The organism is Actinokineospora terrae, assembly GCF_900111175.1.
Classification (GTDB): domain Bacteria; phylum Actinomycetota; class Actinomycetes; order Mycobacteriales; family Pseudonocardiaceae; genus Actinokineospora; species Actinokineospora terrae.
This window is the reverse complement of sequence record NZ_FOGI01000020.1, coordinates 1-57,135: the sequence shown is the minus strand read 5'-3', so window position 1 is coordinate 57,135 and position 57,135 is coordinate 1. Positions and strand designations below refer to the sequence as shown.

Genomic DNA, 57,135 nt, shown 5'->3' with positions numbered 1-57,135 from the left:
AGTTCCACGACCTGATCGCCAAGCTCTTCGCCCCGCAGCGCCTGGTTCTGTTCTACCCGGCGTTCGCGTTCCAGCCGGTGGACACCGCTACCGTGGCGGCTCGCCTAGCCACCTTGGCAACCGGTTCGGCGCAAGGGCGGGTAACGGACCTAGGTGGCTCCACGGTGTGGCCGGCGAAAGCGCTCGCAGGGCAGTACCTGGTCGCGACCGGGCGTAGAGCCCTTCGAGTGCCGGTATGGCTGCCCGGTCGTACCTTCGCCGCGTACCGAGCCGGACACCACCTGGCACCGGCGCACGCGGAGGGACAGGTGGAGTTCGCCGATTTCCTGGCCGGTGAGCCCCGTCACCCTTGACTTCGACATTGGTCGAGGTTCGATGCTGGTCGCATGACCAAGACGATGACCGCGGTCGCGGTCACCCAGTTCGGCGCCCCCGAGGTGCTGCGCCTGATCACCCTCCCGCTGCCCGAGCCGGGGCCGGGTGAGGTGCGGCTGCGGCTGCACGCCGCGGGGGTGCAGCCCTTCGACGTCGCGGTCCGCCGGGGGGTGGGGCCGCCCGCCGGGCAGGCTGTGTTGCCGCAGGTCATCGGCAACGAGTACGCCGGGGTCGTCGACGCCGTGGGTGCCGGGGTCGACTCGGTCTCGGTCGGCGACGAGGTGCTGGGGTTCGCCGTCTACGGCAGCTACGCCCAGTACCGGATCGCTCCCGCGGCGAACCTCGTGGCGAAGCCCGAGAGCATGCCGTGGGCTGTCGCCGGGTCGTTCACCGCGGGCGCGCAAACGGCGTCGATGGCCGTCGAGGACCTGGGGGTCCGGGTGGGGGAGACGCTGCTGGTGCACGCGGGCGCGGGGGCGGTCGGCACGATGGCGATCCAGCTCGCCCGGCTGCGTGGGGCGACGGTGATCGCGACGGCCAGCCTCGCCAACCACGACTACCTGCGGGAACTCGGCGCCATCCCGGTCGAGTACGGCGACGGCCTGGTGGAGCGGGTCCGCGCCGTCGCCCCGCACGGGGTCGACGCGGCGTTGGACGGGGCCGGGGTCGATGCCCTCACCGCGTCGATCGAGCTGGGTGTCGATCCGGACCGCGTCGTCACTCTGGTGGTATGGGACCGGTACGCGGAGTTCGGGGTGCGACGGGTGACAGGGACCCGATCGGCCGCGCGGCTGGCCGGTTTGGTCGACCTCTACGACCGCGGGTTGCTGCGCGCTCACGTGCGGTCGCGCTACCCGCTCGCCGCGGCGTCGCACGCACACCGCGAGGTAGAGACTGGTCACGGTAGGGGAAGGGTGGTGCTTGTCATCCCCTAGCGGCTCTATGATGACGCCACGCGCGCGGGGCTCGGGGGAGTCGTTCGTTCCGGTGCTGTGTCGCTGACCTGGGGGACAAGTGATCGGGAACGAACCGCGGTACGACTATGCCTCGATGGGCAGCAGCAGGTCGGCCCGTCGCGGCTGGCCGGTGGTGATCCTGGGTGTTCTGGGCACGTTCCTCATGGTCGTGTTCTGGATGGCCGCGATCCGGGACTTCGGCGGACCCAGGCCGATCGCGGGAACCGCTTACGCCGTGGGAGAGCAGTCAGAGCTATCTGACGCCGATACGCCAGTCGACATCTCCAAGAACTCTCTGCTCGTGCCGGGCCGAGAGGTAGCAGCGGCGCAGTGCGCGATGCTGCCTCTCGGCACTACCGCGGCCCAGTTGGAGGCCTTCTACCGCGAGGGACTGGTCTGCCTGGACCGAGCTTGGACGCCGGTGCTGCGCGCGATAGGCAAGCCGGTGGTCTCGCCCAAGCTGTCGATCGCCGACGTCCCGAAAGCCCGGTGCGGAGTCACCCCTACCGAGGACGAGGCGCTGGCCTTCTACTGCAACCGCGACCGGACCATCTACATGCCCCGGGAGCGGCTGATGCGGTCGGCGGGCGACTCCGCGCCGTACCACCTCGCGGTCCTCGCCCACGAGTACGGCCACCACGTGCAGGCGTTGACCGGGATCCTGTCCGCCTCGGCGCTGCGGGAGGACGCCGCGGAGGAGAGCGAGGCGCTGGAGATCTCCCGGCGCACCGAGTTGCAGGCCAACTGCCTCGGCGGCCTGTTCCTCGACGCGGCCAAGCGCGGTGGCGCGCTGTCGGCGGACTTCGTCGACGAGGCGGCCGACAGCTTCGGTGACACCCTCAGTTCGGAGACCCACGGCTCGCGGCGCAACCAGTTGGCCTGGGCGAAGCGCGGGACGGGAGGCGGCACTACGGCTTCATGTGACACCTGGTCCGCGCAATCGGTCGACGTCGAGTAGTCCGCTAGCCCTGCCGCCACAGGGTGAGCACACGGTCGATGTCCTCGCGGATGCGTTCGCGCGCGGTAGCCCTAGGGACTCCCGCCATCAACATCGCGTCGTAGTCGGTTTCCTCGTGCCGGATGGCAGCGACCACGGCCAACGTCACCGCGTGCTCGTCGAGTGCCTGCCCCGCGGCCGACCGCCCGACCCGCCCGCTGCTGCGGGTGCCCGCGTGCTCGGCGATCCCCTGGGCGCGGTCGGTGGCGAGACCGGGGAACAGGTCCCGGATCCGCTCGGCGAACGCGGCCTGGAACACCAGGTCCTGGGCCGCCCGACGACCCCGGTCGCGGGCCTTGCGGCGCTCCCGCAGGTCCTCGTCGGCCAGGCACTGCTCCTCGGCCGTGTCCAGCGCGGCCCGCTCGACCAGCAGCCCGCGCCGGTCGAAGCGCTTGCGCGACTTGCTCCACCGCACCACCACCGCGGCCAGCCCGCTGGCCTTGCGGGCGCGCCTGGTCAGCGCGGCGTCCCCGGCGGGCAGGAACACCAGGTGGTCCATGTCGGCGCAGTCCAGGCACAGCGGCTTGTCGTCCTCGACGAAGTGGAAGTCGCCGGTCTCGCCGCACTGCGCGCAGTGCCAGCGCGTGTCCGGGTTGATCACGACGAGGTCCGGTGCCTTCGCCTGCCGCTGCACGACCTTCGCCAGACGGGCGGGGGGCAGCGCCGGGTCGGCCCACTGGGTGCGGAAGGCCTGCTCGACCCCGGCGTCACCGGAGCGGCTGAACCGCAGCACCCGCCGGTCCCTCGTCGCCGCCACGTAGTCCACTTCGGACTTGAGCAGGCCGAGGCCCGCGGCCCACTCGTGCAGGTAGGTCATCGCCTCGACCAGGCGCTCGGGCCCCACGGCGGCGAGGGTGTCCAGGTGCGGCTCCTGCCCCAGTTCCCACGACTGCACCGACCGGCTGCCCAACCACCCCAGCTCGGACAGGACCGCCAGCGGCGCGACCACCTTCTTGCGCTTGAGCAGGTCTTCCGCCACGGCCGTCACCCTGCGGTCCAGCCGTCCGCTCACCGAAGCCTCCGCTCACTGCTCATCCGTGTCGGCCAGCGCTCGGTACGCGGGCCGCAACCATTCCACCAGAGGGCGTCCGCCGACCGTCAGCGGTAACGGGCCAAGTTGGTCCAACACCGCGTCGGGCGCCGCGCGGACTGAGGCCACCGCCGGAGCCGTCACGGGCGATCCCCAGAAGTCGTCGAGCACGTCAACGAGCGCGTCTTCATGCGGCGCCTCTGGCTGCAAGAGGGAGCCGCGCAACCCATCCAGCAGTTGCTGTCTCCCACGTCCACGCCAGGCGAGGATCTCGAAGGGGTCCGCGTCGAAGGATTCCGCCAGTAGGTAGCAGATCGCGGCAAGGTGCTTGCACGGCACTTCCCAGTCTGGGCACGAGCAGTCCATCGACAGCTCTCTTGCGCTATCGGGGAACAACCGCAGCCCCGCGCGCGCGAACACGTCCTCGATGTCTTGCGGTAGCTCACCTGCGAGCAGCTTAGCGCGGAACAACGCTTGTCCCGCAAGCGCTTTCTCCACCTCGTACCACTCGGGTTCGGTGAACGCCTTGATCCCGATCCGCACGCGGTAGGGCTCTTCTCGCGATCCCTGGACCTGCGCCATGACGATGCTCGTGGACAACGACATGCTCAGCACCTGGCCAGCACGCGCGTAGCGCCTACCGCGCTCGAAACGCCCACCTAGCCCTAGAGCCTCCAGCGACTCGATGAACCGGCGAGACCACCACGTCCGACCGATGTCACCGCGCTGGGTGCTGGCTCTAATACCGTCCTCGACCGGGATCGCCTTGGTCGACTTGTCCCGCCACCACTCGTCGTCAGGCACCGACGGCCTCCGACGACAGGGTTACCAGCTCGCGCAGCTCGTTGGTCGACAGCTCGGTCAACCAGCTCTCGCCGGTCCCCACCACGAGCTTCGACAACGCGCGCTTGGCCTCGATCATCGTGTCGATCTTCTCCTCGAGCGTGCCGAGGCAGACGAACTTGCGCACCTGCACGTCCTTGCGCTGCCCGATCCGGAACGCCCGGTCGGTCGCCTGGTCCTCCACCGCCGGGTTCCACCAGCGGTCCAGGTGGATCACGTGGTTGGCCTCGGTCAGCGTCAGCCCGGTGCCGCCCGCCTTGAGCGACAGCAGGAAGATCGACGGGCCCGACCCGGACTGGAACCGGCGGACCATGGCGTCGCGCTGGGCGCGGGACGTGCCGCCGTGCAGGAACAGCACCTCCGTGTCGAACCTCGCCGCCAGGTAGGGCACCAGCATCGCGCCGAACTCGGTGAACTGGGTGAAGCACAGCGCCCGCTCACCCTCGGCGAGCACCTGCTCCAGCGTCTCCTCCAGCCGGGCGAGTTTGCCGGAGCGGCCCGCCACCCGCGACCCGTCGCCGAGGAAGTGCGCCGGGTGGTTGCACACCTGCTTGAGCTTGGTCATCGTGGCCAGCACGAGGCCCTTGCGCTGCACGCCATCGGCCTCGTCGACCTTGGCGAGCATGTCGTCGACCACCGCGCGGTAGAGCGACGCCTGCTCGGTGGTCAGCGTGCACAGCTGGCGCATCTCCAGCTTGTCCGGCAGGTCGTCGACGATCGCCGGGTCGGTCTTGACCCTGCGCAGCACGAACGGCGCGGTGATCCGGCGCAGTCGCGCGGCGGCCTCCTCGTCGCCGTGCCGCTCGACCGGGACCGCGAACCTGGCCCGGAAACGCGACAGGGGGCCGAGCAGCCCGGGGTTGGTGAAGTCCATGACCGACCAGAGTTCCGCGAGCCGGTTCTCCACTGGCGTGCCGGTTAGCGCTACACGGTGCCGCGCGGGCAGTGACCGCATCGCCTGGGACTGCCTAGAGGCGCTGTTCTTGATGTTCTGGGCCTCGTCGAGCACGATCCGGTCCCAAGGCAGCGTGGCCAGCAGTGGTGCGTCACGGGAGGCGATGGCGTAGGTGGTGAGAACGAGGTCCGCCTCACCGACAGCGTCAGCAAGGTCTATGCCAAACAGCCTGTCTGCGCCGTGGTGGATGTGCACACGTAGACCTGGCGCGAATCGTTCGGTCTCCCGCTGCCAGTTACCGACAAGCGACATCGGGCAGACCAAGAGCGTCGGAGGTCTCTTGCCCTTCGCCCGTGTCATTGCCTCTAGCGCCAAGAGCTGAACCGTCTTGCCCAGACCCATGTCATCGGCAAGGCACGCGCCCAGGCCGACCCGGTCGAGGAATGCCAGCCAGGCAACGCCTCGACGCTGGTAGGGCCGCAGCTCGGCGGTGAAACCTTCCGGGGTCTCCACCGGCTCCAGGTGAGCCTCAACAGCGCCGGAGAGCAAGTCCGCCAACCAGCCCGAGCCGCTGACACCGACAACCGGTACCGGCAGCCCCTCCTCCTCCGGCGGCATACCGGCGAGATCGAGCACTTCGCCGACAGTCATCTGGCCGGTCCGCGTGCGCTCCAAGAACGCCAGACCCTCAGCCAAACCGCGCTGGTCGACCTGCACCCAGCGGCCACGTATCCGGACTAGAGGTACCTTCGCTGCCGCTAGATCGGTCAGTTCCTGCTCGGTGAGTGTCTGGTCTCCTAGCGCCAGATCCCAGCGGTAGTCGACCAGTTCGTTCTTACCCAGAACCGAATTGCGGCTCACGGTGCCTGCTGTGCCCCGACTCGTAGTAGTCAGCCGTAGCCCAACGCCGGATGACACACTCCAGCCTGACGGCAGCAAGACGCCGAAACCTGCTTGGTCAAGCGCGGCGGCACTGGTGAGGAATCGGTAAGCGCCTTCGGTGTCCAGGCTCAACCCGGCTGGCGCGTGCTCACGCAGACAACCGTCCAGATCCGGGAACAGCCGCGCGGCCCGGCCCAGCTCCGCTAGCAGCAACTCGTCCGGTCGCGTCACCCAGCGCCGCAGGATCGCGCCGCCGTCGCCTTGCCACACGCGCGCGGCCGGTACTAGAACGCTCGGGTCGTCCACGGCACGCAGCAGCAGTTCCAGCGTCCAGTCGGGGGTAGCGGAATCGTCCTCAGGCGCCCGTAGCCGGAAACAGGCGCGGACAGGTCCATCGAACTCGACCGCGGACCGCCACACGCGCAGGCTGTCGGCCAACCGCGCTGCCTGCTCCGGGGGAACGTCGAGCAGCGGATCACCGGTCAGCGCCGCTAGCAGCGCCCGGCTCGCCGACGTGCTCGTGCCGGACGGGCCGAGCCTGGTCCCTGCCAGCCGCGACCGCGCCACCGAGTCCACGAACGCGTCCAGCACCGGCCGCAGCACGTCCTCGGCCCGCCTGCCCGTCAGCCCGTCGACCTGCGCGGCCCGCAACACCGGCGGCACCGCGTCGCGCAGCCGGGCGTACCTGGCGGAGTCCGTGCCCGACAGCGCGGGGCGCCAGCGGGCGACCAGGCCGTCTTCCTCGGCCACCACGGTCGGCAGCACCCGACCCCGGCCCACCAGGTCCTCGGCGAAGGCAACCACGGTCGCCATGAACCGCACGCTGGTCCCGGTGCGCACGTCCCCGAGCCGGGGCACGCCGTGCCGGGCGAACACAGCCGGTGACATCCTCGACACCGGCACCCGCCACGGGTGCAGCCGCACCTCCCCGCGCGGTGTGACCCGCTTGGCCAAGGGGTCGAGGACCAGTTCAGGGGAGGCGCAGGGGCCGGACGGGTACGATGGCAGCAGCACCGGCACCTCGTCCGACACGCCCACCACCAGCGAGGACAGCGCACGCGCGGGTACCGCGAAGGGGTGCTCGGCGACCCCCTTGGCAGCCCTGCCCGGCCTACGCGCGGGCAGGGCTGAGTCCTCCGCCCAGAGCGCTACCTCTCCGGCGACCGTAACGAGGCAGTGCAGCGCCAACACCCGGTAGACACTACCCAGCGGGACCGACGATCCCGCCGGGGCCGGTGGGCAGACCCGTGATCAGGCCAGGGTGCGGAGCAGGAACTCGTAGACGATCGCCGACATGAACGCGCGCTGCGAGTTGTCCGCCGCCGCGCCGTGCCCGCCCTCGATGTTCTCGTAGTACCGCGGCGCGTGCCCCAGTTCGATCATGCGGGCGGCCATCTTCCGCGCGTGACCCGGGTGCACGCGGTCGTCCCTGGTCGAGGTCACGAAGAAGACCGGCGGGTACTTCGTTCCACTGTGGACGTTGTGGTACGGGGAGAACGTCTTCAGGTAGGACCAGTCGGCGGGGTCGTCCGGGTCGCCCCACTCGGCCATCCACGACGCGCCCGCGAGCAGCAGGTGGTAGCGCCGGAGGTCCAGCAGCGGGACCTGGCTCACGACGGCACCGAACAGTTCCGGGTAGCGGGTCAGCATCACCCCGGCCAAGAGGCCACCGTTGCTGCCACCCTGCATGCCCAGCCGCTCGGGCGTGGTGATGCCTCTTGCGACTAGATCCCTCGCAACGGCCGCGAAGTCCTCGTAGGCACGTGGTCGGTTCTCCCGCAGTGCGGCCCGGTGCCACGCGGGGCCGTACTCGCCGCCGCCGCGGATGTTGGCCACGACGTAGGTGCCGCCGTGCTCCAACCAGCCACGGCCAAGTCCACCGCTGTAGCTCGGGGTAAGGGACACCTCGAACCCGCCGTAGCCGTAGAGCAAGGTGGGACCGCTCGTGTCCGTGCCGCTCACGACGAAGTACGGCACCTTGGTGCCGTCGTCGGAGGTCGCGAAGTGCTGCTCGACGCTCAGCCCTTCGGTGTCGAAGAACGCGGGCGCCTGCCGCAGCGTCTCCAACTCGCCACCGACCTCACCGCGCAAGAGCGTCGCGGGCTGCAGGTAGCCGCTTACGTTGAGCAGGTACTCGTCGCTCTCATCGGGATCGGTGTCGATGACATCCGCAGACCCCACCTCGGGCGCACCAGGTAGCTCTGCCCGGCTCCATTCGCCCTGACCCGGCGTCAGCACTTCCAGGCGCGTCTTGACGTCGGAGAGCTCGACCAGGATCAGGTGGTTCTTCGTCCACGCGGTGCCGCTGAGCGAGGTGTGCTCGTCCGGGACGAACAGGACGGTCAGGTCACGCTCGCCGGTCATGAACGTCTCGAAGTCGGCGGCCAGCAGTGACCCGGTCAGGTAGGTGGTACTGCCCACGGTCCAGTCCGAGCGCAGGGTGATCAGCAGCCACTCGCGGTGCACGTCGACGCTCGCGTCCTGCGGCACGTCGATCTTGGCGAGGTCACCGTCCGCGGTGACCAGGTACTCCTCCGAGGTGAAGAAGTCCGGGAAGCGGCCCACGAGGTCGCGCTCGAAGCCGGGCGTCTGATCGCGGTACGCGTAGACGGTCACGTCCTCGGGCTTGCCTTCGAAGACCGTCTCGGCTGCCTCCAGCGGAGTGCCCCGACTCCACCTCTTGACCACACGCGCGTAGCCGGACGTGGTCAGCGAGCCCTCACCGAAGTCCGTGCCGACGTAGACAGTGTCCTCATCGATCCAACTGACCCTGGTCTTCGCCTCGGGGAGGGTGAACCCGTCCGCGACGAACTCCCCGGTCCGGAGGTCGAACTCCCGCACAACCGTGGCATCCGCGCCACCGCGCGATAGCTCTACCAGCGCCAGGTTGTAATCGGGCTTGAGCACCGACGCGCTCTTCCACACCCAGTTCTCGCCCTCGGCCTCACCGAGCGCGTCGACGTCGAGCAGCACCGTCCACTCCGGCGTCGCACCGCGGTACTGCTCAAGAGTGGTCCGTCGCCACAACCCACGCGGGTGGGCGGCGTCCTGCCAGAAGTTGTAGAGGTAGGCCCCACGCCGCCGCGGGTACGGGATGCGGTCGTCGGCGTCGAGCACCTCCAGCAGTCTCGCCTTGGTCGTCTCGAACCGCTCCCCGTCGGTGAGCACGGCGGTGGTCTCGGCGTTCCGGTCCCGGACCCAGTCGAGGGCCTTCTCGCCGGTGACGTCTTCGAGCCAGAGGTAGGGGTCGGCGTCGTCGGTCATGGGCGCCAGTCTGCCGGCGGGTGGGCTAGCGTGGGGGTCGTGGAGCTGGGATTCGCTTTGCCCGTGTCGGGCTCGTGGGCCACTGTCGACAACCTCGTGCGAGTAGCGACCCGGGCGGAGGAGTTGGGCTATCGGTCCTTGTGGACGATGCAGCGGCTCTTGTCTCCGCCTGATGACAGTTGGGGAGACGCTTACCGCAGCGTGTTGGACCCCATCGCCGCGTTGTCCTACGTGGCGGCTAGGACCAGTCGAGTGCGACTCGGTGTCGCCGTGCTCAACATGCCGTTCTTCGCCCCGTCTCTCCTAGCCAAGCAGCTGGCCACGCTCGACTTGCTCTCCGGTGGACGTGTCGACGCCGGTTTGGGCATCGGGTGGTCCGCTGAGGAGTTCGCAGCTGTTGGTGCTGACCTGGCCGGCCGCGGCAAGAGGGCTGACGAGTACATCTCGCTGCTGCGCCGCCTGTGGACCGAAGAGGTCGTCGACCACGAAGGTCCCCACTATCGGGTGCCCGCGAGCCGGTCCGACCCGAAGCCCGCCCAAGCAGGCGGACCGCCGATCCTGCTCGGTGGCGCTGCCGAGCCCGCGCTGCGTCGCGCGGGCCGCTTGGCCGACGGGTGGATCAGCAGCAGCCGGGCCGACCTGGCCACGATCGGCGAGTCGGTCCGCGTCGTGCGCGCCGCGGCCGAGGCGGCGGGCCGCGACCCCGACCGCCTGCGGATGGTCTGCCGCGGTGTCGTGCTCATGCGCCCCGACCAGGGGGAACGCCCGCTGACCGGCAGCGCCGAGAAGATCAAGGACGATATCGGGGGCCTGGCCGAGCAGGGGGTCACCGAGCTGTTCGTCGACCTCAACTTCGACCCGGCCATCGGCACCTCGGAGGCCGACCCGGCGGCGTCGATGGCGCACGCCGAGTCGGTCCTGACGGCCTTGGCCCCGATCAGCGGCTAATCGCGCCAGCCGGTGAGGGTGACGTCCTTGGCCACGTCCACCCGGAAGCCGATGGTGATCTCGCCGGTCTCCGCGGGCGGCACCGTGAGCTTCCAGGTGACCTCGCCGATGTCGGTCTGCTCTGTCGGCTGCGGCTTGAGCACCAGGTCGCGCACGACGATCGACTCGCTGCGGGACACCGGCACCTGGTCGACCACGGTGATCCGCGCCGGTCGCGGCCCGAAGTTGCTCACCTTGATCTGCCAGGTCGCCTCTTGGCGGCGGGTGCCGCCCAGCACCGCCTTGGACGCCGAACGCTTGACCAGGTCCCGCTCGACGCGGACCCGGTCATCGATGCCGAGGGTCAGCTCGACCTCCTCGCCCGGAGCCCACGCGGCCAGGTTGGTCACGCCGACGAACTCCGCGTCGTGGAAGATCGACGCCCGCCCGGGCCGGATTGTGTGTTCGGAGGTGTTGGTCGCCGTCGCGCGCAGGTAGGCCTCTGTGCCGACCAGTGGGACCGTGACGTGGTCGAGTTCCGCGGACAGCTCGATGGTCGCGACCGTAGTGCGGTGAGCGCTGCTGTCCGAAGGTACGGCTACCAGGCGTGATGGGCGGTAGACCGTCGCCGCCTCACCGTGCTCCACGCTCGCGTAGGACTCAGCGATCGGCGGCGGTGGTGAGTAGCCCCCCGGAGCCGCTGCGGCAGGCATCGCGGCGCCTCCCGCCATACCGAACCCTCGCTGCATGTCGTGGCCCTCACTGGCAGACATGCTCTTGCGACTGGCCTGCGGAACCGGCCGCAGGACGTCGAGGTACCAGGGCGCCAGCTCGGGCACGTCCACGCTGGTCGCGGGCCGGGCCGTGGACAGCCGCAGGTCGCACTCCGGCCAGTCCTCGCCGGTGTGCTGCGTGACCAGCCCGTACCAGGTCAGCGTCAGCTTCGTGCCGACGAGGCGCACGTCGTAGCGGGACTCCCAGTTCGCCGAGTCGACCAGGTAGGAGACCTCCAGCTCCACATCGCCGTCCGCCGCCACCGCCAGCTCGACCTCGATCGCGGTCGTGTCCGGCAGCCGCTGGCCCTGGCGCCCGGCGATCCGCCGCTCGACCTCGTCCAGCTCCGCCTGGGTGGTGCGCACGGAGTCGATCAGCTCGCGGCGCCGCGCGTACACCTCGGCCAGCTGCTCGGCCAGCGCGTCACCGACCTGCGCCACCCGGGCCGGGTCGGTCTCGTCCTTGGCCAGCGCCTGCGCGAAGGTGCTGCCCACGCGCCTGCCCAGCGTGGTGATCAGCTCGGCCCGCGCGTCCAGCACGCTGCCGCGGTCACCCAACTCCTGCAGCGCCGCGTGGAGGGAGTCCCTGCGCTCCTCGAGCTCACCGAGTGGCGCGTCCTGGGTGCGGTGGTGGTGCTCTGTGCGCACGTCGACACCGAGCACCGTCGCGCGTCCGATGCCCGCGACGCGGATGGAGTCCGCGTGCAGGTACTGCGGTAGCCCACCGATGGTGACGCGGTGCTCGCCCGCGCTTAGCGCTACCTCGCCGCTACGGGTGATTCGCGCCTGTCCCGGATAGACGGTCACGGCGGTGATGCCTGCGTCAAATCGAATGGTCACGCCGCGAGGCTACTCACCGGAGCGCTCGACGGCATCGATCCTGGCGAGGAGATCGGCCTTGAGCTCGGGGCCGCAGAACGCGGACCGCACCCCGGTTCGAGCGATGTCGGCCAGCTCTCCCCGGCCCAGGCCGAGGTGCTCGTGGCAGAGCAGGTACTCGCGGTCGAGGTGTGTGTGGAACATGCCGGGGTCATCCGTCGCCAACGTGACCGGTACACCTGCCTCCAGCAGTAGTGGCAACGGGTGCTGCTTGATGTCGCCCACGGCGCGTGTGCGGAGGTTCGACGTCGGGCACACCTCCAACGGAATGCCCTCGTGGGCCAGATGGCGCAAGAGGTCCCGGTCTTGAACCGCGCTCACCCCGTGACCGATGCGTTCGGCGCCGAGTTCCCGGACCGCGGCCCAGATCTCTTCCGGCCCCACGGTCTCACCCGCGTGTGGCACCGAGTGCAGACCCGCTTCCCGTGCGCGGTCGAACGACCGGCGGAACGACGCGCGCGGCATACCGGCTTCCTGACCTCCGACCCCAAAGGCAACGGTGCCTTCCGGCATGTGCGCGAGGACCCAGTCGACTGTCCTTTCGTCCTCGGCGCGCTCCAGGCCCGCCGGGATGTCGAAGATCCAGGCCAGGACAACGCCATGTTCCGCGAGCGCCCTCTTACGTCCACCGGTCAACGCTTCCGACAACTCCGCCGGATCCATGCCGTTGTTGAGGTGGTCGAAAGCCGTGATGGTCACCTCTGCGTAGTGCGCGTTAGAGGCAGCGAGATCGCGGGCGATGCCAACAAGCAAGGTAGTGATATCCGCGCCAGTACGGACTAGGCGTGAGACCTTGCCGTAGACGGTGATGAAGTGGGTGAAGTCGGTGAACTCGTAGTACCGCACCAAGTCGTCGCGGTCGGTGGGGACACCGCCATCCGGGTGGCGGCGGGCGAGTTCGAGAACCGAGTCCAGTGGGGCCGAACCGACCAGGTGCAGGTGCAGTTCGACCTTGGGCAGGGCGTGGATGTAGGCGTGCACGGGTGACCTCTCGGAATGTGGGACGGGTACGCGGGGGCAACACGCGCGCGTCACCAGGCGAGGTCGCCGCGCTCGTGATCCTCCCCGTAGAGGGGGAGCGGCACCAACCAGCCGAGGATCACGGACACGCCCCGAGTCTGGCCCAGCGGCTGTGGGGCGTCAAGACGACCATCCCTTGTAGACAGAGCGGAAGGCCCTTGACACCCGCTCCGCGGCGGGCAAGGGTGCGGGCAGGTCCCCTGCCGAAGATCTGGAGAACCCCTATGAGACGTGCGAGATCCGCCGTCGCTGGTGCGCTCACCGCCCTGTTGGCCGTGCCGCTCGTCGTGTCCCCGGCCGCTGCCGAGCCGGAACCACCCGCCCCCGTTTTCGTCGACGGTCAGGCGCAGCCCGTGTTCAGCCCCACCGACGTCGTGCGCGAGTCCCTCTGGGTCTCCGCGCCGGTCGACAGCGACAACGACGGCAAGGACGACCTGGTGCACGTGGAGGTCGTCCGGCCGAGGGCGACCGAGCAGGGACTGCGCGTCCCCGTTGTGTACCAGGCGAGCCCGTACTACGCGGGCGGCAACGACGTCGAGAACCACAACGTCGACGTCGAGCTCAACGTCCCCGACAACCGTCCTGGTCCGAAGGTGGCAAGCACCTCCCTCGGAGGCCCGAACCCGGCCATCACGTGGCGGTACGAGCAGTACTTCACCGCACGCGGTTTCGCGGTCGTGTACGCGGAATCCCTCGGCTCGGGCCTGTCCACCGGTTGCCCCACGAGCGGTGGCCGCAACGAGACCATCGGCGCGCGCTCGGTCATCGACTGGCTCAACGGCCGCGCACCGGCGCAAGACTCCGCGGGTACCCGTGTCACCGCCGGTTGGACCACCGGCAAGGTCGGCATGATGGGCGTGTCTTACAACGGCACCCTGCCCAACGCGGTTGCCACGACCGGCGTGCAGGGCCTGGAGACGATCGTGCCGATCGCCGCCATCTCCAGCTGGTACGACTACTACCGCGCCGATGGCGCTGTCGTCGCCCCCGGCACCTTCCAGGGCGAGGACGTCGACGTGCTCGCCAAGTACGTCCACACCCGCGCGGACCGCACCGCGTGCGAGTCGGTCATCAACGACCTCACCGTCGAGCAGGACCGCGTCACCGGCGACTACAGCAACTTCTGGGACGAGCGCAACTACCTCAACGACGTGCGCAAGGTCCGCGCGTCGGTGCTGGCGGTGCACGGCCTCAACGACTGGAACGTGAAGATGACGCACGTGGCCCAGTGGTACGAGGCGATCAAGAAGCAGGGCGTCGAGCACAAGATCTGGCTGCACCAGTCCGGCCACGCCGACCCCTACAGCCTGCGCCGCGACCCGTGGCTGATCACGCTGAACAAGTGGTTCTCGCACTACCTGTACGGCATCGACAACGGCGCCCAGAACGGCCCCAGGCTGACCATCCAGCGTGAGGACAAGACCTGGGTCGAGGAGCCCGAGTGGCCCGCGCCCTCGGCGTCCCTCGCCACCCTCTACCCGGGTGCCGGTGGCGTCACCTCCGGCGCGCTGACAATCTGGCGACCGGACCGCCGCGTGGTCGAGTCGCTGACCGATGACGCCAGCAAGCTCGCCGAGACCCTGGCCAACGCGCCCACCTCGCCCAACCGGTTGGTCTACCTGAGCCGCCCTTCGAGCACCCCGCTGCGCTTCAGCGGCAAGGGTGAGGTCTACCTGCGGCTGTCCTTCACCCGGCCCGCTGCCAACGTGACCGCGCTGTTGGTCGACCGCGGTCCTGACGGCAAGTCCACCGTCGTCACCCGCGGCTGGACCGACCCGCAGAACCGCAAGAACATCAGCCGCACCGAGACGATCCAGCCGGGCAAGTCCTACGACCTGCGCGTCGACCTGGTGCCGGACGACTACGTGCTGCCCGCCGGGCACCAACTCGGCCTGGTGGTGCTCTCCAGCGACAACGACTACACGCTGCGCCCGGCGCCAGGCGCGGGCTTCTCCGTCGACCTCAAGGGCAGCAACCTGACCCTGCCGGTCGTCGGTGGCCTGGAGGCGCTCAAGACCGCCGTCGGCTGACGTGTGGGGTGTTGACACGATCCTCTAGGGGTTCGTGGGTGTTCCTCTCGCCGTGAGGACCATGGTCGGATCGTTCGCGACGTTCCCCAGTGGAGGTGGCGAATGATCCGATCCATGGTCGCTGTGGCAAGCACGACCGCCGTCGCGGCGGCTCTCCTCGTGTTCGGCGGGGGAGTCGCCTCGGCGGCGCCCGCGTTCCAGGTCCCGTTCCCGTGCGGGCAGGTGTGGGACGGGCAGACCCGTACCAACCACAGCCCTGCCAACGCGGTGGACTTCAACCGCGCCAACGACGACGGCGACGCCGTAGTGGCCTCGGCCGCCGGTCGGGTGTCGCGAGTGGACAACGAAGGTAGCGTCAGCTACGGCCGGTGGATCGAGATCGACCACGGTTCCGGTTGGCGCAGCCGGTACGCGCACCTGTCGGCGCAACGCGTCTCGGTCGGGCAGAACGTCTCGCGGGGCCAGCTGATCGGCAACGTCGGGAGCACCGGCGGGTCCACCGGGCCGCACCTGCACTTCGAGCAGACCCTCAACGGATCCGCGCAGAAGGCCGTGTTCAACGGGACGCAGGCCCTGTACTGGGGAACCCGCGCCTACACCAGCCGCAACACCTGCTGACCCACCGGCGCCGCGGCCGAGTTGTCCACATGGCCCCGAGTTGTCCACCGTCGGGAAATGACCTCTGCCGCCCGGCCACCCAGCCGCGCACAGTGGTCCCATGACGACAACCACGCTGCGCCACACCGACCAGATCATCGCCGCGCTCCCGTACCTCATCGGCTTCGCACCGACCGAGTCCCTGGTCGCGCTGACCATCCGGGACAGCGGGGAGGTCGGCCCGGTCATCCGGGTCGACCTGCCCGGTCCGCGCGGGCGGGTGCCGATGGCCGGGCACCTCGCCGAGATCATCACCGGCCACCAGGTCGCCGTCGCCCTGCTCGTCGTGGTGGGCGGCGGCCGGGAACCGCTGCCGCACGCACCGTTCGTCGTGGCGGTGACCGAGGCGCTCGCCGACGTCGGGGTTCGCGTCGAGCACGCGTTCTGGACCAGAGCGGTCGAAGCGGGCAGTCAGTGGCTGTCTTACACCAGCCCGGAGCTGTCCGGCACGGTCGCCGATCCGGACAGCTCCGCGGTCGCCGCCCAGTTCACCGTGCAGGGTGTCGTCGTCTACGCCTCGCGCGAGGACATGGCCGACACCCTCGCCGCCGACCCCGAGGACGACCTGGACCGCCGAGCCTCGCTCATCGACGCGATCGCGACCGCGGACGGGTCGACCACGGCCGAGAAAGTGGCCCTGGTCCACAGCGTCGTCGAGCAGTTCGCGATCCGGTCGCCCGCTGTCCGTCCACACCCGACCGACCGGGCGCCGACCGATCCCGACCTCGACGACAGCACGCTCGCCCAACTGGCGGTCGCCTTGTCCGACCCGCAGGTCCGCGAGGCGTGCCTGTCCATCGCCCTGGGTTCCCGGGACCGGGCCGCCGCGCGCCTGTGGACCAGGCTGACCCGCGCGCTGCCCGCGCCGGAACGAGCGGAACCCGCCGTCCACCTTGCGGTCAGCACATACCTCCGCGGCGACGGCGTCTACGCGAGGGTTGCCCTCGCCCTCGCGCTGGCCGCCAACCCACGGCACAGCCTCGCCGCGCTCCTGGACTCCGCCGCCCACCACGGCATCCCACCCGACGACCTCCGCACCCTGATCGCCGACGCCCGAACCGGCCCCGGCTGACCGACTCCCCACCGCTGACCCTCTGGCGCCCGACGATGCTGTGGTCCGTGCTGGTCCCGGGCCTGGTCGAGGTTGGCCAGGGCGAGGTCGTCCAGCTGTCGGTCGGAGACCGGGTCTTCAGCCGCAGCGGGAGGTGCGTCGCCTCGGCCGTCCACGTCCGTTGGCGGTCTGTCCGGGTGAGCCGATTGCCCGCGTGGGCGGGGTGTCGGCCACGGCGGTGCGGCGGTGATCGCCGGGCGACGAGTCCGTTGTGGACGGTCGTGGCCGCTGCGGGTCAGGCGCGGTCGCGGGTGAAGGTCCAGGCGTCGGTGATGATGGTGTGGAGGTCGGTGCGCTCCGGCTTCCAGCCGAGGTTCTCGGCGGCGGCGGTGGCACTGGCGACGAGGACGGCGGGGTCGCCCGCGCGGCGCGGGGCGAAGTCGGCGGGGATCGGGTGGCCGGTGACGTCGCGGCAGGTCTGCACGACCTCGCGGTTGGAGAAACCGGTGCCGGTGCCGAGGTTGTAGACCTGGTGCTCGCCCGCCCTGGTGTTGGCCAGCGCGAGCAGGTGGGCCTCGGCGAGGTCGAGCACGTGGATGTAGTCGCGGACGCAGGTGCCGTCCGCGGTGGGGTAGTCGTCGCCGTAGATGGAGATGGCGGGACGGGTGCCCAGGGCGACCTGCAGCACGATCGGGATCAGGTGGGTCTCGGTCGTGTGCCGCTCACCGAAGCGGCCGTAGGCACCCGCGACGTTGAAGTACCGCAGGCTGACCGCGGCGATGCCGTGGGCCGTGGCGTAGGAGGTGATGGCGTGGTCGATCGCGAGCTTGGTCGCGCCGTAGGTGTTGGTCGGGCGGGTCGGGGCGGTCTCCAGGATCGGGATCTGCTCCGGCTCGCCGTAGGTGGCCGCTGTGGACGAGAAGACCAGGCGGGGCACGCCGTTGTCGCGCATCGCGTCGAGCAACCGAAGGGAGGTGAGGACGTTGCCCGCCCAGTACTTGGCCGGGTCCGCCATGGACTCGCCGACCAGTGACTTGGCCGCGAAGTGCAGCACGCCGTCGAAGCCGCCGGTGAGCAGGTCGGCCGCCACGTCGGCGATGTCGGCCTGGACGAAGGTGGCGCCGTCGGGCACCGCGTCGGCGTGGCCGGTCGACAGGTCGTCGACCACCACGACCTCGTGCCCGGTCTCCACCAACCGCGCCGCGCACACACTGCCGACATACCCGGCCCCGCCCGTCACGAGCAGCTTCACCGTCGTCCTCCTCTTGCTTGTCCGTGCGCTGGGTGCCGCACTGGTCGTGGTCTGGCTGTTCGTCTTGTCGGTCGGCTCAGCGGTCGCGGCCCGCGCCCGGCGACGGTGCCGCGGCGAACAGCCTCGGCGCGGTCAGCGACCGGTCGGCGAACGCGGCGCGCACCGCGTCCCGCACGGCGTCGTCCACGGCCGGGGGCACCACCGCGATCGCGGACCCGCCGAAGCCGCCGCCGGTCATCCTGGCACCGAGCGCCCCGGCACCCACCGCCGCCTCCACCGCGATGTCCAACTCCCGGCACGAGACCCGGTAGTCGTCGCGCAGGCTCGCGTGCGACGCGGCCAGCAGCGGGCCGATGTCGGTGCCCGCGCGCAACGCCGCCACGGTCGCGAGCACCCGCTCGTTCTCGGTGACGACGTGCCGGACCAGTGGGCGCAGGTCCTCGGGCAGCCCGCCCAGGTCCACCCCGGTGCCGACCTCGCGCAACGACCCGACGCCCAGCAGAGCGGCGGCCCGCTCACAGCCCTGGCGGCGGTCGCCGTAGGCCGAGTCGGCCAACGAGTGCCGCACCCTGGTGTCGATCACCAGCACCGGCGCGTCGAACGGGATGTGCTCGGCCGCCCCCGACCGCACGTCCAGGAACAGCGCGTGCCCCGCGACACACCGCAGCGACGCCGTCTGGTCGAGCAACCCCGTCGGCGCCCCGACGAAGTCGTTCTCCGACCGCTGCACCCACCGAGCGACCTGCTCCAACGAGGGCCGCCCACCGCCACCCTCGCCCCCGCCGCCGAACCGCGCAGTGACGCCCCCACCCCCGGCGGCAGCCGCCGCCAAGGCGGCGCCGCCTGGGGTCGTGCCGCCTGGGGTCGTGCCGCCTGGGGTCGTGCCGCCTGGGGTCGTGCCGCCTGGGGTCGTGCCGCCTGGGGTCGTGCCGCCTGGGGTCGTGCCGCCTGGGGTCGTGCCGCCTGGGGTCGTGCCGCCTGGGGTCGTGGTGGTGGCGGTGGATGGGGGTGAGGGGGCAGGCGGGGATGGTGGGGCGCCAGTGCCAGTGCCAGGGGCGGTGCTTGCGAGTGGGGTGCCGTGTGGTGAGAGCGCGGGGGCCGGCAGCGGAAGCGGGCTGGCGGTGGGGAGGGGGTCTGGGATGGGGGTGATGTCGGAGAGGCCCAGGAGGGCCAGGGCTACGGCGCACTGGAGGGCGTGGGAGGAGGAGAGGCCTGCGCCGGTGGGGATGTCGCCGGTGATGAGGAGGTTGGCGGATACGGGGAAGCCCGCGTCGCGGAGGGACCAGGCGACGCCGTAGACGTAGGCGGACCAGCCGGTGACTCGGCCGGGGGTGAGGGCGGCCACCGGGACCGGTTCGGCACGCTGGGGTATGCCGTCGTCGCCGACGGTGATGGCGGCTATTCGGCCGTCGGTGCGCGGGGAGGCGGCCACCGCGACGCGGTGGGGCAGGGCGAAAGGCAGCACGAATCCGTCGTTGTAGTCGGTGTGCTCGCCGATGAGGTTCACCCGACCGGGGGCCGACCACACCCCGACCGGGACATGTCCGTGCACCTCGCGGAACCGCTCGGCGGCCCGGTCGGCCGGGGTCACAGCAGTCGGGCCAGCACCGCGTGCAGCATCGTCGGGCTCAGCTCGGCCGTGGTGCCCGCGCCGGTGATCGGGATGCCGCTGCCGTCCTGGTTGGCCGGGCCGACCTCGATCACGTTGCCCGGCAGTGCTCCGACCGACTTCAGCTCGGTCATCAGGTCGGGGTCCATCTGGATGTGCTCGGCGATCCGGCGCACCTCGACCCGGCCACCGCCGCGGCGGGAGACCTCGTCGACGCGCACCAGGCCCGCCTCGATCGGCGGGGCCGGCTCGTCGCCCTCGCCGAGCTTGTCCAGGCCGGGGATCGGGTTGCCGTAGGGCGAGGTGGTCGGGTGGCCGAGCAGCTTCACCAGCTTGCGCTCCACCGCCTCGCTCATCACGTGCTCCCAGCGGCACGCCTCGCTGTGCACGTGCTCCCACTCCAGGCCGATCACGTCGACCAGCAGGCGCTCGGCGAGCCGGTGCTTGCGCATCACCGCGACGGCCAGCGAGCGGCCGTGGTCGGTGAGCTCGAGGTGCCGGTCGCCCGCGACGACGACGAGGCCGTCGCGCTCCATGCGGCCCACCGTCTGGCTCACCGTCGGGCCGCTCTGGCCCAGTCGTTCGGCGATGCGGGCACGCAGGGGGACGACGCCCTCCTCCTCGAGCTCGTAGATGGTGCGGAGGTACATCTCGGTGGTGTCGATGAGATCGTTCACGCCGGTTCCCCTTCGTCACCTCCATGTTAGTCGCTCGCTCCGACAGAGCAGCGGGGTAGTAGCAGGCAGTGACCACTGGCCCGGGCCGGCAGGATGTCGGGGGTGAGCGTCTTCTCCTCGGCACTCGTGTCGACCGCCGAACTGGTGTCGCTTCTCGACAGTGACGCCCGGCCCGTGTTGCTGGATGTCCGCTGGCGCCTCGGCGGCCCACCCGCCCGCGACGACTACACCGCGGGACACCTGCCAGGTGCCGTTTTCCTGGACCTGGACCGGGATCTGGCCGCCCCGCCGGGAGACGGCGGTCGACACCCGTTGCCGCAACCGCACGACTTGCAGGCCGCGCTGCGGGCGGCGGGCGTGCGCGCGGGGCACCCCGTTGTCGTCTATGACGCCGACAACGGGTCGGTGGCCGCGCGGGCCTGGTGGCTGTTGCGGTGGTCCGGCCACACCGAGGTGGCCGTCCTCGACGGCGGTTACGCGGCCTGGGTGGCGGGCGGCGGCGAGATCAGCGCGGTGGAGCCATCACCTGAACCGGGTGACGTCGAGGTGCGCCCCGGCGCGATGCCCGTGCTCGACGCGGACGAGGCCGCGGCGCTGGCGGTCGACGGTGTCCTGCTCGACGCCCGCGCACCCGAGCGCTACCGCGGCGAGGTCGAGCCGATCGACCCGAGGGCCGGGCACGTGCCGGGCGCCGTCAACGCGCCGTTCGCCGGGCACACCGGCCCAGACGGCCGTTGGCTCGCTCCTGACCTGCTGGCGGCCCGGTTCGCGGAGTTGGGCGTGCTCGGCCAGTCCGTGGGCGCCTACTGCGGCTCAGGGGTGACCGCCGCGTCGGTCGTCCTCGCGCTGGAAGTCGCTCGCGTCACCGCGCCCAGCGCACCGGCCGCCCTCTACGCCGGTTCCTGGTCCCACTGGAGCCGCGATCCGCGGCGCCCGGCCGCCACCGGGGACAACTGACCCGATCTCCACTGGTCCGCGTCGATCCACCGTGGATCGACATGGTCACGATGTGGTGGCCGTGGGCTGAAGACTTGACCCTGCCGAGGAGTACGGGTCGCCTCGGGATCACCGCTGGGTCACGGCGGGAGCCCGCCGGGGAGACTAGGGTGCTGGCATGGGTGATCGGGTTGGTGCGGCCGTGGTGTGGGACCCCGCGTTGTTGGGGTACGACCTTGGCGGCGATCACCCGTTCAACCCCGTCCGCCTCGAGTTGACCATGCGGTTGAGCCGGGCGCTGGGGGTGCTCGACGGGGTCGAGCCGGTGGCACCGGAGCCCGCGGGCGACGTGGAGATCGGACGGGTGCACCGGCCGGACTACGTGGCGGCGGTGCGGGAGGCGCCGATGGCCTCCTGGGACGTCGGCCACGGGCTGGGAACGTCCGACAACCCCGTGTTCGACCAGATGCACGCCGCGTCCGCGCTGGTGGTCGGCGGGTCGTTGGCGGCTGCCCGGTGCATCGCCGAGGGGCGGGCCGACCGGGCGGTCAACCTGGCGGGCGGGCTGCACCACGCGATGCCGGACCGGGCCGCCGGGTTCTGCGTCTACAACGACTGCGCGGTGGCGATCTCCTGGCTGCTGGACAACGGGTTCGACCGGATCGCCTACCTCGACGTCGACGTGCACCACGGCGACGGGGTGCAGACCGTCTTCTACGACGACCCGCGCGTGCTGACCGTCTCGCTGCACCAGCACCCGGCGACGCTGTGGCCCGGGACCGGGTCGGTCACCGAACTCGGCGGGCCGGGGGCGCAGGGGACCTCGGTCAACGTGCCGCTGTCGCCGGGGACCAAGGACGCCGAGTGGCTGCGGGCGTTCCACGCGACCGTGCCCTCGCTGCTGGGGGCGTTCCGGCCGCAGGTGTTGGTGACCCAGTGCGGAGTGGACACACACGTAGAGGATCCACTTGCTGACCTAGCGCTGACTGTCGATGGGCACCGTGAGATCTACCGGACGTTGCGCGACCTCGCGGCGCGGTACACGGACGGCAAGTGGCTAGTCATGGGCGGCGGCGGTTATGAACTGCTGCGGGTAGTGCCACGCTCGTGGACGCACCTGCTGGCCACCGTGCTCGATACGGATATCCCCGTCGAGACCTCCGTCCCGGTCGACTGGGCCACCACGGTGCGCAAGCTCTCGCCTGACGTGGTGTTGCCGTCGGTGATGGGGGACGGCGTTGACGTTGCCTTCCAGCGTTGGGGTGGTGGGCGGGAGCAGCCAGTGGACACCGTGATCCGGGACGTGCGTCGGGCTGTCTTCCCGTTGCACGGCCTGGACCCTGACGACCCCAGGGACTGACATGGCCGACGAGCGCGACCCCTTCGCCTACCCGCCGCAGTGGGAGGCCGATGTGGTGCTCTCAGATGGCGGTACCGTCCACTTGCGTCCGATAGTGCCCTCGGACGCCGAGGCGCTCCGGGCCTTCCACGGCAGGTTGTCCGAACGCACCAGGTACTTCCGGTACTTCGGGCCGTACCCGATGATCCCGGACAAGGACCTCGCGCGGTTCAGCACCGTCGACCACCACGATCGCGTCGCGTTCGTCGCCCTCCTCGGTGACGACATCGTGGCTGTCGGCCGGTATGAGCGGTTGCCCGGCGGTGACTCCGCGGAGGTCGCGTTCGTCGTGCAGGACGGCCACCAGGGCCGCGGCCTGGGGTCGATCCTGCTCGAACACCTCGCCGCGGCGGCCAGGGAGCGCGGGGTCGGCCGGTTCGAGGCCGAGGTGCTCGCCGAGAACGCCCAGATGGTCCGGGTGTTCCGGGACGCGGGCTACCAGGTCAGCCGGGCCTTCGACGAGGGCGTGCTGCACCTGGAGTTCGCCGTCGACCTCACCGAGGCCTCGGTGGCGGTGGCGTGGTCGCGCGAGCAGGCCGCCGAGGCGCGCAGCGTGCACAACCTGCTGCACCCGAGGTCGGTGGCGGTGATCGGCGCGTCGACCGACCGCGCGAAGATCGGCAACGCCGTGCTGGGCAACCTGCTGGCCGCCGACTTCACCGGGCCGGTGTTCCCGGTCAACCCGGAGCACAAGTCGGTGCGGGGCGTCCGCGCCTACCCGACCGTGCTGGACATCCCCGACCCGGTCGACCTCGCGGTCGTGGCCGTGCCCGCCGCCGGGGTCGACGAGGTGATGGACGCCTGCCTGGCCAAGGGCGTCAAGACGCTGGTGGTCGTCAGTTCCGGCTTCGGCGAGACCGGGCCGGGCGGCCGCGGTGCCGAACGGAGGCTGGTCGACGAGGCCAGGGCGCACGGCATGCGGGTCGTTGGCCCTAACGCGCTCGGCGTGGTGAACCTGGACCCCGCTGTGCGCCTCAACGCCACACTCGCACCGACCTTGCCGGGGCCGGGTCGTACGGGCTTCTTCTGCCAGTCAGGCGCTCTAGGCACGGCCATCCTCGCTGACGCTGCCGCACGAGGTTTGGGTCTGTCCACTTTCGTCTCCGCCGGTAACCGCGCGGATGTCTCGGGCAATGACCTCTTGCAGTACTGGGAAACCGACCCGGCTACCGATGTCGTCCTGCTCTACCTTGAGTCCTTCGGCAATCCGCGCAAGTTCGCCCGCCTCGCGCGGAGACTGGGGCGCAGCAAGCCTGTCGTCGTGGTCAAGTCGGGCCGCAACACGGTTCTACCGGCGTTGGCCAAGACAGGAGTGGCCGTTGACGACGCCAGCGTGCAGGCACTGTTCGAACAGGCAGGCGTCATCCGCGTCGAGTCCATCGCCCAACTCTTCGACACTGCCCTGCTGCTCGCCCACCAACCGTTGCCTCCAGGCGAACGCGTTGCGGTAGTCGGCAACTCTTCGGCTATCGGGGTCTTGGCCGCCGATGCGGCTCTAGGGCAAGGATTGGTTCTTGCCGGTGATCCGGTAGATGTGGGCGCGCAAGCCGGGCCGGACACCTTCGCAGCAGCAGTCGCTGACGCTCTTCGCCGGGAAGAGGTTGACGCGCTCATCGTCGTGTTCGTGCCACCGTTGGCGATCCCCGGCACCACCTACGCGCGAGCCCTAAGAGAGGCTGCGGAAGGACTACCGGAAGCCGGCACGAAACCAATCGTCTCGACCTTCCTGGCCGCAGATGGGATCCCGGCGGAGTTGGCCGTCCTAGGCCCAGATGGTGCTCCCACGCACGGCTCGATCCCGTCCTACCCGAGCCCTGAACGCGCCGCGCTCGCACTGGCACGAGCCACCACTTACGCCCGCTGGAGATCGTCGCCCCCAGGGATCTTCGTTCGCCCGGCGGACATCGATCCCGCGGCGGCCAAGTCCATCGTCGAAGCAGCGCTGACTAGAGAACCCACCGAGGTAGAGCTAACCGACGACGAGGTGATCGCGCTTCTCGGCGCCTACGGCATCGAGGTTATGCCGTTCCACGTCGTGTCAGACCCTGACGCCGCCGTCGCGGCGGGTGCCGAACTCGGTCTACCGGTGGTGATGAAGACCGCGAGCAGACAGTTCCGCCACCGCAGCGACCTCGTGGGCGTGCGCTTGGACCTGACCGCGGAAGACGCCATCCGCAACGCCTACGCCGAACTCAGGCTCGTCTCCGGCGTTCCCGAGGTCTACGTGCAGCGGATGGCCCCGAAGGGCAACTCGTGCAGCATCGGCCTCCAGGACGACCCGTCGTTCGGCACCGTGGTGTCCTTCGGCCTCGCCGGTGTGGTCAGCAACCTGCTCGGTGACCGCGCCTACCGCGCCGTCCCGCTGACCGACACCGACGCCGCGGGCCTGATCCGGTCCCCCCGCGCCGCCCCGCTCCTCGCGGGCTACGCGGGTGGTGAACCGGCCGACCTCGCCGCGCTGCAACGCCTGGTGCTGCGGGTCTCGGCGATGGCCGAGGACATCCCGGAGATCCGCGGCCTCATGGTCGAGCCGATCCTCGCCTCCGCCGCGGGCGCGTACGTGACCGGCGGCCGCGTCACCGTCGGCCCTCCGCCGTCCAAGCACGACAGCGGGCCGCGCAGGCTCCGCTCCAGCGGCTGACCGCGTGCCCCCCGGCAGCCCAGGGGGCACGCGGGACGTCATGCCGAGACGGACACGTACCTCTTGCCCTCGGTGGTGATGATCTCCACCGACCCGACGTCGTCCGGCGCGATCAACGCCGCCCCGTCGAGGTTCGTGCCCTTCTGCGCGCCATCGGGCGACACCAGCCAGCTACCGGCCTCCTCGCGCGTGCCGTCCTTGCTGACCACGACGACCCGGCAGCGTTCACCGGCCGGGATACCGGTAACCGAGACGTTGAGCCGAACCCACCCGGCAGCAGGTACGACCTTCGCCGTCAAGCGAGCCCCTGTGTTCGGGTCACTCCCGGACAGGAACCGCGTCTTGGCGTTCTGCGTCTCGGTAGGGCCAACGGTGACCGTTGGCTGTGCCACCGGCGTGCTCGTGGAGCGGCCGATGACCACTCCGGTACCGAGCACCGCGGCGAGGACCACGGCCGCCGCGACACCCGCGATGGCGATGGACCGGTTGCGGGAGGCGTTCGCCTCGCTGCGGACCTGGCGCAGGGTGCGGGCCAGCAGCAGGTCGCCGTCGTCCGGCGGTCCGTCCAGCAACGCCTCCTCGGGCAGCTCACCCGCCATGTCTCGCACCTCCTCCAGCGCTTGCAGTTCGACGCGGCACTCGGCGCAGTCCGCGAGGTGCCGCTGCACCGCGGCGCGTTCGTCGTCGTCCAGCACACCCAGCGCGTAGGCGCCGAGCAGGGGCGTTTCGTGGGTGCTCATGCGGGCGTCCCCTCCAGCGCGGCTCGACCGGACATGGTCGCGCGCAGCGCACGCAGGGCGTAGTGCGACCTCGACTTCACCGTACCGGGGGCGATGCCGAGCTCCTGCGCGGTTTCGGCCACGCTGCGGTCCCGGAAGTAGATCTCCATGAGCACCGTGCGGTGCTCCTCGGAGAGTCCCTCGATGGCGGCGAGGACGCTCATCGAGTCCACCACCCGCTGCGAGTGGTCCACCGTCACCGGCACCGCGGTCGGCGACTCCGCGACCTCGGCAGGCCGGGCCGCCTTGGCCCTGACCTTGTCCACGATGAGGTTCTTGGCGACGGTGAACAACCAGGCGCGCACCGACCCCTCCTTGCTCATCAGGTTGTCGGCGTGCCGCCAGGCCCGCACCAGTGTCTCCTGGACGACGTCCTCGGCCGCTGCCCGATCGCCGGTGAGCCGCACGGCGTAGGCCAGCAGGGCCTTGCCGTGTTCCTCGTAGAGCGAGCGGACCAGCGCCTCGTCCCTCGATGTCGCCCGTGTCCGGGCGAACAGCCTCGCCATGCCGACTCCCTGTCCAACGGCGTCCGGTTGCGCTTTCCCGACTGACACGGCGCGCGTGGCGCGGCGGTTCGAACTATTTCCCGACTAGCACCGCTTGCCGGTGTTCACGCAGGTCACGAGCTCGGCCATGGCCGCGTCGGTCCGCACGTTCACGAAGTGCGCGTGGTCGGAGGCGGGCGCGCGGTCGGCCACCTCCGGGAAGCTGTCGATGCCGAAGTCCGCGCCGTCGGGCAGGTCGTAGCCCACCTCGACGCGCAGCTTGGGCACTGGGAAGCTCGACCGGGGGCACCACCCGTCCGCGCCGGGGAACCGCAGGTGCGCCTTGTGGTCGGGGCTGTCGATACCCTTGCCGTCCCAGCAACTGGGGAACTCGTACACGCGCAAGGTGCGGCTACCGGACGGGCAGCTCGGGTAGGACAGGCTGATCCGGTCCGTAAACCCCGCGCAGCTCCACGTACCGCGCGCGGACGGCCCTGCCTTGGCGTCGCCGGTGACCGTCTTGAGGAACCGCGGCATGGCCACAACCTCGCTGACAGGGCTACCGACGAAGGTGATGCTCACAGAGTCCGGTGTGCGTACCTCGCCGTGGTGTCCGCCCAGCCGCAGCACCGGCCAGTAGTACGACGACAGGTCCCCGTCACGGCAAGTGGTCTTGGCCGACGCTAGAACGTCGTCGGTGCTGAACGCGTCGGTGGCGACGTTGCCCACGTAGTCGTGCAGGTGGTGGGCGCCGTCGCGGACACCGGGGGAGGCGACGAGGTTGTCGGAGTTCCGGTGGCCGTCCTCGTTGCGGCCGCAGTCCACCGCGTAGCTCCCGGTCGACGCCGAGGGGGTGGCCGAGGGGGCGGTGATCGGGGGGACCGACCGGATGTCGACGGGGTCGGTGGGGGCGGCGGCGCACCCCGCGGCGAGCACACCGACCACGGCCAGCGCGCGGAGGCGAATCACATGATCACTTTGGGGCGGGGCCACAACCGGCCAGTGAACACGACCGCACCGCCGGGTGGCGGCGGAGTGAATGGGCTGCGCCGAATGCCCCAGTACGGTCGCCCGGCGCCGCTCAGCCGCGTTCGAGCACCAGCCCGACGCCGAGACCGGCCGCCGCGCTCACCCCGGCCACCCCGAACCGGCCCGCCCGCCGCTCCAGTTCCTCAAGGCAGCCGCCCACCATGATCGCCCCGGTCGCGCCGATCGCGTGCCCCATGGCGATGGTGCCGCCGGAGGGGTTGAGCCGCTCCGGCCCGGCGTCGAAGTCGCGGCGCAACCGCAGGCACGGCGCGGCGAAGGACTCGGCGAACTCCACCACGTCGACCTCGTCGACCGACACCGCGGCCCGCCGCAGCGCCAGGTCCATGGCGGACTGCCCGCCGGTCAGCATGGTCACCGGGTCGTCGGCCACCACCGCGCTGGCGGCGATCCTGGCCCTGGGGGTCAGCCCGAGCCGCCGCGCGGTGCCGCTGTCGCCGACGACCACCAGCGCGGCGCCATCGGCGAGCCGGGGCGAGGTGGCCGCGGTGTGCCGGTGCTCGATGCGCGCCGGGCGGCGGCGGCCCGCCAGCGCCAGCGCGTCGTGGCCGTCCGCGCCGAGACCGGCGAACGCGGGCGGCAGGGTGGCGAGCACGTCGCGGCTGCTGTCGGCGCGCACCAGCTCGTCGTGCTCCAGGCCGCCGACCGGGACCAGGCTGCGGGCGAACGCGCCCGCCCGCCACGCCGCCGCGGCCTTGTGCTGCGACTCCAGCGCGTAGCCGTCGAGGTCGTCACGGCTGAACCCGTCGAGGGTGGCGTTCAGGTCGGCCGCCACGCCCATGTGGACCGACCCCGTGCGCCGCACCACCTCCGCGTCGGTCCACAGTGGAGCCCGGTCGGTGAACGGCGGGACCCGCGACGTGCTCTCCACCCCGCCTGCGACCACCAGGTCCACCTCGCCCGCGCGGACCCGCGCCGCCGCCAGCGCGACCGCGTCGATGCCGGAGGCGCAGAACCGGTTGACCACGACCCCGGGCACGTGGTGGCCCCACCCGGCGAGCAGCGTCGCGGTCCTGGCCGGGTTGCCGCCCTGCTCGCCGACCTGGGATGCGCAGCCGAGCACGACGTCGTCCACCACCCCCGGGTCCAGCCCCCGGTCGACCAGGGCGTCCAGCAGCGGGACCAGCAGGTCTAGCGCCGACAGGTGGTGTAGTCCACCGCGGGCCGACCCGCGGCCGCGGGGCGTGCGGACGTAGTCGAGCAGGTAGGCCTCACCCACCGCACACCCCCTCTTACGGAGCCTGGCCCGGTCACCGCCCCAGTTGTAGTCTCGGATTCCCGGCACTGGCAACCGCTGGGCCGTCCGCGCCCCGCGTCGCCGCCGCCGAACCAGGGGGTCCGAAATGGATGTGGAGGTCCTCGGGCGGGTGCTGAGCACGCTGCCCGAGCACGACGAGCACCCGTACCGCAGCGGTCCGTGGCGGCCGCAGACCGTGGAGCGCGCCGCGGCCGACCTGGAGGTCATCGGCGAGATCCCCGCGGACCTCGACGGCGTCTACCTGCGCAACACCGAGAACCCCGTGCACCCCGCGCTGGCCACCTACCACCCGTTCGACGGTGACGGCATGGTCCACGTCGTCGGCTTCCGCGACGGCAAGGCCTTCTACCGCAACCGGTTCGTCCGCACCGATGGGTTCCTCGCCGAGCAGCGGGCCGGGAAGTCGCTGTGGGCGGGTATCGCGGAGAACCCCAACAGTGCCCTAAGAGCTGACGGCTGGGGCGCACGCGGGCGGATGAAGGACGCGGCGAGCACCGATGTCGTAGTGCACGCCGGTGTCGCCTTGGCCACCTTCTACCAGTGCGGAGAGCCCTACCGGATCGACCCGCTCACCCTGGACACCCTTGGGAAGTCACCGTGGACTCCCGCGGGTGGGGTATCCGCGCACCCGAAGGTCGACCCGGTCACCGGCGAGCTCCTGTTCTTCAACTACGGCAAGGAAGAGCCGTACCTGCACTACGGCGTCGTTGACGCCAACGACAAGTTGGTGCACTACACCGACATCGCCCTTCCCGGTCCACGCCTGCCACACGACATGGCGTTCACGGAGAACTACGCGATCCTCAACGACTGCCCGCTCTTCTGGGAACCTGAGCTCTTGGCCAAAGGCGCCCATGTAGCCCGGTTCCACCCCGAGCTTCCGTTGCGGCTAGGCGTGTTGCCGCGCCGGGGGAGTGGCGACCAGATCCGTTGGTTCGAGGCGGAGTCGACGTTCGTGCTGCACTTCGTGAACGCCTACGAGGACGGCAACGAGATCGTCGTCGAGGGCTTCTTCCAGTCCGACCCCGAGGGCAAGGCCGCGCGGTGGCCGGGTGATCCCGCTTACGCCCGCCTGTTCCGCATGCTCTCCCTCGACGGCATGGGGACCCGGTTGCACCGCTGGCGGCTGGACCTGACCACCGGCCGCACCCGCGAGGAGCGGCTCAGCGACGACATCACCGAGTTCGGCGTGGTCGACCAGTCCCGCGCGGGCCGCCGGAACCGGTACGCCTACGCCTCGACCGGTGAGCCGGGCTGGTTCCTGTTCGACGGGATCGTCCGGCACGACCTGCGCACCGGTGCCCAACAGCGGTACCGATACGGTGCCGGGGTGTTCGGCAGCGAGGTGGCTGTGGCTGTCAGGGGAGGGCAGGGGGACGGGTATCTGGTCACCATGACGACCGATGTGGCCGCCGACCGCTCGGAGTGCCTGGTGTTCGAGGCCGCGCGCGTCGAGGACGGGCCGGTGGCGCGGATCCGGCTGCCGGAGCGGGTGAGCAGCGGCACGCACGCCACGTGGGCGCCGGGTGCGTCGTTGCCCGGGTGGCGGGACGCGGACGATCCGGCGGCCGCCGTCGGGTTGTCGGGGCGGTGACGGCGGCGGGCGGCGTGTCGGGCGGAGTGTCGGCTGGTGCGGCGGGTGGTACCCCGCGTGGTGAGGCAGCCGCGCGGGGCGGCGGGGGATGTGACGTGGGGGAGAGAGCTGTGGTCGCGGGGTCAGGCACGGTGCGCGGGGTGGGGTCGCCCAGGTCATGATCCATCCGCCGGATCGGCCCAGTGCTCTCGGCGCTGGTGGGGACAACGCCATCGCTTACGCGATCGGCACCGTTGCCGATGAGTGGACGCTGTTGATCCTGCGGCACTCGGTGCGCGACGGCACGATGCGCCCCGCGGACTGGCAGCGGTTGTTGCCGATCTCCAACGCGGTGTTGCTGTCGCGGTTGCGGCACCTGAGCGATGTCGGGGTGCTCGTGCCGGTCGGTGACCGGCCCGGTCGCCGCGAGTTCCGGCTGAGCCCGCGCGGTGTGGGGCTCTGGCCGTTCCTGTTGTGCGTGTGGGCGTGGGAGCTGACGTGGGCCGGTGGCGCGCGCCCCGACCTGACCGAGATGCGGCACCTCGGCTGCGGGGCGGTGTTCCGGCCGGTGCTGGTGTGCCGGACCTGCGGGGTGCAGGTCGAGCCGCGCGAGGTGGACGCCGAGTTCGGGCCGAGCGGCTCGTGGCCGAGGTCGACGCCCACGGCGACGTCGCGGCGGCGCTCCAGCGGGTCGACCAGCCTGGGCGGCGGGTTCTTCCCGGAGACCAGGGCCGTGGTCGGCAACCGCTGGTCGGCGATCATGCTGGGTGCCGCCTACCTCGGTGCCCGCCGGTTCCCGGACTTCCAGCGCAGGCTCGGCGTGCCCGCCACGGTTGTGGCCGACCGGCTGCGCACGTTCAGCGAATTGGGGGTCCTCGCCCCGTCCGGCGACCCCGATCGGGCGACCCAGTCGAGCTACCACCTCACCGACAAGGGCCGGGCGCTGTTCCCGGCGGTGATCACCGCGCTGGAGTGGGGGCAGCGGTGGTTCGTCGCCCCGGAGGGACCCGCCATGGTGCTCGACCACGGGGGTCACCGGTTCGAGGCGGTCCTGGTGTGCTCCGCCTGCGACGAGGCGCTGGCGGGTCGCTCGATCGAGACCGTGCCCGCGCGGTGATCGACCCGCTCGTGCAACCCCGGCGCGGTCGGGGTCCGTCCCTGGGGCATGAAACGCCTAGGAACCATCATTGGCGCAGGCGTTCTGCTCACGGTGATGACCGCGTGCGCGGGACAGGAGACCGCCAGCCTGCCGGGCCCGACATCGGCTCCCCCGTCGTCCACCCAGCCCGAGTCCACCCAGCCCGGGACGAGCCTGCCGGGTGCCGTGCCACCGACCGAGCCGGATCGCCAGCCCGCCGTGACACCCCCGAGCGGGGGCACCGAGGTCCCAGCGGCACAGATCGACGCCACCGGTGTCGCACAGGACTACCCGACGATGGTGTGGACCGAGGACGGTGGCACTGACGTCGGCGTTGTCGCCCAGGAAGGTGGCTGCGGCAAGGCGAGCGCGGAGGTCACCGAGCAGACCGCGACCCAGGTCGTGATCACTCTCGTGGAGACGCAACCGCCCAAGCCCGCGCAGTGCACGATGGACCTGCGCTTCCCGAAGCTGTCCGTCCACTTGGACTCCCCGTTGGCCGATCGCAAGGTCGTGCTCAAGAGCGAGCAGCGGGTTCAGTAAAACCGCGTACCAACGCCCAAAACGAACATCTCCCCCCTGGTGCCCCGGTCGGTATTGCCCCGCCGACCGGGGCACCGCTTGTGCGTTCGTGCAACCGGGACGGCGTCGGCTACCGTCCTTGGTTCATGAAGACCATTCTGTCCACGGCTGTCGCGGCCCTGGCCGCCCTCGCGCTCGCGGGGTGCGGCGGTGCGGCCGACACGGCCGACCAGGCGCCCAGCTCGGGCGCGACCCCGCCCAGTTCGGCAGCCCCCACCGAGGGCGGCGCCCCCAACTCCCAGCCGCCGCAGACCGGCCCCGCGCCGACCAAGCCCCCGGCGCCCCAGGTGACCGTCGCCCCCGACGGCAAGGTGACCGTTCCCGCGGGCTACCGCGAGGTCCCCGCCAAGCAGGTCGACGCGAAGGCGCTGCCGGAGTCGTACAAGGAACGCCGCGTGTGGACCTCCGAGGACGGCAAGGCCCTGCAGCTCGTCGGGATCGCCAGCGACTCGTGCGCCGGTGTCGACGCCCAGGTCGTCGAGTCCACCGACGCCGTCGTCAAGGTGTCGCTCAGCGCCATGACCTCGCCCCAGGGCGGCGGTGAGGGCGGCAAGATGTGCGCCATGGTCGTCACCCCGCGCCCGGTCGAGGTCCCGCTGGAGCAGCCCCTGGGCACCCGCACCGTGATCGTCGTCGCGGGCAACTAGCACCCCCACCTGTCCCCGAGGTCGGGGCAAGCACCCTGCCTGCCCCGACCCCCGCGAGCTACCGGGTGTGCCAGCCGCCGTAGGGGACTGTGATGGCCTCTAGGTGGTGACCGTCGGGGTCTAGGAAGTAGACACCCCGCCCGCCGTCGTTGGTGTTGATCTGGCTGGGGCGCGCGTGCATCGGGTCGGCCCAGTAATCCATGCCGCGCTCGATGATCCTGCCGAGGATCTCGTCGAACTCCGCCTCTCCCACCAGGAACGCCAAGTGCGTGCTGGTGAGCGGTACGCCGTAGTCGGTGTGGTTGGCGTAGTCGAGCGTGACGCCGTTGTCCAAGGCGACCACGACGAACGGGCCGAACGCCCGCGGGGCGGGCCTGCCGAGCATCTCGGCCAGGAAACCGGCCCCGGCGTGCTTGTCGCTCGCCAGGACCACGGTGTGGTTGAACTGGATCACTTGCGGAACGTCACCTGCAGTGTCGGCGCGCTGGTGCCCGCGAAGAAGTCGTTGCCCTTGTCGTCGACCACGACGAACGCCGGGAAGTCCTCGACCTCGATCCGCCAGACCGCCTCCATGCCCAGTTCGGCGTACTCCAGGACGTCGACCTTCTTGATGCAGTCCTGGGCCAGCCGGGCCGCCGGGCCGCCGATCGAGCCGAGGTAGAAGCCGCCGTGCGTGGCGCAGGCCTGGGTGACCTGCTTGGACCGGTTCCCCTTGGCCAGCATGACCAGCGACCCGCCCGCGGCCTGGAACTGCTCGACGTAGGAGTCCATCCGACCGGCCGTGGTGGGGCCGAACGAGCCGGACGCGTAGCCCTCGGGGGTCTTGGCCGGTCCGGCGTAGTACACCGGGTGGTCCTTGAGGTAGGACGGCATCGGCTCGCCGGCGTCCAGCCGTTCCTTGATCTTGGCGTGCGCGATGTCGCGGGCCACCACCAGCGGACCGGTCAGCGACAGCCGCGTCTTGACCGGCAGCGCCGACAGCGTGGCCCTGATCTCGGCCATCGGCCTGGTCAGGTCGACGCGCACCACCTCGTCGGACAGGTCGTCGCCGACGACCTCGGGCAGGAACCTGGCCGGGTCGCGCTCCATCTGCTCCAGGAACACCCCGTCCGGGGTGATCTTGGCCTTGGCCTGCCGGTCCGCCGAGCAGGACACCGCGATGCCGACCGGGCAGGACGCGCCGTGCCGAGGCAGCCGGATGACCCGCACGTCGTGGCAGAAGTACTTGCCGCCGAACTGCGCGCCGATGCCGAACTCGCGGGTCATCGCCAGCACCTGCTGCTCGAGGTCGACATCGCGGAACGCGTGTCCCAGCGGGGAACCCTCGGTCGGCAGCGTGTCGAGGTAGCGCGCGGAGGCGAGCTTGGCGACCTTGAGGTTCTGCTCCGCCGACAGGCCGCCCACCACGACCGCCAGGTGGTACGGCGGGCACGCGGCGGTGCCCAGGCCGCGCAGCTTCTCGTCCAGGAACGAGGCCAGCCGCTTGGGGTTGAGCACCGCCTTGGTCTCCTGGAACAGGAACGTCTTGTTCGCCGACCCGCCGCCCTTGGCCATGAACAGGAACTCGTAGGCGGGGTCGGTGCCGGGCTTGGTGTGCAGGTCGATCTGCGCGGGCAGGTTGGTGCCGGTGTTCTTCTCGTCCCAGAACGTCACCGGCGCCATCTGCGAGTACCGCAGGTTCAGCTCCTGGTAGGCCTCGAAGATGCCGCGCGCCAGCGCCTGCTCGTCGGTCCCGCCGGTCAGCACCGTCTCGGTGCGCTTGCCCATCACGATCGCGGTCCCGGTGTCCTGGCACATCGGCAGCACGCCACCGGCGGAGATGCACGCGTTGCGCAGCAGGTCCATCGCCACGAACCGGTCGTTGCCGCTGGCCTCCGGGTCGTCCACGATCGCCCGCAGCTGCGCCAGGTGCGAGGGCCGCAGCAGGTGCTGGATGTCCTTGATGGCCTCCTTGGCCAGCAGGGTCAGCACCGCGGGGTCGACCTCGAGGAAGCGCCGCCCGGCCGCCTCGACCAGCCGCACCCCCTCCTGGCTGACCAGCCGGTACTCGGTCGCCCGGTCGGGGCCGAGCGGCAGGACGTCGGTGTAGTCGAAGTTCGTGGTGGTGGTCACGATGAGCGGGCTCCCTTGCACGCGTCCGGATCCTGCAGAACGTACTCCTGCGCACCGGCCCGGCCGGTGTGATCCGCACGTGGCACTGGCCACGCCCGGGTGCGGCGATCCCTGCTGCGGACAGCATCGGATCGCATTCCGACGCGCTGTCGGCTATTGCCACCGCTCCAATGGCAGCCTTATTTAAGGTGTGATTGACGACTGTTTTAATCCTACTGTCGGGCGTGTTTCCCCGAATTGCGCAGCCGCTATTCTTTGCACTCGGCAGCCGAGCGCGGAGGAGTCACGTGGCGGGCGTTGTGGGGGACTGGGACGCCGTGTCGACCGAGATCCGGCGCCTGATGGGCGAGCGGGAAATGAACCAGGCCACCCTCATCGACGAATCCGGGATCTCGAAAGTCGTCGTCGCCGAACTCCAGTACAACCGGGTGCGGCGCACCCGCTCCGACCACGTCCTGCGGGCCTTGTCCAACGCGTTGGGCGTGCACCCCGAACACCTGCGGGATATCGCGCACGGCAGGCAGCCGCAGCCGCTGGGCGAGCCGCCGATCCGCTCCGCGACCGACATCGCCGGGCGGCTGGACGCGCTCGACTACCGGATGGCCGAGCTGACCCAGATCCTGCGCAGGCTGGAGAAGGCGATCCTCAAGAGCGCCCCGCCGCAGGCGGTCGACGCCAAGACCCCCGACCGCGACTAGCGTGCCGGAAGGCCGGGGCGGCCCCCGGCCGTCCCGACCTCCCGTCGCAGGCAGCGGGAACTCCAGTATCGAGTCCCGCGCCGCGTGGTCCGTGTGGGGTTGTAGAAGACAACGCTGCCGTGACTGAGGTCACATGTCAACGCGGCTATCCGTGTGAATCGCGCGGGGCGTCAGCTGGCGTACGCGCGCAGCTTCTCGGCGCGCTCGCCCTGGCGCAGCTTCGACATGACCTCGCGCTCGATCTGCCGGACCCGCTCGCGGGAGAGGCCGAAGCGCTTGCCGATCTGGTCGAGGGTGCGCGGCTGGCCGTCGTCGAGGCCGTAGCGCAGCCGGATGACCGACTGCTCGCGGTCGTCGAGGGTGGCCAGCACCCGGCGCATGTCGTCCTGCAGCAGGCCGGAGATGACGGCGCTCTCGGCGTCGACGGCCTCGCCGTCCTCGATGAAGTCGCCGAGCGGGGCGTCCTCCTCGGCGCCGACCGGCATGTCCAGGCTCACCGGGTCGCGGGCGTGGTCGAGCAGGTCGGCGACCTTCTGCGTGGTCAGCCCGGCCTCCTTGGCCAGCTCGTCCTTGGTGGCCTCGCGGCCGAGCTGCTGGTGCAGGTCGCGCTTGATCCTGGCCAGCTTGTTCACCTGCTCCACCAGGTGGACCGGCAGCCGGATGGTGCGGCCCTGGTCGGCCATGCCCCTGGTGATGGCCTGGCGGATCCACCAGGTGGCGTAGGTGGAGAACTTGAAACCCTTGGTGTAGTCGAACTTCTCCACCGCGCGGATCAGACCCAGGTTCCCCTCCTGGATCAGGTCCAGCAGCGGCATGCCGCGGCCGGTGTAGCGCTTGGCCAGCGACACCACCAACCGCAGGTTCGCCTCCAGCAGGTGGTTCTTGGCGGTGAGCCCGTCGGAGATGAGGGCGCGCAGCTCGGCCCGGCGGGCGGGCGAGAGCGCGGGGGAGGTGTCGAGCATGTGCTGCGCGAAGACCCCCGCCTCGATGCGCTTGGCCAGCTCCACCTCCTGGGCCGCGGTCAGCAGCGCGGTGCGCCCGATGCCGTTGAGGTACACGCGCACCAGGTCGGCCGCGGGCCCCTGGGCGTCGAGGTCGGCGGCCTCATAGGTGAGTTCTTCCGGCTCACGCTGCTGCGGGACCGTCATGGTGGCTCCCTCCCCCTGTTGGTGGTTCTGCCTGTCAAACGTGGCGGGGGGTGGATTCGTTCCCATGCCCTCCCACTGTGATGACGTCACCGGGAGCCCGGGCGTTGTTCGACTTTGCCTGAGGTTTCGCTGAGAACTCCGGGGGTAGTCACCCGACCACGGTGACAGTGCGGCATCCGGTGTCGCATCGACCTTCGGGTGGACGATCGCGTCAGTCGAGTGGGGTAGGACGACTGTCCCACGGCGACGGTCAGTGGTGTTCGCCGGTGCTCAGAGGTCGATCAGAACGGTGAACGGACCGTCGTTCACGCTCTCCACCGCCATGGTCGCGCCGAACCTGCCGGTGGCCACGGTGGCGCCCCTGGCGCGCAGTTCGGCGACCGTCGCGGCCACCAGCGGCTCGGCCGCTTCCGGTCGGGCGGCCGCGATCCACGACGGCCGCCGTCCCTTGCGGGTGTCGCCGTAGAGTGTGAACTGACTCACCACGAGTAGCGGTGCGCCGGTGGTGGCGCAGGACTGCTCGTCGCGCAGCAGCCGCAGTTCGTGCAGTTTGCGGGCCATGGTCAGCGCGGTGTCCGAAGTGTCGTCGACGCGCACCCCGAGCAGCACCAGCAATCCCGGCTCGGTGATCTCGCCGACCACCTCGTCCGCCACGGTCACCCTCGCCCTGGTGACCCTGGCGACGACGGCCCTCATACCGCCCGCCGGTACGGACCTGGGTCCGGTTGTCCGGTCACGCGAGTTCCTTGGGCAGCAGCATCCCGTGCGTGACCAGGTCGGCCACGACCGGCAGCGCGGCGCGAACCACCGCGTCGGTCGGCAGCCCGTGCCCGGCGGCCAGCAGGGTCAGCAGGTCGCCGAGCGGGACCTGGCCGCGGCAGCCCGCCAGCAGCGCCGTCACCAGCTCGTCGGTCTCCTGCTGCCAGCCGGGGCCGTCGGTGCGGTGCAGCCTGCGCACCAGCTCGCGCCAGCCGTCCTCGGCGGGCTCCGACACCCGCTCCAGCACCACGGTCGGCGCCACGGTGAACTCGGTGGCCAGCACCCGCGCCGGGTCGCCGTTGGCGCGCAGCCAGGCGACCCGGTCGAGCCAGGTGCCCGCCTCGGGGCCCAGCGGGTCGTCGTAGGCGTGCCGCAGGTCCTCGCAGGCCACCTCGGTGTCGCTGTCGGTGGCGCGCAGCGTGACGAAGCCGAACCCGACGCCGACCACGTCGTTGGCGTCGAACCAGTCCAGCCAGGCCGAGGCCTTGGCCGAGCCCTCCGCCGAGCGCGGGTCGATGCCCGCGTCGCGCAGCCAGGTGCCCACGTACATCGCGGGCTCGGCCACGTCGCGCTGCACGAACCAGGCGTCGATCCCCTCGTCGGGCAGCCACTCGGTGACCCGCTCGGCCCAGTCCTCGCCGCGCCGGTGCAGCCACGACGCCAGCAGTTGCCCGACCCCGCCGGGGGCGAGCACGGCCGGGAGCCCGCGCACGACCAGCGCGCTCGCGTCGTCGCCCGCCAGTCCGGAGTCGCGGTACACGTAGTCCACCCGCGGCGGGCCGACCACGAACGGCGGGTTGCACACCACCTGGTCGAACCGCCGACCCTCGACCGGGTCGAACCAGGAGCCGCGCGCGGTCTCCACGTCCAGGCCGTTGAGCCGGAACGTCGCCGAGGCCAGCGCCAGGCAGCGCTCGGACAGGTCGGTCGCGGTGACCCGGCCCGCGTGCCTGCTCGCGTGCAGCGCCTGCACCCCGCAACCGGTGCCCAGGTCCAGCAGCGTGCCGACCGGCCTGCGCACGGTGGCCCTGGCCAGGCTCAGCGAGGCGTGCCCGATGCCGAGCACGTGGTCGGCGCCCACGGGCGACCCCGACTGCTCTGCGTCGAGATCGGCGACCACCCACCACGAGCCCTCGTCGTCGCCGTAGGGGCGCAGGTCGAGCCCGGCGCGCGCGGTGTCGCCGTCGAAGCGCAGCAGTCCGCCGGCGACCGCGTCCGCCTCGTCGACGCCCCGCAGCGCGGCGCGGGCCTGGGCGGCCGGGACCGGGTCGCCGACGAGGAACAGCCGGATGAGCGTCGCCAGCGGCCCGCCGTCGGTGGTGGCGCGGCGGGCGGGTTCCGGCTCGCCGCGGCCGAGCGCGGCGTGCGCCTGGTCGCCCAGCGCCGCCACCACCCCGTCGGCGTCGTAGTCGGCCACCCGCAGCGCCTCGGCCAGGCGCGCGCAGAACTCGTCCGGGAAATGGGGAAGCACGCCCGAATGCTCGCACGTGACCGCGGCACCGACCCGGATGGGCCGAGCAGCGGTGGACTAGACGCGGGTGATGAGGTGGAAGTGCCCGGGGAGGCGGTAGCGGGCGATGATCTCCGCACCCAGTTCGGTCGCGGCGTCCCTGGCCTGTCCCGCGGACGGCAACGGCCCCAACAGCGACAGCAGGCCGCCGCACCGCAGCGGCGCGGTCACCGCTCGCAGCAACGCGACCGGGTCCTCCGCGTAATGCAGCAAGTCGTGGCACAGCACCACGTCGAAGTCGCCCGCGCGGAACAGGTCCGGCGCGTCCTCGGCACCCGCCTGGGCCACGCGCACCGTCACACCGCGCGTGTACGCGTGGGCCAAGGCGTCGGCCAACATCGCGCCCGCGGGGTCGAGGATCGTGACCTCGTGGCCCAGCGCGGCCAGCGGCACGCCGTCCTCGCCGCGCCCGCCCGCCACGTCCAGCAGCCTGCACGGCTCGGTGAGGTGGCGGGCCAGGTTGGCCTCGGCCATGCGGTGTCGGGTCGACGCGCCGAACCCCTCGACCGCGAATCCAGTCATAAACACTCTTTTTACCGGCATCCGGGGGGTTTCCGGTCCAGTTCTACCCGGATGGCGCAGTTCGCCCGCGCAGGTGAGAGGATGGCGGGTGGAGGTGGTGTCGTGAAGGGCTCCGAGCGGGACGACACCCCGGTTCTGATCACCGAGGCCGAGCCGTCGTACGAGGACCAGTTCGCCGCGCGCAAGCGCAAATACATGATCATGATGGGCCTGCGCATCCCGTGCCTGCTGCTGGCGGGCCTGACCTACCAGGTGTGGTGGCTGGCACTCGCTTTCGTCGCGCTGTCGATCCCGCTGCCGTGGATGGCGGTGCTCATCGCCAACGACCGCCCACCGCGCAAGTCGGAGAAGGTCAACCGCTACCAGCGCGACCCCAAGGCCATCGAGGCCGCGGACCGCCAGGTCATCGACGGCTGAGCGGCTGGGCGCCCACGCGCGACACGGCCAGCGCCCCGGCCTCGGCACCCGCGCGCAGCACCGCGCGTGGTGTTGCTCCGCGTAGCCACGCCCGCAGTGCTCCCGCGTTGAACGCGTCACCGGCGCCGGTGGTGTCGACACACTCCGTTGGCACCGCGGGCTCCTCGACCACTCCGTCACGGTCGACCCAGTACGCACCGTGTTCGCCGCGCGTCACCGCGGCCGCGGAGACCGCGTCGAGCACGTTTCGACCGCCCAGCGCGAGGTACTCGTCGTGGTTGGGCAGGAGCAGGTCGATGCCCTGGATCGCGGTGAGGAACGTGTCGTCGACGAGGGCGGCCGATTGCGGGTCCACCGAGGTCGTCAGGCCGGACGCGCGGGCAGCGGCCAGGATCGCCATTCCGGCTTCGCGGGTGGCTTTGTCCAAGAGCACATAGCCGGACAAGTGCAGGTGTCGAGCCCCGTCGAGCGGCGGTAGATCTGTCGGGCGCAGAAGTGCGTTTGTTCCCCTATCCGGAAACATCGTGCGCTGACCGGTGGCATCAACGAGAACGACCACACACCCAGTGCTGGCAGTCGGATCTACTGTGAACACACACTGAACGCCTCTACCGGTGAGTTCTGTTCTCGCCTGGGCAGCCGCCGCGTCATCGCCCACACGTGACACCAGGGTGACCTGTTCGCCGAGGTGCGCCAGCCACGCGGCCGCGTTCGCGGCGGCGCCACCGGAGCGCAGCGTGGTCTCGCCGAGCGTGTCGTCACCCCAGGCGATGGGCGTGGCGTGCCGGACCACCACGTCCAGCGCCGTGTCGCCGACCACGACCACCGGGCTCACGGTCACCTCCGGAACCGAACTCGCGCGGACACGGGACCTTACGGTAGAAAGGCGCTCCGCTCAGTCTGCGACAACTTCCCGACGATGACCTCCTCGAAGGAGCCCGGCGATGGCGCGTGTCCAGACCGCGCTGGTCGCCGCCGGTTTCCGCCGGTACGCGACCTACCGGCAGGCCACCTTCGCCGGGGCGTTCACCAACACCGTGTTCGGCTACCTGCGCTGCTACATCCTGCTCAGCGTCGCTGCGACCGCGGGCGGGACCATGGTCGGCTACGACCGGTCGCAACTGGTCAGCTACGTCTGGCTGGGGCAGGGGCTGCTCGCGGTGGTGAACTCCTGGACGATGCTCGACCTGGCCGAGCGGGTGCGCACCGGGGATGTCGTCGCCGACCTGCTGCGCCCGGTGGATCCACTGTGGACGTACCTGTGGACCGACATCGGCCGCGCTGCCTTCGCCGCGTTGACCAGGTTCGTGGTGCCGCTGGTCGTGGGCGCTATCGCTTTTGGGCTCTATGTCCCGCGGAGCCTCTTGACTTACCCGCTGTTCGTGCTGTCCACCCTGCTCGCGATCGTCGTGTGCTTCGCGTGCCGGTACCTGATCGGCCTGACCGCGTTCTGGTTGCTGGACATCCGGGGCGTCATGATGTTCTGGGTTTTCGTGTCCGGCGCAGCCAGCGGGCTGTACTTCCCGCTGGCCGTCTTGCCGGAGTGGCTGAGCACCGTGCTGTGGGTGGCGACCCCGTTCCCGTCCTTGCTCCAGGCGCCACTGGACATCGCGGTCGAGCGAGGTGGCACCGGGCACGCGCTCTTGGTCTGCCTGGGGCAGGTCATGTGGATGGTTCTCTTACTGCTCCTCTGTCGCTGGGTCCAGACGCGCGCGGTGCGGAAGCTGGTGGTGCAAGGTGGCTGACATCCGCGACACCGCGCGGGTCTACGGGCGGGTGCTCCGCGCGCAGGTCCGCAGCCAGTGGCAGTACCGCACGTCGATGGTGCTGGAGATCCTCGGCAGTATGGTCGTCAACGGCCTCGACATCGCCACCGTCTTCGTCTTGTTCTCCGTCACCGGCGCGCTCGGCGGGTTCACCGGCACCGAGGTGCTCCTGATGGCCGCGTTGTCGGCGGCCTCGTTCACCGTGGCCGACCTGGTGGCGGGCAGTGCGGACAAACTGCGCGAGTACGTCCGGTCAGGGTTGTTCGACTCGCTGCTGCTGCGACCCCTGTCCGCCCTCTTGCAGCTAGCGGTCATCACCTTCGCGTTGCGCCGTATCGGCAGGGCGGTGCAAGGAGTCGTGCTCTACATCGTCGCGTTGTGCGTGGCAGACATCCCGTGGACGGTCGAACGCGCGCTGTTCGCCGCCATAGTCCCGATCTCGGGTGCTGTGTTCTTCGCCAGCCTGTTCATCGGGGGTGCCACCGTGGCGTTCTGGTGGGTCGAGTCCGGTGAGGTGGCGAACGCGTTCACCTACGGCGGGCGCGACTTCACCTCGTACCCGAGCACCATGTACGGCGGTTGGTTCCGCGACCTGTTCACCCTGGGCATCGGGTTCGGCTTCGTCGCGTACTTCCCGAGCCTTGTCCTACTCGGCAAGCCGGACCCGTTGGGCCTACCGACCGCGGTGGCGTGGGGGTCGCCGTTGGTCGCCGTTGTCGCCGCTTGCGTCGCCACCGCCTTCTGGCGCTTCGGCGTCCGCCACTACCGGAGCACAGGGTCATGATCATTTCGGCGCGCGGTCTGCGCAAGGAGTTCACCGTGTCGCGCAAGGTCGGCCGGTTCCGCAGGGAGCGGCACGTGGTGTCTGCTGTGGACGGTGTCGACCTCACCGTGGAGCGCGGCGAGCTGCTCGGGTACATAGGCCCGAACGGCGCCGGTAAGTCCACCACGCTCAAGATGCTGACCGGTGTGCTCACCCCGAGCGCGGGTGAGGTCAGCGTCTGCGGGCTGGAGCCGGTGGCTAAGCGCACCACTCTTGCGAGGCGGATCGGCGTTGTGTTCGGGCAGCGCTCACAGCTGTGGTGGGACCTACCGCTCGAAGAGTCGTTCTCACTACTACGGCACATCTACCGGGTTCCAGAGGGCGATCACGCCGCTCGACTGAAGCAGTGCACCGACCTGCTCGGGCTCGACGAGTTCCAGCGGACTCCGGTGCGTCAGTTGTCGTTGGGGCAACGCATGCGCGGTGAGCTCACCGCCGCCCTCTTGCACGGTCCGGAGGTACTGTTCCTCGACGAGCCCACGATCGGCCTCGACGTGCTCAGCAAGCAGGCCGTGCGGACGTTCCTCGCCGACGTGGACAAGCGCGGCGACAACACGGTCGTGCTCACGACCCACGACCTGGCCGACATCGAGAAGCTCTGCCGCAGGCTCGTGGTCATCGACCACGGCCGCGTGGTGCACGACGGCACCCTGGACGAACTACACGCCCGCTACCGCTCACGCCGCACCATCGTCGCCGATCTGGACAACCCGTGGCCCGAGGGTCTTACGCTGCCGGGCGCCGTTGTCACCGCGGTAGAGGCCGACGCGCGGCGGGTCACGCTCACGCTCGACGGAATGGCGGCGGGAGAGGTCGTCGCGGCTCTAGCCCAAGCCGTCTCGCTCAGAGACCTCTCGGTGCAAGAACCCGACATCGAGGACGTTGTCGCGCGGCTCTACCGAGACGAGAGCTGAACCGCGACCTCGGCGGCCACGCGCGCGTTGTCCGCCACCAGTTCGGTGTTGGCGCTCAAACTCGCGCCACCGCTGCCGTTGTGGAAGAACTCCAGCAGTGCGGGTGTGACGTCCTTGCCCCGGATCCCGCGCTCTTGCAGCAACGCCATGCCCTCGCTGAGAAGCCTGTCGTGGAGTTCCCGGTCGAGCTCGTACTCCACCGGCACCGGGTTGACCAGCAGGACACCCGAGGCCGTGAACGTGCTGTGCGCCGCGATCACTGCGGCCGCGTCCGCGGGGTTGTCCACCCGCCACGGCACCGTGTGCGCTGACTCGCGCAGGTAGAACCCAGGGAAGTAGTCAGTGCGATACCCGACCACCGGCACCGACTTCGTCTCCAGCACCTCCACGGTCGCGGCGATGTCCAGGATCGACTTCACGCCGGAGCAGACGACGGTCACCGGCGTGGTCGCGAGGACGTCCAAGTCCGCGGAGACATCCCAGGACGCGCTACCGGCAGGAACGGAGAGATGCACGCCACCGAGGCCGCCGGTCGCGAACACCTTGATGCCCGCCTGGTGCGCTAGCGCTGCCGTACTGGCCACGGTGGTAGCGCCATCGCGCTTGAGCGCGTAAGCGGGCCCGAGGTCACGCAGCGACAGCTTCGCGAGACCGGGGGAGCACACGCGCCGGAGCTGCTCCGGTGTGAGCCCGATGTGCGCCACACCGTCGAGGACCGCGATGGTGGCGGGCACGGCGCCCGCGTCCCGCACGATGCGCTCCAGCCGGGCGCCGACCTCCAGGTTGCGCCCCTGGGGCAGCCCGTGGGCCAGCAGGGTGCTCTCCAGGGCCACCACGGCACGCCCCTCGGACCGGGCGGCGGTGACCTCATCGGCGATGACCAGGTGTGGGCTCATCCCGACATCATGGCAAACGCCGCGGTTCCCGCCCGTTCGTCGGGCGGTCCAGCAGGGGCTACCAGGAACGCAGGGTGACGATGCGTTCCTCGAGCTGCTCGATCGTGGCCATCGCGGTGGGCGGACCGCCGCAGGCTCGGCGCAGCTCGCCGTGGATGAGGCCGTGGGGCTTGCCGGTGCGGTGGTGGGCCATGCCGACCAGCGCGTTCAACTCCTTGCGCAGGTTCGCCAAGCGCTCTTGCACTGACTGCGGCTGCGCCCGCGCCGCCGGTTCCTCCGGCTTCGCCTCCGCGGCCCGCTTGGATCTCGCCGCGACCTGCTGCTCTTGCCGCTGTCTCAGCAGCTCACGAACCTGGTGCGGTTCGAGCAGCCCCGGCAGGCCTAGGTACTCCTCTTCCTCCACCGTGCCCGCGCCCGCGGCGGTGCCGAACGACGAGCCGTCGAAGATGACCTGGTCCAGCTCGGCGGAGGCACCCAGCGAGGTGAACGCCTTCTCCTCCTCGCCCAGCTCGTCCTTGGTCCGGTTGGCGTCGGCGACCAGCTCGTCGTCCCAACCCTCCTTCTCCCGGTGCGGCTTGCCCAGCACGTGGTCGCGCTCGGCCTCCAGCTGGCTGGCCAGGTCCAGCAGCACCGGCACCGAGGGCAGGAACACGCTGGCCGTCTCGCCCTGGCGCCGCACCCGCACGTACCTGCCGATGGCCTGGGCGAAGAACAGCGGCGTCGAGGCGCTGGTCGCGTACACGCCCACCGCCAGCCGCGGCACGTCCACGCCCTCGCTGACCATCCGGACCGCCACCAGCCAACGCGAGTCCGAGTCGGCGAACTCCTGGATCCGCCCCGAGGCCTTCGGGTCGTCGGAGAGCACCAGGGTGGGCGCCTCGCCGGTCGCGGTCGCCAGGATCTGCGCGTACGCCTTCGCCGAGACGTGGTCGGAGGCGATGACCAGGCCACCGGCGTCCGGCACGTGGTGGCGGACCTGCGTCAGCCGGGTGTCGGCCGCGGCCAGCACCGAGGGCACCCACTCGCCGGACGGGTCGAGCGCGGTGCGCCACGCCCGCGCGGTCTGCTCGGCGGTCAGCGGCTCGCCGAGCCGGGCGGTGAACTCCTCGCCCGCGCTGGTCCGCCAGCTCGCCTCGCCGGAGTAGGCCAGGAAGATCACCGGCCGGACGACGCCGTCGCGCAGCGCGTCGGAGTAGCCGTAGGTGTGGTCGGCGCGGCTGCGCTGGAAGCCCTCGCCATCGGGCTCGTAGTCGACGAACGGGATGGGGGAGTCGTCGCTGCGGAACGGGGTGCCGGTCAGCGCCAGCCGCCGCGCGGCCGGGGTGAACGCCTCGCGGACCGCGTCGCCCCAGCTCTTGGCGTCGCCGCCGTGGTGGATCTCGTCGAGGATGACCAGCGTCTTGCGCTGCTCGGTGCGCACCCTGTGCAGGCTCGGGTGCGCCGCGACCTGCGCGTAGGTGACCGCGACGCCGCGGAAGTCGCGCGAGGTGGCGCCCATCGAGTTGGTGAAGTTCGGGTCGATCGGGATGCCCGCCGCCGACGCCGCCGACGCCCACTGGTGCTTGAGGTGCTCGGTCGGCGCCACGATCGTCAGCGACTCGACGGTGCGGTCGGCCAGCAGCTCGCTGGCCACCCGCAGCCCGAACACCGTCTTGCCCGCGCCGGGGGTCGCCACCGCGAGGAAGTCCTTCGGGCGCGTGGTCAGGTACTTGGTCAGCGCGCGCCGCTGCCAGTCGCGCAGCGGCCGCGCCGGGGCGCTCGCTCGGGAGTCCGGTTCCACCTCGGCCCGGGTCACGGGATGCCCCAGCTCCTCTCCACCTGCTCCGGACACGGTGATGCCCTCAGCTGGTCGGCACGGCGTCGAGCGCGGGACCGGGGTGAGGGCGCCGTCGAGGATACCGCCCGCCCGGCCAAGATCGCCGCAGGCCGCGACACGCCGGGGCCCGCTCGACGCCGGTGATCAAGCCGATCGAGTGGTCATGGACCATGCTTGACCCGGTATGACCGCGCAGCCAGCACCCCAGGACGGCCGCGACGGCACCCCCGGCGGCCCGCCCGCGCGGCGAGGTCCGTCCCGGCTGCTCAGGCGCACCCTGTCCAAGGCCTGGGCAGGCAACCTCTTCTCCGAGGCGGCCGAGGCCGCGTTCTGGCAGGTCCTGTCCCTGCCGCCGCTGCTGCTCGGGCTGCTGGGCAGCCTCGGTTTCGTCGCCGAGTGGTTCGGCCCGGACGTCGTGCTCGCGGTGCAGGCCGACCTGATCGACATCTCGCGCAAGGCGTTCAGCGAGAACGTGGTGACGCAGATCATCCAGCCCACGGTCTCCGACATCCTCACCGTCGGGCGCGGCGAGATCGTCTCCGTCGGCTTCCTGATCTCGCTGTGGGCCGGGTCGTCGGCGATGTCGTCGTTCGTGGACGCGATCACCGTCGCACACGGCCAGTACGGGGTCCGTCACGAGGTGTGGCAACGGATCTTCGCGCTGCTGCTCTACATGGCCAGCCTGGTGCTGCTGATCATCGGCCTGCCGGTGCTCGCGCTCGGCCCCGACCTGCTGCCCAACCTGTTCCCGGAGTCCTGGCAGCCGACCATCAACGCGTGGATCGGCACCGCCTACTACCCGGTGATCGGCATCTTGATCGTGCTCGCGCTCACCACGCTCTACAAGCTCGCCCTGCCGCGCAAGCTGCCGTGGCACCGCGGCGTGCCGGGGGCGATCATGGCGATGGCCGTGTTCGTCCTGTCCAGCATCGGGCTGCGCCTCTACATCGGCTGGATCACCACCACCGGCTACACCTACGGCGCGCTCGCCACCCCCATCGCGTTCCTGCTGTTCGCCTTCTTCATCGGCCTGGCCGTCGTGATCGGCGCGTACTTCAACGCCGCCATCGAAGAGGTGTGGCCCGCGAAGCTGACCAAGCGCCAGCGGCGGCGGTGGCGGCGGTTGGAGATGGAGAAGGCGGCGGGCAAGAACCGGCAGCGCGACACCGGCGAGACGGCCGCGCGAGCACCGGGTGAACAGCCCGCCGCGGACCCGCCCGCCGAGTCCACCCGGTCGTGGGATCGGGACCGCAGCCAGGGCTGAGTCATACTTTTGTATGACCCGGCCCGGGTGGGAATCGCCCCGTGGGCTGAGTCCCTCCTCAGGCTCCCTGTGCCAGGCTTCCCCCAATCCACCGGTGATGTGGCCCGCCGAGCGCGCGCCAGGGGGTCGTCGGTGTCCACAGTGCTCGTTGTCCGAGGGGAACTACGCAGATGTCCGTGCTGGCACGACTCAGCCTGGGCAACCGGGGTCTGGTGGGCTTGCTCAGCCTGCTCATCATCGGCTTCGGCGCCATCGCGTTGCCGTCACTGAAACAACAACTCCTGCCCTCCATCCAGCTGCCGGGCGCGGTCGTCATCGCCGCCTACCCCGGCGCGTCCCCGGATGTGGTGGACAGCCAGGTGGCCGAACCGATCTCGGCCGGGGTCCGCGGCGTCGCCGGTGTGGAGAAGATCACCACCCGGTCCGCGGAGAGTTCGTCGACCGTGCAGGTGCAGTTCGTCTACGGCACCGACATGGACACCGCGATCAGCCAGCTGCAGCAGGCGGTCAACCGCGTGCGCCCGCAGCTGCCGCAGGGCGTGGAGCCGACGATCATGCAGGGCAGCACCGACGACCTGCCGGTGGTCGTGCTCGCCGCGACGTCGGGGTCCGACGAGGTCGCCACCGCCGCCCGGCTGCGCGCCGAGGTCGTGCCCGCACTGGAGGGGATCAGCGGGGTGCGCGAGGCGGGCGTCAGCGGCGCCCGCACCCAGCAGGTCACGGTCACCGTCGACTACGCCAAGCTCGCTGCGGCGGGCGTGGACCCGTCCGCGCTGGCCACCACGCTGTCCACCGCGGGCGCGACGCTCCCGGCAGGCGCGGTCACCGAGTCGGACAAGTCGCTCACCGTCCAGGTCGGCGGGCCACTGACCAGTGTGGACGATCTGCGCGCGCTCCAGCTTCCCGCACAGGGCAAGCCGGTCACCCTCGGCGAGGTCGCGACTGTCGAGTCAGGACTCGCGCCTGCCACCGTGATCACCCGCACCGGCGGCAAGCCCACCCTCGGCGTCACGGTCACCATGACCCGGGACGGCAACGCGGTCGAGATCTCCAAGGCGGTCAACGACAAGCTCGCCGAACTGGAGCGCTCGTCGGGCTCCGACCTCACCGTGGTGTTCTCCCAAGGGCCGGAGGTGGAGAAGGCGATCAGCGGCCTGACCACCGAGGGCGTGCTGGGCCTGGCCTTCGCGGTGCTGGTGATCCTGCTGTTCCTGCTCTCCATCCGCTCCACGGTCGTCACCGCGGTGTCCATCCCGCTGTCGGTGCTCGTGGCGCTGCTGGTGATGTGGACCGGTGACCTGTCGCTGAACATGCTCACCCTCGGCGCGCTCACCATCGCGATCGGCCGGGTGGTGGACGACTCGATCGTCGTGCTGGAGAACATCAAGCGACACCTGGAGTACGGCGAGGAGAAGCTGCACGCGATCCTCGACGGCACCAAGGAGGTCGCAGGCGCGGTGACGGCGTCCACTTTGACCACGGTGGCGGTGTTCGCACCGATCGCGTTCGTCGGCGGTATCGCGGGCGAGCTGTTCGGGCCGTTCTCGTTGACGGTCACCGTGGCGCTCGTCGCGTCGCTGCTGGTGTCGCTGACCATCGTCCCGGTGCTCGCGTTCTGGTTCCTCAAGCCCCCCGCGGTCTCCGCCGACCCGGCCGCCGCCGAGCGCGCCCTGCAAGCGGCGCTGGACAAGGAGCGGCGCAGCCCGCTGCAGCGCGCCTACGTCCCGGTGCTGCGCTTCGCCACCCGCCGCCGCTGGGCCACGATCCTCGCCGCCGTGCTGATCTTCATCGCCACCATGGGCCTGGCCGCGCGGCTGGAGACCAACTTCATCGACGACGACGGCGGCACCTCGGTGCGGCTGACCCAGGAACTGGCGCCCGGCACCAGCCTCGCCGCGCGCGACGCCGCGGCCAAGAAGCTGGAGGACGTGCTCGCCGCCACCCCGGAGATCGAGGTCTACCAGGTCACCGTCGGCGTCGACGACTCGTTGGCGGGCTTCGGTTTCGGCGGCGACGGCAACACCACCGTCGACGCCACGCTCAAGCCCGACATCGACCGCGACGCCGTGCTCAAGGGCATCAAGGACCGGCTCGGCACCGGCGCGGGCACCCTGGAGACCGGGGCCTCCGCCGCGGCGGGCGCGTCCTCGTCCATCGAGGTCGTCGTGACCGCGCCGGACGCCGCGGGCCTGAGCGCCGCGACCAAGACCGTCCAGGACGCCGTCGCGGGCACCCCGGGGCTCACCGACGTGACCAGCGACCTGGCCCGCAGCTCACCGCGGGTGGAGATCGTGGTCGACCAGCGCGCCGCGGCGGCCAAGGGCCTGAGCAACCAGGTCATCGGCCAGTTCGCCGCCCAGGCGCTGCGCGGCACCCCGGTGGCCGAACTGCCCATCGGCGGCGCCCGCCAGCAGGTCGTGCTGCGCACCGGCGCCGCGCCGACCGACGTCGCCGCGCTCAAGGCGCTGCCGCTGCCCAGCGCCGCTGGCCCGGTCACCCTCGGGCAGGTCGCCCAGGTGTCCACGGTCGACGGCCCGGTCCAGGTCACCCGCACCGACGGCGACCGCAGCACCACCGTCACCGCCAAGTCGACCTCGTCAGACCTCGGCGCGGTCACCAAGGACATGACCGACCGGCTGGGCAAGGTCGCGCTGACCGGCGGCGCGGCGTACTCGGTCGGCGGGGTCAGCGCCGACCAGGCCGACACCTTCGCCGACCTGGGGCTGGCCATGCTGGCCGCGATCGCCATCGTCTTCCTGATCATGGTGGCGACGTTCCGCAGCCTGGTGCAGCCGCTGATCCTGCTGGTGTCCATCCCGTTCGCGGCCACCGGCGCCATCGGCCTGCTGCTGCTCACCGGCACCCCGCTCGGGCTGCCCTCGCTCATCGGCATGCTGATGCTGGTCGGCATCGTGGTGACCAACGCCATCGTGCTGATCGACCTGATCAACAAGTACCGGGCGGACGGGATGAGCGTGCGGGACGCGGTCATCGAGGGCGGCCGCAGGCGGCTGCGCCCGATCCTGATGACCGCGGCGGCGACGATCTTCGCGCTGCTGCCGATGGCCTCGGGCATCACCGGCGAGGGCGGGTTCATCGGCAAGCCGCTGGCCCTGGTGGTCATCGGCGGCCTGATCAGCTCGACGCTGCTGACCCTGGTGCTCGTCCCGACCCTCTACACGATGGTCGAGAACTTCAAGGAGCGCCGCAGGGCCAAGCGCGCCGCCAAGCGCGCTCAGCGCCCGGCAGCGCAAGAGCCGGAGTTGCAGCGGGTCTGAGCCGTTCGCGCGAAGAGGGCCGCCCCGGTCACCCGGGGTGGCCCTGGCGGCGTTCAGGCCTTCATCGACTCGTAGATCTTCTGGCAGTCCGGGCACACCGGCGAGCCCGGCTTGGGCGACTTCGTGACCGGGAAGACCTCGCCGCACAGCGCGACCACCATGGTCCCGGTGACGGCGCTCTCGACGATCTTGTTCTTCTGCACGTAGTGGAACATCTTGGGCGTGTCGTCGCCCGTGGTCTCGGTGCCCTCGGGCCGCGTGTCGACTTCCGGCCGGGTCTGCGTTGGTGCGCTCACCCGACCATTCTGACACCAGAACCGGTCCCCGCGACCGCCTCGGCCTGGCAGGATGCGCGCATGTTCCAGAAGGTCCTCGCTGGTTTCGGCGCCGGGGCCGCCAAGGTCGACGCCCAGATCCTCGACCGGGCCACCCGTCCGGGTGGGCTGCTGCGCGGAGAGGTGCACCTGCTCGGCGGCAGCGTCGACCAGCAGGTCGACGCCCTCGGCGTGGCGCTGCTGGCCAGGGTCGACACCCCGGACGGGCCGCGCGACCTGCCGGTGCAGCAGGTGCACCTGGCGGGCAGCGAGCTGGTCAGGGCGGGCGCCAGGGTCACCGTGCCGTTCGAGGTGCGGCTGCCCTGGGAGACGCCCATCACCTCGGTGCTCGGCAAGCACCTCACCGGCATGGCAGTCGGGCTGCAGACCACCCTCGACCTGTCCGGCTCCGTCGTCGACGCCCAGGACGTGGACGCCGTCGCCGTCGAGCCGCTGCCCGCCCAGCACCGCGTCCTCGACGCGCTCAGCCGCCTCGGCTACACCTTCCGCGGCGCCAACCTCGAGCGCGACCGCGTGGACGGTCTCGACCAGCAGCTCCCGTTCTTCCAGGAGATCACCTTCGACGCGCCGGGCCCCTCCGGCCTGACCTCGCTGACGGTCACCTTCCTGGCCGGGCCGCAGGAGGTGCAGGTCGTGCTGGACGCGGTGAAGCAGGTCAGGGTCGCCAAGGGCGGCGGTCTCGGCGGCCGCTCGCGCTCGTTCCTCGGCACCTTCCCGGTGCGGGAGGTCAACGCGCCCTGGGAGCGCCAGCTGGAGGGCTGGCTGCGGCAGGTCGCGGCGCCCCGCGGGATCTTCGACTAGCGCCACCACCCACCCTCGTGGACCAGCGACGAGCCCGGCCCGGCCTGCTCGTCGCCCGCCCACGAACGCCCCAACGGCTCCGCGGCCCCGCTGACGTCCCGCGTGGCGGCCTGCTCGCCGACCACCCAGGACAGCACCAGCGGCGACGGCGTCCTGGCCCGCAGCCGCTGCTCGGCCAGCACGGGCTCCAGCCGCGCCATCTGGATGCCGTCCAGCCAGAACCGCAGGTCCTCCTCGGTCGCCGCGGTGTCCGGGTGCTCGGCGCCGAGCACCCGCAGCTGGCCGTCGCGGACCTGTTCGAGATCGCGCACCGCGCCTTCCGGGTCGCCGTCGTGGCCCCGGCGGTTGGCGATCAGGCGCCGGGTGGTGAGGGCGTCCGGGTGCTCGGCGCCGAGCAGCCGCGCGAGGTCGGCGAGCAGCGCGTCGAGGTCGGTGTCGTCGTCACCGGTCTCGGCCAGCGCGAACGCCAGCCACGCCCGGGTGGTCACCGTGTCGACGTGGTCGGGGCCGAGGACGTCGCTCAGGTCGGCCAGCACCTGGGCCAGGCCGTCCACCGCGGCCCCGGTGTGCCCGGCCTTCGCGTGCCAGCGGGCCGCCTCCGCCCTGGCCCGCAGCACGTCCTGGTGCTCGGGCGGCAGCACGGCCGCGGTCTCCACGGCGTCCTCGAAGTAGGTGATCGCCTCCAGCACGTGCTGGGAGTGCCCGAGGTTGGCGCCGGTGCGGAACACCAGCTCGGTCTCCCCGCTGCTCCACAGCAGCGACCCGGCGTGCGTCTGCAGAGCGACGCTGTTGGCCCGCAACGACCGCGCCAACCCGGTGTCGCTCCCGGAGTCGACCGGCCACAACTCCACCAGTGCCCGGGCCGCGACCCGCGCCACCCGCGCCAGCTGTCGCGGCGTCATCCGGTCCCGTGACACCCGCTGCACCAACGGGTGGGTCTGCACGCCGTGCTCGGGCCGGAACAGGTCCACCATGGACAGGTTCAGCCGCTCCAGGCACCGCACGGCGTCCCTGGCGTCGTCCTGCCCGACCCGGCGGCCGGACTCCTCGCCCAGGTAGGCCAGGACCGCCCCGGTCGCGAACAGCTCCACCGGGGCACCGGCGGCGTCCAGCACCGACATCAGGTCCAGCAGCGGCTCGGCGACGCCCACCGGGTCCAGCTGGTTGGCCAGCTCGATCGACAGCGACCACGCCGCGGCCAGGGTGCCGTGCAGGTCGTCGCCGACCAGGTCCACGACCTTCTTGCGCCGGTCGTTCCAGCGCCGCCGGTACTCCGCGTAGGACAGCTCCCGGTCCACCATGTACGCCGCGGCCTGCGACAACGCCAGCGGCAGGTACCCCAGGTCCTTGGCCAGTTCCAGGGCCTGCCCGTCCGGGTCCGCCCGGCCGGGCAGCCGGTCGACCAGGAACTCCTCCGCCTCCGGCGGGGTGAACAGGTCGACGGTGACCACCTGCCTGCGCGCGGAGATCAGCTCGGCGTCGCGCCTGCGGGTGGTGATCACCACCTGGTTGCCCTCGGCGGTCGCCGGTTGCAGCCCCCGCAGGTCCCGCGGGTCCCACAGGTCGTCGAGCACGAGCAGCCACCGCCGCGCCGTGGTGTTGAGCCAGGTCAGCAGCTGCGCCGCGGCGTGCTCGGGGTCCTGCGGCGGCGCGTTGAGCAACGCCACCGCCGTCTGCGCGTAGTGCGAGATGATCTGCTCCCGCGACCCGGCAGGTGTCCAGATGACCACGTCCACCAGGTCCTGCGCCCACACCCGCCGCGCGTGCGTCGCCGCGATCTGGCTCTTGCCGACACCGGCCATGCCCGACAGCACGATCTCGCGGTGCCCGCCCGCCCGCTCGAAGAACCGGTCGACCTCGCGCCGCAGGTGGTGCGCGGGCGCGGTCGGCACGGAGCCGTCGAGCAGCCTGCGCTCCACCGGCGAGGCCACGATCCCGTCCTCGATCGCCCGCTCGTAGAGCTCGATCCTGGTCTTGGCCTGCCGCCCCAGCTTCTGGTATTTCTCCCGCACCCGCCGCAGGTACTGGTGCACCGTCGGCGCCCGCACGTCCAGCTCGCGGGCGATCCTGGCCACCGGGACGTCCGCGACGAACCGGCGCACCACGTCGCTCTCCCGCGGGCTCAACTCCGGCTTGCCGTCCTGGCGCGCACCGGCCAGCCTGCGCGGCTGCTCCTCGGCGTCACGCCCCAGCCACCGCGCCGCGACCCCGGCGCACCCCGCGCAGACCGCGATGACCGCCCCGGTCGGCAGCTCCAGCGCGCCGGTCGCCGGGTTCCCGCACGGGATCCCGCAGACCACGAACTCGCAGCCCCTGGTCTGACCGGCCGCCGCCTCCCGCTGCCTGCGGGCGGCCGACCGGCAGGTGGCCGAGCAGAACCGGCGCGGCCTGCCGCGGGGGTCGGTCCGGGGCGGCAACGGGCGGCCGCACCGCGTGCACCCGGCCATGACCCTCCCCGGTTATTCCGTGCCGCCGCCTGGTCCGGACGATGTCGTGCCCATCGCGGTGAGCTGCGTGGACGCCATTATTCCGTGCCGCGAACGGCGGTTGCGAGTGATGTCTACTGGTAGCCGGTGCGGCGGGTGATACTGGTGCGACCTGCGCACAGATGCGTGCGCACCTCCTCATCCAGAGGGGGTGCGGACCCGCACCTGGTTTGGTGCGGGCCCCCCGGGCTAACGCGGCCCTTCGTTTCGAGGCGTTATGACCGCGTCGCCCAACATCACGAGCGCCCTCGCCACCATGGCGGGGGTTTCGTGCTTGGTGAGCACGCATCCCGCCTCGGCGACCAGCAGAAGCCCGCGCATCGGCTTCCACTTCCCGCGGATCACTCGCTCGAACCGGTGGAGCCATCGCACCGCCCGGCTTGGCGGGCACCGCTCCGACGGTTCGTCCTGTTCCTGGTGGTCCACTCGCGTCCTCCTCGTCGTTCGGACGGACTCGGCTGACAGCCGAATTCGCTCGGCCAGACGAGCCCGACCGGGTGAGTCGGAGAAGCGGTTGCACCCGTGGGAACGCGCGACTCATGTGCGCGCGCACATGTGCCACGGGCAAACGATCCCGTAGTACGCGCGGGCGCACAAGGGACCCGTGGGGCGGCTGCGGTGGATGTGCTGCCGGAGGCGGGCGGGATGCGGTGACCGGTAGGTCTACCGCGATGACAGGCACGCAAAGTGATGTTCGTGTCCCCGTTGCGGCGGTGTCAACGCGGGCGAAGCCGCGCTACTCACCGGTTCGAACCCGGCCGCGGCGGCCACCCGGAGATGACCTGAGAGTTTCCTGAGGGTTACCGGCGTTACCGGATTGTGTCCGCGCGACCGTCTCTGAATCGAGCAAGTGTGCTTTCGCTCACCACATCGGGGGCATATGTTGTGCGGCACAACATTCTCAACGCACGAAAACCGCCAGGGCCCAGGTGGTGCGTCGTGGTACGCGGAAGGGACTTTCCCATGCGGTTGGCACATCTGGCGGCGGTTACCGTCTGTGCACTTTCCCTGGTGGCCTGCGGGGCCAACCAGGCCACCCCGTCAGCGCCGCCTGCCTCCGGCGGCGCGACGACCGAGGCCCCGGCAGGCGGCGTCAAGGTCGGCGTGATCCTGCCCGAGACCGCCACCTCGGCGCGCTGGGAGGGCTTCGACAAGCCGATGATCGAGGCGGCGATGAAGGCCCAGGGCCTCGACGCCGACGTGCAGAACGCCCAGGGCGACGTGCAGAAGTTCTCCACCCTGGCCGACGGCATGATCAGCCAGGGGGTCAAGGTCCTGGTGATCGCCGCCATCAACAGCGAGGTCGGCTCCTCGGTGGCGGCCAAGGCCAAGGCCCGCGGCATCCCCACCATCGACTACGACCGGCTCAACCTCGGCGGCAGCTCCGACTACTACGTCTCCTTCGACAACGTGAAGGTCGGCGAGCTGCAGGGCAAGGGCCTCGCCGACGCGCTCAAGGCCAAGCCGGGCGCGCAGGTCATCGAGATCGAGGGCGCCCCCACCGACAACAACGCCACCCTGTTCCACAACGGGCAGGAGAACGTGCTCAAGCCGCTCTACGACGCGGGCACGCTCAAGCTGGTGCAGTCCCAGGCGATCGACGGCTGGGACAACCAGAAGGGCGGCGTCACCTTCGAGCAGATCCTGACCGCCAACGGCGGCAAGGTCGACGGCGTCGTCGCGGCCAACGACGGCCTCGCGGGCGCGGTCATCACCGTGCTGCGCAAGAACGGCCTCAACGGCAAGGTCCCGGTCACCGGCCAGGACGCCACCCCGGACGGCCTGATGGCCGTGCTGCGCGGCGACCAGTACATGACCGTGTTCAAGCCGATCAAGGAAGAGGCCGAGGCGGCCGCCAAGCTCGCCGCCGCGCTGGCCAAGGGCGACACCGCGGGCGCCGACTCGATCGCCAACGCCAGCAGCGACGACACCAAGGCCAACCGCAAGGTCAAGTCGGTCCTGCTCGAGCCGAAGCTGACCACCAAGGACTCGGTCAAGGACGTGGTGGACCAGGGCTACGTCAAGGCGAGCGACATCTGCGGCGGCGACCTCGCCGCGGTCTGCACCCAGCTCGGCATCAGCTGATCCCACCCGGCGCCGCCCGCCCGCGGTCATGGGTGCCGCGGGCGGGCGCCCTCCCCGCAAGGAACCGCCATGAGCGAACCGATCCTGGAACTGACCGGGCTCAACAAGAGCTTCGGCCCGGTGCACGTGCTGCACGACGTGGACTTCACCGTCCGCGCGGGCGAGGTCACCGCGCTGGTGGGTGACAACGGCGCAGGCAAGTCCACTTTGGTCAAGTGCGTCGCGGGCATCCACCCGATGGACTCCGGCGCCGTCCACTTCAACGGCGAACGGGTCAGCATCAACGGCCCCCGCGACGCCGCCGACCTCGGGATCGAGGTCGTGTACCAGGACCTCGCGCTCGCCGACAACCTCGACATCGTGCAGAACATGTTCCTCGGCCGCGAGCGCGGCAGCGGCTGGCTGCTCGACGAGGCCGCGATGGAGCAGGCCGCCCGCGAGACCCTCGCCTCGCTGTCGGTGCGCACCGTCAAGTCCGTGCGCACCCCGGTGTCCTCGCTCTCCGGCGGGCAGCGGCAGACGGTGGCGATCGCCAAGTCCGTGCTGTGGGAGAGCAAGGTCGTGCTGCTCGACGAGCCGACCGCCGCGCTCGGCGTCGCGCAGACCAGGCAGGTGCTCGACCTGGTCCGCCGCCTGGCCGAGCAGGGCCTCGGCGTGGTCCTGATCAGCCACAACATGGCCGACGTGTTCTCCGTCGCCGACCGCATCGCCACGCTCTACCTGGGCCGGATGGTCGCCGAGGTCAACACCCGCGACGTCACCCACGCCCAGGTCGTCGAGCTCATCACCGCGGGCCGCTCCGGCGACCTGGGGTTGGCGCGTCCCGAGAGCGCCGCCATCTGACGCCCCTGCACTCCCCCCTTGCCACCCGCCCTCCCTGCCCTGCCCTCTTGCCACCCGCCC

General features: G+C 71.0%; 48 protein-coding genes and 1 pseudogene (1 of these 49 only partly in view). 24 read left to right on the top strand and 25 right to left on the bottom strand.

From position 1 onward, the window contains the following. From BMY07_RS32155 to BMY07_RS32145, 3 genes are all read left to right on the top strand, one after another. Positions 1-353, top strand: partial view of an SDR family oxidoreductase gene (locus BMY07_RS32155; RefSeq protein ID WP_092786877.1) — the 3' portion only. Its footprint begins 367 nt before the window's first position; only the last 353 of its 720 coding nucleotides appear in the window; its start codon lies beyond the left edge, outside the window; its stop codon occupies positions 351-353. A 33-nt stretch (positions 354-386) separates the two neighbouring features. Further along, complete coding sequence (locus BMY07_RS32150; RefSeq protein WP_342741571.1) at positions 387-1,310, top strand: NADP-dependent oxidoreductase; 924 nt, start codon at positions 387-389, stop codon at positions 1,308-1,310. Between the two features lie 115 nt (positions 1,311-1,425). Next, positions 1,426-2,289, top strand: a complete 864-nt coding sequence (locus tag BMY07_RS32145; RefSeq protein ID WP_143073745.1) for a neutral zinc metallopeptidase — start codon at positions 1,426-1,428, stop codon at positions 2,287-2,289. 4 nt (positions 2,290-2,293) lie between these two features. Here BMY07_RS32145 and BMY07_RS32140 read toward each other — a convergent pair whose 3' ends face one another. From BMY07_RS32140 to BMY07_RS32125, 4 genes are read right to left on the bottom strand one after another with little or no spacing between them, the layout of a single operon-like run. Beyond that, positions 2,294-3,340 (bottom strand): DUF2293 domain-containing protein, encoded by a 1,047-nt coding sequence (locus tag BMY07_RS32140; RefSeq protein ID WP_092786873.1) that lies wholly within the window; start codon positions 3,338-3,340, stop codon positions 2,294-2,296. Positions 3,341-3,352: 12 nt separating this feature from the next. Further along, positions 3,353-4,162, bottom strand: coding sequence for an SWIM zinc finger family protein (locus BMY07_RS32135; protein WP_143073744.1), 810 nt, complete (start codon positions 4,160-4,162; stop codon positions 3,353-3,355). Continuing rightward, positions 4,155-7,169 (bottom strand): DEAD/DEAH box helicase, encoded by a 3,015-nt coding sequence (locus BMY07_RS32130; protein ID WP_092786871.1) that lies wholly within the window; start codon positions 7,167-7,169, stop codon positions 4,155-4,157. The genes BMY07_RS32135 and BMY07_RS32130 overlap by 8 nt, the downstream gene beginning before the upstream one ends. Positions 7,170-7,229: 60 nt before the next feature. Further along, positions 7,230-9,242, bottom strand: coding sequence for a prolyl oligopeptidase family serine peptidase (locus tag BMY07_RS32125; RefSeq protein ID WP_092786868.1), 2,013 nt, complete (start codon positions 9,240-9,242; stop codon positions 7,230-7,232). Positions 9,243-9,272: 30 nt separating this feature from the next. Here BMY07_RS32125 and BMY07_RS32120 point away from each other — a divergent pair, with 30 nt between their 5' ends. Beyond that, entirely contained in the window at positions 9,273-10,190 is a 918-nt protein-coding gene (locus BMY07_RS32120; protein ID WP_342741570.1) for a TIGR03619 family F420-dependent LLM class oxidoreductase, read from the top strand. Here the strand turns inward: BMY07_RS32120 and BMY07_RS32115 are convergent. Continuing rightward, positions 10,187-11,782 carry a mucoidy inhibitor MuiA family protein gene (locus BMY07_RS32115; protein WP_245782780.1) on the bottom strand — a complete coding sequence of 532 codons (1,596 nt, stop codon included), beginning with the start codon at positions 11,780-11,782 and terminating at the stop codon, positions 10,187-10,189. The two genes, BMY07_RS32120 and BMY07_RS32115, sit on opposite strands and share 4 nt — an antisense overlap. Before the next feature lie 9 nt (positions 11,783-11,791). Further along, complete coding sequence (gene add / locus BMY07_RS32110) at positions 11,792-12,802, bottom strand: adenosine deaminase (protein WP_092786866.1); 1,011 nt, start codon at positions 12,800-12,802, stop codon at positions 11,792-11,794. 263 nt (positions 12,803-13,065) lie between these two features. Between add and BMY07_RS32105 the strand changes: the two genes are divergently transcribed. The 3 genes from BMY07_RS32105 to BMY07_RS32095 all read left to right on the top strand — a co-directional run bounded on the left by BMY07_RS32105 (position 13,066) and on the right by BMY07_RS32095 (position 16,600). After that, complete coding sequence (locus BMY07_RS32105) at positions 13,066-14,871, top strand: Xaa-Pro dipeptidyl-peptidase (RefSeq protein ID WP_092786864.1); 1,806 nt, start codon at positions 13,066-13,068, stop codon at positions 14,869-14,871. 114 nt (positions 14,872-14,985) lie between these two features. Further along, positions 14,986-15,489 carry a M23 family metallopeptidase gene (locus BMY07_RS32100; RefSeq protein ID WP_245782779.1) on the top strand — a complete coding sequence of 168 codons (504 nt, stop codon included), beginning with the start codon at positions 14,986-14,988 and terminating at the stop codon, positions 15,487-15,489. A gap of 100 nt (positions 15,490-15,589) precedes the next feature. Further along, the gene (locus tag BMY07_RS32095) at positions 15,590-16,600 is read left to right on the top strand and encodes a DUF4192 domain-containing protein (RefSeq protein ID WP_092786860.1); all 1,011 of its coding nucleotides are present in this window, start codon (positions 15,590-15,592) and stop codon (positions 16,598-16,600) included. A 274-nt stretch (positions 16,601-16,874) separates the two neighbouring features. Here the strand turns inward: BMY07_RS32095 and galE are convergent, their stop codons facing one another. The 4 genes and pseudogenes from galE to BMY07_RS32080 all read right to left on the bottom strand — a co-directional run bounded on the left by galE (position 16,875) and on the right by BMY07_RS32080 (position 20,117). Continuing rightward, entirely contained in the window at positions 16,875-17,831 is a 957-nt protein-coding gene (gene galE, locus BMY07_RS32090; RefSeq protein WP_092786858.1) for a UDP-glucose 4-epimerase GalE, read from the bottom strand. A 76-nt stretch (positions 17,832-17,907) separates the two neighbouring features. Continuing rightward, positions 17,908-18,936, bottom strand: a complete 1,029-nt coding sequence (locus tag BMY07_RS32085) for a galactokinase (RefSeq protein ID WP_425426390.1) — start codon at positions 18,934-18,936, stop codon at positions 17,908-17,910. A 42-nt stretch (positions 18,937-18,978) separates the two neighbouring features. Next, a pseudogene (locus tag BMY07_RS36335) lies at positions 18,979-19,422 on the bottom strand (galactokinase); the annotation flags it as partial. Next, a complete protein-coding gene (locus BMY07_RS32080; RefSeq protein ID WP_092786856.1) occupies positions 19,419-20,117 on the bottom strand; it encodes an iron-dependent transcriptional repressor DtxR in 699 nt (232 codons plus the stop codon). The gene BMY07_RS32080 and the pseudogene BMY07_RS36335, both read right to left, overlap by 4 nt. A gap of 102 nt (positions 20,118-20,219) precedes the next feature. Here BMY07_RS32080 and BMY07_RS32075 point away from each other — a divergent pair, with 102 nt between their 5' ends. The 3 genes from BMY07_RS32075 to BMY07_RS32065 all read left to right on the top strand — a co-directional run bounded on the left by BMY07_RS32075 (position 20,220) and on the right by BMY07_RS32065 (position 25,093). Then, complete coding sequence (locus tag BMY07_RS32075) at positions 20,220-21,074, top strand: sulfurtransferase (protein ID WP_245782777.1); 855 nt, start codon at positions 20,220-20,222, stop codon at positions 21,072-21,074. A gap of 157 nt (positions 21,075-21,231) precedes the next feature. After that, a complete protein-coding gene (locus BMY07_RS32070) occupies positions 21,232-22,413 on the top strand; it encodes an acetoin utilization protein AcuC (protein WP_092786852.1) in 1,182 nt (393 codons plus the stop codon). 1 nt (position 22,414) lies between these two features. Continuing rightward, positions 22,415-25,093, top strand: a complete 2,679-nt coding sequence (locus BMY07_RS32065; RefSeq protein ID WP_092786850.1) for a bifunctional acetate--CoA ligase family protein/GNAT family N-acetyltransferase — start codon at positions 22,415-22,417, stop codon at positions 25,091-25,093. A 38-nt stretch (positions 25,094-25,131) separates the two neighbouring features. On the opposite strand, the gene BMY07_RS32060 is transcribed toward BMY07_RS32065, so the two are convergent. From BMY07_RS32060 to BMY07_RS32045, 4 genes are all read right to left on the bottom strand, one after another. Then, positions 25,132-25,833: an anti-sigma factor family protein gene (locus BMY07_RS32060; RefSeq protein WP_092786848.1), complete on the bottom strand. Its 702-nt coding sequence runs from the start codon at positions 25,831-25,833 to the stop codon at positions 25,132-25,134. Continuing rightward, positions 25,830-26,378: a sigma-70 family RNA polymerase sigma factor gene (locus tag BMY07_RS32055; protein WP_092786846.1), complete on the bottom strand. Its 549-nt coding sequence runs from the start codon at positions 26,376-26,378 to the stop codon at positions 25,830-25,832. The genes BMY07_RS32060 and BMY07_RS32055 overlap by 4 nt, the downstream gene beginning before the upstream one ends. A gap of 84 nt (positions 26,379-26,462) precedes the next feature. Then, on the bottom strand, positions 26,463-27,326 hold the full coding sequence (locus BMY07_RS32050; RefSeq protein WP_177215924.1) for a DUF1996 domain-containing protein: 864 nt from the start codon (positions 27,324-27,326) through the stop codon (positions 26,463-26,465). 112 nt (positions 27,327-27,438) lie between these two features. Then, positions 27,439-28,623 (bottom strand): acetyl-CoA C-acyltransferase, encoded by a 1,185-nt coding sequence (locus BMY07_RS32045; protein ID WP_092786843.1) that lies wholly within the window; start codon positions 28,621-28,623, stop codon positions 27,439-27,441. A 124-nt stretch (positions 28,624-28,747) separates the two neighbouring features. Here BMY07_RS32045 and BMY07_RS32040 point away from each other — a divergent pair, with 124 nt between their 5' ends. The 4 genes from BMY07_RS32040 (at position 28,748) to BMY07_RS32025 (ending at position 32,602) form a co-directional block, all read left to right on the top strand. Next, positions 28,748-30,256 carry a carotenoid oxygenase family protein gene (locus tag BMY07_RS32040; protein WP_092786841.1) on the top strand — a complete coding sequence of 503 codons (1,509 nt, stop codon included), beginning with the start codon at positions 28,748-28,750 and terminating at the stop codon, positions 30,254-30,256. 157 nt (positions 30,257-30,413) lie between these two features. After that, positions 30,414-31,352, top strand: a complete 939-nt coding sequence (locus tag BMY07_RS32035; protein WP_092786839.1) for a winged helix-turn-helix transcriptional regulator — start codon at positions 30,414-30,416, stop codon at positions 31,350-31,352. A 96-nt stretch (positions 31,353-31,448) separates the two neighbouring features. Continuing rightward, on the top strand, positions 31,449-31,916 hold the full coding sequence (locus BMY07_RS32030) for a hypothetical protein (protein ID WP_092786837.1): 468 nt from the start codon (positions 31,449-31,451) through the stop codon (positions 31,914-31,916). A 125-nt stretch (positions 31,917-32,041) separates the two neighbouring features. Continuing rightward, positions 32,042-32,602, top strand: coding sequence for a hypothetical protein (locus tag BMY07_RS32025; protein ID WP_092786835.1), 561 nt, complete (start codon positions 32,042-32,044; stop codon positions 32,600-32,602). 58 nt (positions 32,603-32,660) lie between these two features. Here the strand turns inward: BMY07_RS32025 and BMY07_RS32020 are convergent, their stop codons facing one another. Together BMY07_RS32020 and BMY07_RS32015 are read right to left on the bottom strand one after the other, a co-directional pair. Then, the gene (locus BMY07_RS32020; protein WP_092786833.1) at positions 32,661-33,056 is read right to left on the bottom strand and encodes a VOC family protein; all 396 of its coding nucleotides are present in this window, start codon (positions 33,054-33,056) and stop codon (positions 32,661-32,663) included. Beyond that, complete coding sequence (locus tag BMY07_RS32015) at positions 33,053-34,714, bottom strand: fumarate hydratase (RefSeq protein WP_177215923.1); 1,662 nt, start codon at positions 34,712-34,714, stop codon at positions 33,053-33,055. The genes BMY07_RS32020 and BMY07_RS32015 overlap by 4 nt, the downstream gene beginning before the upstream one ends. 287 nt (positions 34,715-35,001) lie before the next feature. Here BMY07_RS32015 and BMY07_RS32010 point away from each other — a divergent pair, with 287 nt between their 5' ends. Continuing rightward, positions 35,002-35,412 (top strand): helix-turn-helix domain-containing protein, encoded by a 411-nt coding sequence (locus tag BMY07_RS32010; RefSeq protein ID WP_092786829.1) that lies wholly within the window; start codon positions 35,002-35,004, stop codon positions 35,410-35,412. Between the two features lie 170 nt (positions 35,413-35,582). Here BMY07_RS32010 and BMY07_RS32005 read toward each other — a convergent pair whose 3' ends face one another. From BMY07_RS32005 to BMY07_RS31990, 4 genes are all read right to left on the bottom strand, one after another. After that, the gene (locus tag BMY07_RS32005) at positions 35,583-36,560 is read right to left on the bottom strand and encodes a sigma-70 family RNA polymerase sigma factor (RefSeq protein ID WP_092786827.1); all 978 of its coding nucleotides are present in this window, start codon (positions 36,558-36,560) and stop codon (positions 35,583-35,585) included. 270 nt (positions 36,561-36,830) lie between these two features. Then, the gene (dtd, locus tag BMY07_RS32000) at positions 36,831-37,256 is read right to left on the bottom strand and encodes a D-aminoacyl-tRNA deacylase (RefSeq protein WP_092786825.1); all 426 of its coding nucleotides are present in this window, start codon (positions 37,254-37,256) and stop codon (positions 36,831-36,833) included. A 37-nt stretch (positions 37,257-37,293) separates the two neighbouring features. Continuing rightward, entirely contained in the window at positions 37,294-38,790 is a 1,497-nt protein-coding gene (locus BMY07_RS31995) for a DUF7782 domain-containing protein (RefSeq protein ID WP_092786823.1), read from the bottom strand. Between the two features lie 57 nt (positions 38,791-38,847). Next, positions 38,848-39,351, bottom strand: coding sequence for a class I SAM-dependent methyltransferase (locus BMY07_RS31990; protein WP_177215922.1), 504 nt, complete (start codon positions 39,349-39,351; stop codon positions 38,848-38,850). Positions 39,352-39,432: 81 nt separating this feature from the next. Here BMY07_RS31990 and BMY07_RS31985 point away from each other — a divergent pair, with 81 nt between their 5' ends. Further along, a complete protein-coding gene (locus tag BMY07_RS31985; protein WP_092786818.1) occupies positions 39,433-39,768 on the top strand; it encodes a DUF3099 domain-containing protein in 336 nt (111 codons plus the stop codon). Here the strand turns inward: BMY07_RS31985 and BMY07_RS31980 are convergent. Further along, the gene (locus tag BMY07_RS31980; protein ID WP_092786903.1) at positions 39,755-40,603 is read right to left on the bottom strand and encodes a carbohydrate kinase family protein; all 849 of its coding nucleotides are present in this window, start codon (positions 40,601-40,603) and stop codon (positions 39,755-39,757) included. The two genes, BMY07_RS31985 and BMY07_RS31980, sit on opposite strands and share 14 nt — an antisense overlap. Before the next feature lie 109 nt (positions 40,604-40,712). On the opposite strand from BMY07_RS31980, the gene BMY07_RS31975 reads away from it, so the two are divergent. Genes BMY07_RS31975 through BMY07_RS31965 form a run of 3 tightly spaced genes read left to right on the top strand, consistent with a single transcriptional unit; the run spans position 40,713 to position 43,271 of the window. Further along, the gene (locus BMY07_RS31975) at positions 40,713-41,513 is read left to right on the top strand and encodes an ABC transporter permease (RefSeq protein WP_092786816.1); all 801 of its coding nucleotides are present in this window, start codon (positions 40,713-40,715) and stop codon (positions 41,511-41,513) included. Further along, positions 41,506-42,318, top strand: a complete 813-nt coding sequence (locus BMY07_RS31970; protein ID WP_245782776.1) for an ABC transporter permease — start codon at positions 41,506-41,508, stop codon at positions 42,316-42,318. Before BMY07_RS31975 ends, BMY07_RS31970 begins: the two co-directional genes overlap by 8 nt. Next, positions 42,315-43,271, top strand: coding sequence for an ABC transporter ATP-binding protein (locus BMY07_RS31965; protein WP_092786814.1), 957 nt, complete (start codon positions 42,315-42,317; stop codon positions 43,269-43,271). The genes BMY07_RS31970 and BMY07_RS31965 overlap by 4 nt, the downstream gene beginning before the upstream one ends. Here the strand turns inward: BMY07_RS31965 and BMY07_RS31960 are convergent. Then, positions 43,253-44,167 (bottom strand): pseudouridine-5'-phosphate glycosidase, encoded by a 915-nt coding sequence (locus tag BMY07_RS31960; RefSeq protein ID WP_092786812.1) that lies wholly within the window; start codon positions 44,165-44,167, stop codon positions 43,253-43,255. The genes BMY07_RS31965 and BMY07_RS31960 overlap by 19 nt on opposite strands. Positions 44,168-44,225: 58 nt before the next feature. Next, positions 44,226-45,962, bottom strand: a complete 1,737-nt coding sequence (locus BMY07_RS31955; protein ID WP_092786810.1) for a DEAD/DEAH box helicase — start codon at positions 45,960-45,962, stop codon at positions 44,226-44,228. 205 nt (positions 45,963-46,167) lie between these two features. Here BMY07_RS31955 and BMY07_RS31950 point away from each other — a divergent pair, with 205 nt between their 5' ends. After that, the gene (locus tag BMY07_RS31950; protein WP_092786808.1) at positions 46,168-47,247 is read left to right on the top strand and encodes a YihY/virulence factor BrkB family protein; all 1,080 of its coding nucleotides are present in this window, start codon (positions 46,168-46,170) and stop codon (positions 47,245-47,247) included. A 170-nt stretch (positions 47,248-47,417) separates the two neighbouring features. Beyond that, on the top strand, positions 47,418-50,525 hold the full coding sequence (locus tag BMY07_RS31945; RefSeq protein WP_092786806.1) for an efflux RND transporter permease subunit: 3,108 nt from the start codon (positions 47,418-47,420) through the stop codon (positions 50,523-50,525). Positions 50,526-50,578: 53 nt separating this feature from the next. Here the strand turns inward: BMY07_RS31945 and BMY07_RS31940 are convergent, their stop codons facing one another. Further along, on the bottom strand, positions 50,579-50,821 hold the full coding sequence (locus tag BMY07_RS31940; protein WP_170224202.1) for a DUF3039 domain-containing protein: 243 nt from the start codon (positions 50,819-50,821) through the stop codon (positions 50,579-50,581). A gap of 60 nt (positions 50,822-50,881) precedes the next feature. Between BMY07_RS31940 and BMY07_RS31935 the strand changes: the two genes are divergently transcribed. Beyond that, positions 50,882-51,661 (top strand): sporulation protein, encoded by a 780-nt coding sequence (locus BMY07_RS31935; RefSeq protein ID WP_092786804.1) that lies wholly within the window; start codon positions 50,882-50,884, stop codon positions 51,659-51,661. On the opposite strand, the gene BMY07_RS31930 is transcribed toward BMY07_RS31935, so the two are convergent. Further along, complete coding sequence (locus tag BMY07_RS31930; protein WP_092786802.1) at positions 51,658-54,108, bottom strand: NB-ARC domain-containing protein; 2,451 nt, start codon at positions 54,106-54,108, stop codon at positions 51,658-51,660. The two genes, BMY07_RS31935 and BMY07_RS31930, sit on opposite strands and share 4 nt — an antisense overlap. Positions 54,109-55,110: 1,002 nt before the next feature. Between BMY07_RS31930 and BMY07_RS31920 the strand changes: the two genes are divergently transcribed. Both BMY07_RS31920 and BMY07_RS31915 read left to right on the top strand, forming a co-directional pair. Then, the gene (locus BMY07_RS31920) at positions 55,111-56,232 is read left to right on the top strand and encodes a sugar ABC transporter substrate-binding protein (RefSeq protein WP_092786797.1); all 1,122 of its coding nucleotides are present in this window, start codon (positions 55,111-55,113) and stop codon (positions 56,230-56,232) included. A 69-nt stretch (positions 56,233-56,301) separates the two neighbouring features. Beyond that, positions 56,302-57,075, top strand: a complete 774-nt coding sequence (locus tag BMY07_RS31915) for an ATP-binding cassette domain-containing protein (RefSeq protein WP_092786795.1) — start codon at positions 56,302-56,304, stop codon at positions 57,073-57,075. The last annotated feature ends 60 nt before the right edge of the window (positions 57,076-57,135 follow it).

Bases quoted from the DNA above. Each gene is read 5' to 3' on its own strand.
- BMY07_RS32095 (WP_092786860.1), top strand. From the start codon at position 15,590: ATGACGACAACCACGCTGCGCCACACCGACCAGATCATCGCCGCGCTC.
- BMY07_RS32105 (WP_092786864.1), top strand. From the start codon at position 13,066: ATGAGACGTGCGAGATCCGCCGTCGCTGGTGCGCTCACCGCCCTGTTG.
- BMY07_RS31975 (WP_092786816.1), top strand. From the start codon at position 40,713: ATGGCGCGTGTCCAGACCGCGCTGGTCGCCGCCGGTTTCCGCCGGTAC.
- BMY07_RS31950 (WP_092786808.1), top strand. From the start codon at position 46,168: ATGACCGCGCAGCCAGCACCCCAGGACGGCCGCGACGGCACCCCCGGC.
- BMY07_RS32100 (WP_245782779.1), top strand. From the start codon at position 14,986: ATGGTCGCTGTGGCAAGCACGACCGCCGTCGCGGCGGCTCTCCTCGTG.
- BMY07_RS32065 (WP_092786850.1), top strand. From the start codon at position 22,415: ATGGCCGACGAGCGCGACCCCTTCGCCTACCCGCCGCAGTGGGAGGCC.
- BMY07_RS31945 (WP_092786806.1), top strand. From the start codon at position 47,418: ATGTCCGTGCTGGCACGACTCAGCCTGGGCAACCGGGGTCTGGTGGGC.
- BMY07_RS31965 (WP_092786814.1), top strand. From the start codon at position 42,315: ATGATCATTTCGGCGCGCGGTCTGCGCAAGGAGTTCACCGTGTCGCGC.
- BMY07_RS32030 (WP_092786837.1), top strand. From the start codon at position 31,449: ATGACCGCGTGCGCGGGACAGGAGACCGCCAGCCTGCCGGGCCCGACA.
- BMY07_RS31930 (WP_092786802.1), bottom strand. From the start codon at position 54,108: ATGGCCGGGTGCACGCGGTGCGGCCGCCCGTTGCCGCCCCGGACCGAC.
- BMY07_RS32055 (WP_092786846.1), bottom strand. From the start codon at position 26,378: ATGGCGAGGCTGTTCGCCCGGACACGGGCGACATCGAGGGACGAGGCG.
- BMY07_RS31985 (WP_092786818.1), top strand. From the start codon at position 39,433: ATGGCGGGTGGAGGTGGTGTCGTGAAGGGCTCCGAGCGGGACGACACC.
- BMY07_RS31915 (WP_092786795.1), top strand. From the start codon at position 56,302: ATGAGCGAACCGATCCTGGAACTGACCGGGCTCAACAAGAGCTTCGGC.
- BMY07_RS32060 (WP_092786848.1), bottom strand. From the start codon at position 25,833: ATGAGCACCCACGAAACGCCCCTGCTCGGCGCCTACGCGCTGGGTGTG.
- dtd (WP_092786825.1), bottom strand. From the start codon at position 37,256: ATGAGGGCCGTCGTCGCCAGGGTCACCAGGGCGAGGGTGACCGTGGCG.
- BMY07_RS32125 (WP_092786868.1), bottom strand. From the start codon at position 9,242: ATGACCGACGACGCCGACCCCTACCTCTGGCTCGAAGACGTCACCGGC.
- BMY07_RS32035 (WP_092786839.1), top strand. From the start codon at position 30,414: ATGATCCATCCGCCGGATCGGCCCAGTGCTCTCGGCGCTGGTGGGGAC.
- BMY07_RS31960 (WP_092786812.1), bottom strand. From the start codon at position 44,167: ATGAGCCCACACCTGGTCATCGCCGATGAGGTCACCGCCGCCCGGTCC.
- BMY07_RS32025 (WP_092786835.1), top strand. From the start codon at position 32,042: ATGAAGACCATTCTGTCCACGGCTGTCGCGGCCCTGGCCGCCCTCGCG.
- BMY07_RS31990 (WP_177215922.1), bottom strand. From the start codon at position 39,351: ATGACTGGATTCGCGGTCGAGGGGTTCGGCGCGTCGACCCGACACCGC.
- BMY07_RS31920 (WP_092786797.1), top strand. From the start codon at position 55,111: ATGCGGTTGGCACATCTGGCGGCGGTTACCGTCTGTGCACTTTCCCTG.
- BMY07_RS32005 (WP_092786827.1), bottom strand. From the start codon at position 36,560: ATGACGGTCCCGCAGCAGCGTGAGCCGGAAGAACTCACCTATGAGGCC.
- BMY07_RS32040 (WP_092786841.1), top strand. From the start codon at position 28,748: ATGGATGTGGAGGTCCTCGGGCGGGTGCTGAGCACGCTGCCCGAGCAC.
- BMY07_RS31935 (WP_092786804.1), top strand. From the start codon at position 50,882: ATGTTCCAGAAGGTCCTCGCTGGTTTCGGCGCCGGGGCCGCCAAGGTC.
- BMY07_RS32070 (WP_092786852.1), top strand. From the start codon at position 21,232: ATGGGTGATCGGGTTGGTGCGGCCGTGGTGTGGGACCCCGCGTTGTTG.
- BMY07_RS32145 (WP_143073745.1), top strand. From the start codon at position 1,426: ATGGGCAGCAGCAGGTCGGCCCGTCGCGGCTGGCCGGTGGTGATCCTG.
- BMY07_RS32150 (WP_342741571.1), top strand. From the start codon at position 387: ATGACCAAGACGATGACCGCGGTCGCGGTCACCCAGTTCGGCGCCCCC.